Origin of the sequence: Sphingomonas sp. HMP9 (assembly GCF_013374115.1) — a bacterium.
Classification (GTDB): domain Bacteria; phylum Pseudomonadota; class Alphaproteobacteria; order Sphingomonadales; family Sphingomonadaceae; genus Sphingomonas.
Map to the genome: position 1 here is coordinate 2437345 of NZ_AP022673.1, position 55377 is coordinate 2492721.

The window sequence follows — 55377 nt, forward strand, 5'->3', positions numbered from 1 at the left end:
AGCTATCCATTCCAGTTCGGGTTCGTGAATTTCGCGCTCGGCATGGCGCTCGCGCTCAACCTGTTCGCATTGTGGCTGCGGATGGGGCGGCTCCAGCGACTGCGGCTGCGCACCGCGATCTTCATCCCCGTCTCATGCCTGTTGTGGCTGTGCCATACGTTCGGCTGGGGCGTGCTGGGGGTGCTCGCCTTCTCCGCCGAACTGATCCGCCAGCACGACATCCGCCGCGACAGCGATCCCAAGAGCTGGGCGCATGGCTGGTTCAGGGCCTGCATCCAGGCGGGGCTGAACTGCCTGCCGCTCGCGCTGCCGATGGTGATGATGGTGGTCTGGCGATCGGGCGATCATGTCGGCGGCAAGACGCAGGACTGGTTCAACTGGCGCTGGAAGATGAACTGGATCACGATGGTCCTGCGCGACCGCTGGATGGCGTTCGACATCGCGTCGGTCACCGTGTTGTTCGTGATCCTGTTCCGCGGCGTGCGCGACCAGACGATCGAATATTCACGCAATCTGAGCCTGTCGGCGCTGTTCCTCGCGATCGTGTACGTCCTGTTGCCGCGGATCGTGTTCGGTTCGGCCTATGCCGACATGCGGCTCGCGCCGTTCATGCTCGGGATCGCGGTGATCGCGTTGCGGCCGCGGCATGGCCTGTCGCTGCGTGGCGCAGCGGTGCTCGCGGTGCTGGGCTTTGCGTTCTTCGGCGTGCGGCTGGCGGGGACGACGATCAGCTACCTGATCTACGACCGGAGCTACGACCAGGCGATCGCGGCGATCGATACCGTCCCCGAGCGGTCGCGCGTCGTGTCGTTCGTCGGGCGGCGGTGTCGCGACGACTGGGCCTATTCGCGGCTCGAGCATGTCCCCGCGCTGCTGCTCGAACGACGCCTGGCGTTCACCAACGACCAATGGTCGATGGCCGGCGCGCAGTTGATGACGACGCAGTATCCGGCGGCAAAGGGCTTCGCGCATGACCCGTCCGAGATCGTCAGCGACATCAAGTGCCGTGGCCAGTTCTGGCGGCCGATCTCGATGGCGCTCGAGAAATTTCCGCGCGACGCGTTCGATTACGTGTGGCTGATCCACCCGCCGAAGTTCGATACCGCGCTGGTCCGCGACCTGACGCTGATCCGCCGCGACGGCACCAGCCTGTTGTACCGTGTCAACCGGACTGCTGCTGCTCGCCCCGCCGGAACGGAGTAAGCTCGCCGAGATAGTCCTGCTGCTCGGCGACTGCCTCGCGCTCGCGGACGAGATAGTCGGCGATCGCGCGGCGGAAGCTCGGGTCGGGGATGTAGTGCGCGGAATAGGTCGCGACCGGGGCATAGCCACGCGCGAGTTTGTGTTCGCCCTGCGCGCCCGCCTCGACGGTCTGCAGCCCCCGCGCGATCGCTGCATCGATCGCCTGGTAATAGCAGAGTTCGAAATGGAGGAAGGGCACCTCCTCGGTCGCGCCCCAATAGCGGCCGTAGAGCGTGTCCGCGCCGATCAGGTTGAGTGCGCCCGCGATGGGGACGCCGTCGCGCTCGGCGAGGATGAGCAGGACCTGGTCGCCCATCGTCTGGCCTATCCGGTCGAAAAAGCTGCGCGTGAGGTAGGGCTGGCCCCATTTGCGGCTGCCGGTGTCCTGATAGAACACCCAGAACGCGTCCCAATGCGCCTGACTGATCTCGGCGCCGACGAGATGGCGGATCGTCAGGCCTTCGACCGCGGCGGCGCGCTCCTTACGGATGGCCTTACGCTTGCGGCTGGCGAGGACGGCGAGGAAATCGTCGAAGCTGGCATAGCCGTCGTTCCGCCAGTGGAACTGCGTGCCCTGGCGGATCAACCAGCCTGCTGCCTCGAATAGCGCCACTTCGTCGGGGTCGATGAAGGTCGCATGCGCCGATGACAGCCCGCTCTGGTCGGTGACGGCTTCGAGTGCGGCGATCAGCGCGGGAGCTTGCTCGCGATCACGCAGGAGCAGGCGTGGCCCTGGCACCGGGCTGAACGGCGCCGCTATCTGGAGCTTCGGGTAATATTGCCCCCCCGCCCGCTCCCATGCGTCGGCCCAGCCCTGGTCGAAGACATATTCGCCCTGGCTGTGGCTCTTGGCGTAGGCGGGCGCGATCCCTGCGGGCTTGCCGTCGGGGCCATCGACCACCACCGGCAGCGCTTGCCAGCCCGAGCGGCCACCGACGCTTTTCGAGGCTTCGAGTGCGGACAGGAAAGCGTGGCCGATAAACGGGTTGGCGGTGCCGGAGCAGGCCTCCCAGTCCTCGGCGGCGATCGAGGTGACGCCTTGGGCGATACGGGCTGTGACGGCGTTCATGCGCGATATTTGGGGTGGCGGGGGGCCGATAGCAAAGGTCGCTTCATGCTATCTTCGGCAAAACAGCCGCCCGCCCCAAACATCGTTCTCCCGCGAAGGCGGGAGCCCAGGACCACAGGGGCTGCGCTTGGTAACCTGGACTCCCGCTTTCGCGGGAGAACAAGATTCAGGCCGAAACCTGGACGATCGCGTCGATCTCGACCGCCGCGCCGAGCGGGAGGACGGGAACGCCGACCGCCGAGCGCGCATGCTTACCGGCATCGCCGAACAGCGCGACCATCAGGTCCGAGGCGCCGTTGGCGACCTTGGGCTGGTCGGTAAAGTCGCCGGTCGAATTGACGAACACGCCGAGCTTCACGATCCGCTCGACGCGCGCGAGCGTGCCGAGCGCCGCCTTCATCTGCGCGACGAGCATCAGCGCGCAGAGCTTTGCCGCGTCCTGCGCGTCTTCGAGCGAGACGCCGTCTCCGACTCGGCCGGTGACAAGCTGGCCGTCCTTGAACGGCAACTGGCCCGAGATGTGGAGCATGCCGTTCGCCAGCACAGTCGGGACGTAGGACGCCACGGGTGCGGCAGCCTGCGGGAGGGTGAGGCCCAGCTCTTCGAGCTTGCGGTCGATACGATCGGTCATGGGGGCGGTATCACCACAGCGGCGGGGGACGGGTCAAGTGGGTGGCGCTCCCCGTACATCTACACGAGTCCCCCACCCTGCTTGCGTCATCCCCGCGCAGGCGGGGATCCAGACTGGCTGTCACGCATGATCGTGGGGGTTGCCCGTCTGGGTCCCCGCCTCCGCGGGGATGACGGGTGCACAGGTGCACTGGTGCACTGGTGCAGGCTTATGCCCCATCCTGTTCTCCCGCGAAGGCGGGAGCTCAGGGTTAAGGGCGATCGCGGTCTTGGCTCCTGGGCCCCCGCGTTCGCGGGGGAACAAGACAAGGCTCAGGCGTCTGCGGGCAATCCCGCTTCGAACCGGGTCGCGATCCAGTCCGCCGCATCGCGCCAGTCGTCGATCCGCGCGTGCGCCTCGGGCGCTTTCGGGACGTTCACCGCCAGCGTCGGCTCGGACACCATGTGCAGTCGGTGTACCCCCGGCGCGTGCTTAGCGACCGATTCGTGATGCACGGCCAGATCGTCGACGAACACCGTGACCGGGTTGCCGTATTCCGCGACCAGCCGCGAGACGGGCGTGCCCTTGCCGCCCTGGTTGCACTCGACCCGGTGCGCGATACCGAACTTGGCGAGCTGCTCGATCCGGGGCTGGCGGCATTCGTCCTGGAGGTTGGTGAGGATGACGATGTCCGCCACCTGCGCCAGCCGCTCGAGCGCCTCGACCGCATGCGGTACCAGCGTCTGGCGGTGCATCTCGCCGGGGAAGAACTCGCCGAGCATCGCCCACATATCATCGCGCGAGGGCGGCGGGCCACCGTCACGGCGGGTCATCGCGGTCGAGAAATCGCCGTGCTGGATCGCGAAATCGATATCGTGGCGCTCGTCGAGCCAGACGCCGAAATGCTTGACCATGTGCAGCAGCACTTCGTCGCAATCGCTGATGAGCAACGGCCTCATGCTTCCATCTCCATCCGGGCGCGGACCAGCGCTTCGGGCTTTACGCCGAGCGATTCGGCGCAGGCGATCAGGTCGGGCTCGTGATTCTCGAGGAAGCCGAGCGCGGCGGACAGCACGTTCGGGTCGCTGGCCCGCGCGCGCAGGTCGTGCGGCTCGAGGCCGGTGACCGACAACAGCCGCATCGCGCGGTCGGGCTCGACCAGTGTCCATACCAGAGCGCGCAGGGCGAGCGCCTCGGCGTCTTCGTTTGAATCGCGGTCGCGCATTGCCTATCGTGCCCTCTTTCCGGATAAGGTGCGGCGGTGACAAAGAAGGTGCTCGTTGTCGAGGACAACGAACTCAACCTCAAACTATTCTGCGATCTGCTGCGTGCGCACCAGTTCTCGGTCGAACCCGTGCGCGACGGCCGCGACGCGGTGGCGCGCGCGCGCGACTTCACGCCCGACCTGATCATCATGGACATCCAGATGCCGCACGTCACCGGCTATGAGATCATCCTCGAACTGAAGGCAGACGAGGCGTTGCGCGCGATCCCGGTGATGGCAGTGACGGCCTATGCCGGCCGCGACGACGAGGAGCGGATCCGCGCGGCGGGGGCAGATTCGTACGTGTCGAAGCCGATCAGCCTAGCGCGGTTCATGGATGCGGTCGGGGCGCTGGTCTGACGCGGCAGGGGCCGGTCCGTTCACTTCGACCCGGCATTCCGCGTCCACCCACATCCTGTGCCTTACCCCCACTCCCGTTCGTGCTGAGTAGAGACCGAGTAGCTCCGCAAGGAGCGTATCGAGGGCTCGTATCGAAGCATGGGCTCCGCGCGCCAACCTGTCCTTCGATACGCCGTCTCGATACGCCGCCTACGGCGACTACTCGACGGCTACTCAGGACGAACGGGAGAGGGGAAGAACGGGCATAGCGACCGCGTTTTCCGCAATGACGAACGGAAGGCATCACGAACGCCAAAAGCCGCGGGGGATGCCCGCGGCTTTTCGGATCTTCGCAATCAGTCGGCGGCTTTCACCGCCGGCCGGATTACTTGATCTTGGCTTCCTTGAACTCGACATGCTTGCGCACGACGGGATCGTACTTCGAGAAAGAGAGCTTCTCCGTCTTGGTACGGGGATTCTTCTTGGTGACGTAGAAGAAGCCGGTGTCAGCAGTGCTGAGCAGCTTGATCTTTACGGTGGTCGGCTTGGCCATGAGCCCAATTCCTATGGCTTGAAAATGCGAAAGCGGCGAACTGACGCCGCCGCTCCATCAGGGGCGGCGCATGGCGGACGGCTGCGGCGAAGTCAAGCTTTACCCCGTCATCGCAGGGGAATCACGCGCATTTAACCCGCTATTCACGACCCGGCGCGCAGAGTAGCGTCAGATAGAGACAGGAGCGGGATCGTGGGGCAGGCGCTGGTTCGAATCGACGACATGGTCGCGGTGAAGGCCGATCTGGCGGCACGGATCGCGGCGATCGACGTCCGCGCGCCCTATTCGCGCCCCTGCGACATCGCCACCGAGATCGACGCGATCCGCGTCATCGCGCACAGCAACGGCCTGAACCCGGCGGTCACCGTCGCGCATTTCGTCGATTCGGCGCTGTCGCGCGGCGAGCATGGCGCGCTGGTGCACGGCTGGCTGGCGATTCTGCGCGACGCGGTCGGCTGCGAGCGGCAGGACGTCCAGGCGTGCCACGCATTCGCCGCGGCCTGCTCGGTGCGACTCGCTGGATAATCCATGGACGCATTGATGGCGGCCTTCGTCGCGGCTGCGCTCGCGCAGGTCGGCGATCGCACCGCATGGCTCGCCGCGATCCTGGCAGACCGGTACGGCAGCCCCGCGCGGGTCATCGCGATGGCCGCGCTCGCCCTGCTCGCCGCCAGCGGGCTGGCCGCCACGCTGGGCACGGTGATCGGGCCGAAGCTCGCCCCCAATGCGCAACAGCTGATGCTGGCGCTGGCGCTGCTGCTGCAGGGTGGCAGCGCGTTTTTCCCGGCCAAGGCGCCCGACCGGCTCGATCGCTGGCGAATCGGCGCATTCGCGACCGCGGTGCTCGGCCTGTTCATCCTCGCGTTCGGCGACGGGGTGCAGTTCATCGTCCTGACGCTCGCCGCGCGCTCGCCTGTCCCCGCGCTGGCCGCGGTCGGCGCGACGATCGGATCGCTGGTCGTGATCGTCCCCGCCGCGCTGATGGGCGAGGCGGCGTGGCTGAAGCTGCCGCTCAAGCCGCTGCGCATCGCGATCGGCGTGGTGTTCGTGCTCTTCGGCCTTGTCCTTGCGCTTGGCGCCCTCCGGCTCGTCTGACCCACGCCGGCCTCTCAAAACCTCCACTATCCCGGTCCGATCGTTACGGATCAGGAACCAACCGGTTGCGACACCGGTTGAGTGACCCTTACCACATTGGAGGCCGTCATGCTGAAGCTCGCAATCACCTTTCTCGTCATTGGCGCCGTGCTCGCGCTGCTCGGCTTCGGCGGCATCGGCGGCGCGTTCATCGGTATCGCCAAGATCCTGTTCTTCATCGCAATCGCGCTGTTCGTGATCTTCCTCGTGCTCGGCCTGCTCGCGGGCAAGGGGATCAAGAACGCGATCGACTGACGCACCAGTCCGTATCGTATGACAACGACCGTCGTCGGACCCTCCGGCGGCGGTCGTTTCGTCTCTGCATCCCTTCGGGTGGCATGCGCGTTCAACGACGATGCATGCCTTTGCCGCCCTGCTCGACTCGCTCACCTACACCCGGTCGCGCAACGCGAAGCTGAAGCTGATCGCGGATTACCTGCGAGCGACGCCCGATCCAGACCGCGGCTGGGCGATGGCGGCGCTGACCGGCGATCTCGATCTCAAGGGCGTGAAGTCGGCGGTGATCCGCGGGCTGATAGAGGAACGCGTCGATCCGGTGCTGTTCCGGATGAGCCGCGATTATGTCGGCGATACTGCGGAGACGGTGGCGCTGCTCTGGCCCGAGCCGACGGTTCCGGTCGATCCCACTCCCTTATCGATCACCGACGTGGTCGAGCGACTGGCGGCGTTGTCGCGCGCGGATGCCCCCGCCGCGCTGGCCGACATGCTCGACCGGTCGGATGCCGGGGAGCGGTTCGCGCTGCTCAAGATGGCGACGGGCGCGCTGCGGATCGGTGTGTCGGCGCGGCTGGCGAAGACCGCGCTCGCCGATGCGTTCGGGCTCGATGTCGATGCGGTCGAGGAGGTGTGGCACGGGCTGGATGCGCCGTATCCGAGCCTGTTCGCCTGGGCCGAGGGGACGGGCGAACAACCGACCCCCGCCGATGTGCCCGTGTTCCGGCCGTTCATGCTCGCGCACGGGTTGGAGGATCTGCGCGTTGATCTGGCCGACTATGCCGCCGAGTGGAAATGGGACGGGATCCGCGTGCAGATCGTCCATGTCGCGGGTGAAACGCGACTCTACAGCCGCACCGGCGACGACGTGACCGCCAGCTTCCCCGAGATCGCGGCCGCGTTCCGGACGCCGGGGACGGTCGATGGCGAGCTGCTGGTGAAGGGTGAGCATCAGGGTGGGACGCTGGAGGATGGCGGCGGTGCAGCCAGCTTCAATGCGCTCCAGCAGCGGTTGGGGCGCAAGACGGTGTCGGCGAAGATGCTCGCGGAGTATCCCGCGTTCGTGCGGCTCTACGACCTGTTGATCGATGGCGAGGAGGATCTGCGCGCCCTGCCCTGGACCGACCGGCGCAAACGGCTGGAAGCGTTCATGCCGCAACTCGATCCCGAACGGTTCGACCTGAGCCTGGTGATCGAGGCGGACGACTTCACCGCGCTGGAGGCGATCCGCGCCACCGCGCGCGACGCGGCGATCGAGGGTGTGATGCTCAAGCGGCGCGACTCGCCCTATGTCGGCGGCCGGCGCGCGGGGCTCTGGTACAAATGGAAGCGCGATCCGCTGACCGCCGATTGCGTGATGATGTATGCGCAGCGTGGCTCCGGGCGGCGATCGTCCTATTATTCGGACTATACGTTTGGCTGCTGGACCGAGGAGGGCGAGTTGCTCCCCGTCGGGAAGGCCTATTCGGGGATCACCGACGAGGAACTGAAGATGCTCGACAGCTTCGTGCGCAACCATACGCAGAACCGGTTCGGCCCGGTGCGCGAGGTGGAGAAGACGCTGGTGCTCGAGATCGCATTCGATTCGCTGCATGATTCGAAGCGGCACAAATCGGGCGTGGCGATGCGCTTTCCACGGATCGCGCGGATCCGGACGGACAAGCCCGCGGTGGAAGCGGACCGGATCGAGACGCTCAAGCGGATGATTACGTAATCCACGCGCCATCGAACCAGGCGGCAGCGCGGGGTATCGCCGCCGATCTTGGTACGCGTAAGGACGGTCCGGTGAACACAACGAAACATCCCCGCACGGCGGCGGCACGACGGTGGCGGCGTGGCGCGTGGGTGAGCGGCATCCTATACGCGATCGTCGTGCTGTTCGTCTATCTCGCGGGGTATTTCGACCGCGATCCGGTGCATGTGTATCCCGCTATCGGGGTCCGCGCGTCGGGCGCCCCGCCGATCGCGGTGGTCAATTTCTCGGGCGACATGGGATTGCGGTTCCTGCTCGGTGCGTCGACCTCGCGCGGGCTGACAGAGCATGGAATCCCGGTCGTCGGGATCACCACCCCGGCGCTGTTCGCGCGACATCGGACGCGGGGTGAACTCGATGCGATCGTGGCGGACGGGGTTCGCGCCGCGCTGGCGCGGACGGGGGCGAAGCGGGTGGTGGTGATGGGCCAGTCCTACGGCGCGGACATCGTCCAGACCGGGCTGGCAGACCTGCCGGCGTCGCTGCGGCCGCGCGTTGCGGGAATCGTGTTGATCCTGCCGGGCGAGACGGTGTTCTATCGCGCGGATCCGTCGGGGCTTCTCTACGATCACGGGACGCCCGACAGCATGGGGGTGACGACGGGCAACCGGCTCGGCTGGGCGCCGCTTACGTGCATTTATGGGGTCGAGGAAACCGACAGCCTGTGCCCGTTGCTGACGGTGGCTGGCGTGCGGAAGGTTGGGATGCCTGGGGGGCATAACATCCGTCATGATGCGGATGGACTGCTGGGGCATGTGCTGGCGGCGATACGCGCGGTGGCGCCCGATGCCCGGCAGCCTGTCGCGCAAACCTAGGCTGGCCCGGGGCTGCGGCGACTCGTCTTTTCAGTCCTGTCGTCGTCCCGACCTTCGTTTCGACACTGTGCCGACAGTCGAGATGCAGAGTTATGTGGGCAGCACGGCGTGGCTCTGGATCCTGACTTTCGTCAGGATGACGGAAGAAGGGCGCGCACGGACTTAGCGCGGCGTGGCAATTTTTATCTCGAACAGCGTGGGCCAGTATTTGCCCGTCACGAACAGACGGTCGGCCTTAGCGTCCCAGGCGATACCGTTCAGAACCGCCTCGGGGTCGGTCGCGGCGATTTCGGCGACCAGTGGGCGGAGGTCGATGATCGCGGTCACCTTGCCCGTGGCGGGATCGATGCGGACCAGGAAGCCGGTGTGCCAGACGTTGGCGAGCACCGCGCCGTGAACATATTCGAGCTCGTTGATGTCGCGTAAGGGCCGGCCGTCGATCGTCACCGCGACCCGGCTGCGCTCCGCCAGCGTCAGCGGGTCGCGCATAATCAGGCTTTCGCTACCGTCGGACTGGATGAAGCCGCGTGCGTCGCTCGTCAGCCCCCAGCCCTCGCCGGTGTAGCGGTTCTGGCCCTTCGGCTTGAGCGTGCGGACGTCCCAGCGATGCGCGATGCCGTCATGCCAGGTGAGGCTGACGAGCTGGTCCTTCCACAGCGCAAGCCCCTCGCCGAACTGGGCAGGATCGATTCGCGCCCTGGCGAGGATCTTGCCATCGGCGAGCGAGATGCGGCGGACGTCGGATTGCCGCTCCTGCCCCGTGCTCTCGTACAGCGCGCCGTCGTGCCAGAGCAGGCCCTCGGTGAACGCGGTACGATCGTGCGGATAGCGGGCGACGATCGTCGCGGACAGCATCGGTAAGCGCGAGTCCGGCGCCGTGGCCGCCTGCACGCGGGCGGGCGCTGCCGACGGCAACGACGATGAAACGAGAACGGCCGGCCACGCAAAAGCGAGGCCGGCCGCGATCGTTATCCTACCAAACATGGTATGGATCAGCGTTCTGATTCAGTCAGCTGGATCAGCCGCCTGCGCTCAGGTTCACCGCTGCGTACTTGCCGCGACGATCGACCTCGAGCTCGAACTCGAGCTTGTCGCCCTCGTTCAGCGTCGCCATGCCGGCGCGCTCAACGGCCGAGATATGGACGAATGCGTCAGGCTGTCCGTCGTCGCGCTGGATGAAGCCAAAGCCCTTCATCGCGTTGAAGAACTTGACCGTACCGGTCGCCTTCTCACCAGTGAGCTGACGCTGTGCGCCACCTGCACCACCGTCACGGTCGCCACCACGGGGCGCGCCCGGGCCGGCATCACGGTCACGCGGCGGGCCGCGATCGGTGACGGCCATCGGCTCGCCGTCGATCTTGAGGTCGGTTGCCGAGATACGGCCACCGCGATCGACGAGCGTGAAGCCGAGCGGCTGACCCTCTGCGAGCGCGACCATGCCGGCCTGCTCGACTGCGCTGATGTGAACGAACACGTCCTCGCCGCCGTCATCGCGAACAACGAAGCCGAAGCCCTTCTGCGCGTTGAAGAACTTTACGACACCGGTGCCTTCGCCGACAACCTGGGGAGGCATGCCGCGACCACCGCCGCCGCCGCCGCCGCCCGAGAAGCCGCCGCCACCGCCGCCGCCGCCACCGCGGTAACCACCGCCGCCGCCGCCGCTGCCGCCACCGAAGCTGCTACCGCCGCCGCCGTAGCTGCTGCCACCGCCGCCACCGTAGCTCGAGCCACCGCCGCCGCCATAGCTGCTACCGCCGCCGAACCGGTCGCCGCCGCCACCAAAGCTGCTGCCGCCGCCGAACTCGTTGTCGCCGCCGCCGAAGCTGTCGCGCTTGTCGCGGCCACGCCCGCCACGGTTCCCGCGGCCACCTTTATCGAAACCCATAAGCTCTGTTCGTCTTCCCGGTTCGCCCGCAAATTTCTCAAAACCCTTGTGCCGGACGACGAACGCAGGTTTTCCAGCGCGAAACCTTTTGCGCCTTGAGGGGACCCTTAGCGCAAAATACAAGCCGTCGCGAATAGATTCTGATCAGAGGCCGTTCGATTTGGATCGATACTGACGCAAGTGTCGCTTGCAAGCCACGGCTCGTCGCATCGGTGATCGCAAAGCCTTCTTGTCGCCTGATTCGGATCTTTGACGCAGAGAGAGCCATTGAGCGTTCAGCCTCGGGCCGCTACGGCCGGCGCATGACAGTTCATCTCCACGAAGGCGACATCCCCGCCGACCTGTTCGCGGCCGGCGCCGCGATCGCCGTCGATACCGAAACGATGGGGCTGATCACGCCTCGTGACCGGTTGTGCCTCGTCCAGCTTTCCGATGGCGGCCCCGACGAGCACCTCGTCCGATTCGCCGCGGGTGCCGGCTATGACGCACCGAATCTGAAGGCATTGCTGGCCGATCCCGCGCGCGTGAAGCTCTATCATTTCGGCCGATTCGATATCGCCGCGGTCCAGCATTATCTCGGCGTCGTCGCGGCACCGGTCTATTGCATCAAGATCGCGTCACGGCTGGTGCGGACCTACACCGATCGCCACGGCCTGAAGGAACTGGTCCGCGAACTGCTTGGCCAGGACATCTCGAAGCAGCAACAGTCGTCGGACTGGGGCAGCCCGGAACTGTCGGACGCGCAGAAGGATTATGCCGCGTCCGACGTCCGCTTCCTCCACCGGCTGCGCACCGAACTCGACAAGCGCCTGATTCGCGAAGGCCGAATGGACCTCGCGCAGGCCTGTTTCGACTTCTTGCCAACTCGCGCCGCACTCGATCTCGCGGGCTGGCCCGAGATCGATATCTTCGCGCACGCATGATAGAGGTTCCGCCGCCCTCGCCCGTCGCCCGTCGCGTACGCACCGCGCGGCAGGATTGGGCCGCGCCTGGTGGCAGCCACGATCGCTTCGTGGCGATCGCCCGCGTCGGGTTGCCGACCGCGATCGGCGTGCTGGCGGCGTTCCTGGTGATGGCGCCGCTGACCGCGGGCGGCGACGTCTCGTTCCTGCTCGACAAGAACAAGGTCGACGTCGCGCAGGAGCGGATGAAGACGCAGGTGGCGCGCTATCGTGGCGAGGATACAAAGGGGCAGGCCTTCACGCTCGATGCCGCGTCGGCGATCCAGAAAAGCTCGGCGGAACCGATCGTCCAGCTCAACCAACTCGCGGCGCAAATCCAGCTCACCGACGGCCCCGCCAACATCAAGGCGAACACCGGTCGTTACGACATGGATACCGAGAAGGTGCAATTGTTCGGCCCGCTGAACGCGACCGCGGCGGGCGGCTACGATCTGAAGACCACCAACGCGACCATCGACATGAAGGCACGCACGCTCGAAAGCGGCGGCGCGGCGACGGGTACTGTCCAGCAGGGAACGTTCAGGGCCAACAAGCTGCACGCGAACCTCGAGAAGCGGACCGTGACGCTCGATGGCAATGCGCGCTTGCGGATCATCCCCAGAGGGCCGAAATAGCCGCCATGCGCGCCACTCACATTCTTGCCACCCAGATTCTTCTGGGGATATCCGCCCTTTCGTTGTCGACGACCGCGGTCGCGCAGCAGGCGCACAATTCCAACGCCCCGATAGATTTCGGCGCGGATCATATCGAGCTTCAGGACAAGGCGAATCGCGCCATCCTGTCGGGTAACGTCGCGGTCAAGCAGGCCGAAATGACGCTGAATTCGGCACGGATGACCGTCGCCTATACCGGCCAGGTGATCGGCGGGAACCCGCAGGTCTCGCGGCTCGATGCGTCGGGCGGCGTGATCGTCAAGCGCCCCGACCAGACCGCGCGAAGCCAATACGCGATCTACGACCTCAATCGCCGCGTCATCACCATGCTGGGGGCGGTGACCCTGACCCAGGCGGGTAACACCGTGAACGGCGGGCGCCTGACGATGAACCTCGACACGGGGCGCTCGGTGATCGACGGCTCCTCGGTCGCGGGGGGCAGCAGCGGCGGTTCGGCCGCGAGCGGTGGCACCGTGACGCAGACGGGCGATCGCGTGACCGGCACCTTCTCGGTTCCCAAGCGCAACTGAGGCTGCAGGAGCTTCGTAGGGGCTTCCCTCCGGCGACGCGCTCCTGCATGTTTCCTGTCAAACCCCCGGCCGAGTGTTCGGCGACACCATCAATGCCGGATGTTCGGCACCTGACTTTTGCGAGGGCCTGATCCCATGGACGCCACCACGCTGCCCCCGATCGAGGACGTAGAGCCGATTTCCGAGCCGCCGGTGAGCAACGGGTTGCAGGTCGTCTCGATCGCGAAGTCCTACGACAAGCGCGTCGTGCTGACCGACGTGTCGGTGTCGGTCGGGCGCGGCGAGGTCGTCGGACTGCTGGGGCCCAATGGCGCGGGCAAGACGACGTGCTTCTATTCGGTGATGGGACTGGTGAAGCCGGACTCGGGGCGGATCATGCTCGATGGCGAGGATATCACGAAGCTGCCGATGTACCGGCGTGCGATCCTTGGCCTCGGCTATCTGCCGCAGGAGACATCGATCTTCCGCGGGCTCACGATCGAGAAGAACATTCTCACCGTGCTCGAACTGTCCGAGCCGGACAAGGCGGCGCGCCAGCGCAAACTCGACACGCTGCTCGAGGAATTCGGGCTGACCCGGTTGCGCGCTTCACCGGCGATGGCGTTGTCGGGCGGCGAGCGGCGGCGCGCGGAGATCGCGCGGGCGCTTGCGGCGGATCCGTCGATCATGCTCCTCGACGAGCCGTTCGCGGGGATCGATCCGATCTCGATCGCCGACATCCGCGACCTTGTGAAGGACCTGAAGCGCCGCGACATCGGCGTCTTGATCACCGACCACAACGTCCGCGAGACGCTGGAAATCGTCGATCGCGCGTACATCATCTATGACGGGCGCGTGCTGTTCTCCGGTTCGCCTGCCGAACTGGTCGCCGATGCGAACGTCCGCCGCCTGTATCTGGGCGAAGGCTTCTCGCTTTAAGTAAATTTCCATTCTCTCCCGCAAGGGGGAGGTAGCGCCACAGGCGACGGAGGGGGAGGACATGACACAGCGGTTGGCTCTTACCTCCCTCTCCGTCAGGCTATGTCTGCCACCTCCCCCTGGCGGGGGAGGATCGGTCAGCATCGACGACAACGACCCCGCTTTGGTATCATGAGCCTCGCCCCTCGCCTGGACATTCGCCAGTCGCAGTCGCTGGTGATGACCCCGCAGCTCCAGCAGGCGATCAAGCTGTTGGCGCTGTCGAACCTGGAGATCGAGGGGTTCATCGCCGAAGAGGTCGAGCGCAATCCGCTGCTCGAAGCCAGCGCGGCCGAGGATGGCGACGCCCCCGACCGCGAACCGGTCGCCCAAGTGCGCGACGAGCGCGCGGCCGCCGACGAGCTGGTGGCAGGCACCGGCGATGGGGCCAGCGGGGGCGGCGAACCCGCACTCGACGTCGACTACGCCACCGAAAGCCACCAGCAGGACAGCGTCGCCGACGGCGGCAGCGGGATGGACGGCGCGCTCTCGATGACGGGCTCTAGCGCAGGCGGCGCAGGCGGCGCAGGCGGCGAGGACGCGCCCGATCTGGACGCGTTCGCCGATACCAGCCTCAGCCTCGCGGATCACCTGCTCGCACAGGCCGGTCCCGCGGTCCGCCACGAGGACGCATTCATCGCGGCGCACTTGATCGACCAGATCGACGAGGCGGGCTATCTCACTGGTTCGCTGCTCGACATCGCCAACCGGCTCGGCGTGCCGCTGGTCCGAGTCGAGGCGGTGCTCGCGACGATCCAGACGTTCGACCCGACTGGCGTCGGCGCACGCGATCTTTCGGAATGCCTCGCATTGCAGGCGAAGGAGGCGGATCGCTACGACCCCTGCATGGCGCGGTTGATCGACAATCTCGACCTGCTCGCGCGCGGCGAACTGACGCGACTGAAGCGGATGTGCGACGTCGACGATGAGGACATGGCCGACATGATCCGCGAATTGCGCAGCTACGATCCGAAACCTGGCTGTCGCTACGGCGGCGAGCCTGCGCAGTCGGTGACGCCGGACCTGTTCGTCGCCCGAATCAACAATGGGACCAAGGCGGGCTGGGCGATCGAGATCAACGCCTCCACTTTGCCCCGCGTGCTGGTCAACCGCAGCTATTATACCGAGCTGTCGGGCGGGCAGCAGGACAAGGCGTCGAAGGCGTGGCTGAGCGATTGCCTCGCCAGCGCGAACTGGCTGGTGAAAGCGCTCGACCAGCGCCAGCGGACCATCATCAAGGTCGCGACCGAGATCGTGAAGCAGCAGGAGGCGTTCTTCCTGAAGGGCGTCGCGCATCTCCGCCCGCTGACATTGCGCCAGGTGGCGGACGCGATCGAGATGCACGAATCGACCGTCAGCCGGGTCACGAGCAACAAATACGTCTCGTGCGCGCGCGGACTGTACGAGCTGAAATACTTCTTCACGAGCGCGATCCAGTCGGCGGACGGTGGCGAGGCGGTGTCGGCGCAGGCGGTGAAGTCGGCGATCCGGGCGCTGATCGACACCGAAGGCGCCAAGATCCTATCCGATGACACCTTAGTCGAGTTGCTTAACGCGAAAGGCTTCGACATCGCGCGAAGGACCGTGGCGAAATACCGCGAAGCATTGGGGATCGGAAGCTCCGTACAACGCCGTCGGGCCCGTACACTAGAGGGTGCCGGCTAAGCTTGCGTTTCGTCACGATAGGCTTAGCATCGGCCTCGTCATCTCGGGGGGGCCCAGAACGATGTACGACCAAGCCGCACGCGACTTAGGCAGCACGGAAGCTGAAGCGACAATCTTGCGGGCGACGGAGCCGGACGGCGCACCCCGTATCGCGGTTCTCGACATCCTTCGCGGGATCGCCATCCTCGGTATCTTGTTCATGAACATCAACGACATGGGCGGTTCGCTCTGGGCGTCGTTCGGCAATGTCCGGCATCTCGGCTGGAGCCAGGCCGACCAGATCGCCTGGTGGTTGCGCGAGGTGATCGCGAACGGCACTGCGCGCTGCATGCTCGAACTGCTGTTCGGTGCGGGGATGGTGATCCTCACCGACCGCGCCGCGCTCAGCGTCGGCCAGCGAGTCGTGATGAAGCGCTATTATCTGCGCGACGTGCTGCTGCTCGGGTTCGGAATAGTCCACCTCTTCATCCTGTTGTGGCCCGGCGACATTCTCCACAGCTATGCGATCGCCGCATTGGCCGCGTTCCTGTTCCGGCGGCTGCGGCCGCGCTGGCTGATCACGATCGGACTGGTCGCTGCCGTCGCACAGCTCGGCGGTGCAGGATATTTCGCCTATTACCAGCCGCTGCAGGCGCGCGCGCAGGTCAGCGCGATCAACGCCGCGCGCGCCGCGGGTCGACCGGTCACAGCGGACGATCGGAAGCTGCTCGCCAAGGTCGCGACTGCCGACGCCAAGCGCGCGAAAAGCAAGGCCGACCGGCAAGCGAGGGTCGTCGCCGAGGACAAGGCGCGTACCGGTAGCTTTGCGACATGGGCGGCGATGCAGTGGAGCGTCACGGTCTATCTCCAGTCGCAAGGGTTCGAGCTGGTGGTGTTCTGGGAAGCCGTCAGCGTCATGCTGATCGGTGCCGCTCTCTACAAGCTTGGCATCCTGCAAGGCGCTCGATCGCGCGGCTTTTACCTGCGCATGATGCTGGTCGCCTATGCCATCGCCATTCCGCTGCGGATCGTCGGCGCGATCGAACAGACACGGTTCGACGATGCACCGCAAACGATATGGGCCACCGTCGAAGTCGCGCGCGAGGCGATGACGCTCGGTCATGTCGGCGCAGTCTGCCTGCTGGTCGGCACGGGGTTCGGCGCCACGCTGTTGCGGCCGTTCATCGCGGCCGGCCGGACCGCGCTGTCGATCTACATCCTCCAGACGATCGTCTGCCTGTGGATCCTGTTCCCGCCGTTCGGCCTCGCGCTATACGGCATGCTCGGCTGGGCCGGACTGATGGCGACCGCGCTGGCCATCAATATCGGGCTGTTGCTGCTCGCCAACGCCTATGTCCGTAGGTTCGACATCGCCCCGGTGGAATGGGCATGGCGATCGTTGGCGGAGGGACGCGCGCTGCCGTGGCGTAAGGTGTCATCGCCGCCGCTCTCCGGAGCTTTGCACCGCCTCAAAGGGGGCGGGACTTAGTCGTCCTCGTCTTCGAACCCGACCAGTGCGAGCGCGCGCGCTTTGATCTGGCGGGTCATGCACCAATGGACCAGCGCGTCCTCGCGGCCGTGCGTCACCCACACTTCCTTGGGCGCGATCTCGGTCAGCGTGGTGATGAGTTCGTCCCAGTCGGCATGATCACTGAGGATCAGCGGGAGCTCGACGTTCTTCTGGCGGGCACGGCCCCGGACCCGCATCCAGCCGCTTGCCATCGCGGTGATCGGATCGGGCAGCCGCCGCGACCAGCGATCGTTGAGCGCACCCGGCGGACACATCACGACGTGGCCCGCCATGTCCGCTTTCTTGGCATCGGCGACGGGGAGGAGTTCGCCGAGCCGCACGCCGTGATCGGCATACAGGTCGCATAGCCGTTGGAGCGCGCCGTGAATGTAGATCGGCGCGTCATGGCCGCGCTCGCGCAGTTCGGCGATCACGCGCTGCGCCTTGCCGAGCGCATAGGCACCGACGACGACGCAGCGATCCGGATTGGCGTGGAGCGCAGCAATCAGCTTGTCGATCTCGTCGCCGGTGTTGGGGTGGCGGAAGACCGGCAGGCCGAACGTCGCCTCCGTGATGAACACGTCGCATTTGATGGGTTCGAACGGCGTGCAGGTCGGGTCCGCGCGCCGTTTGTAATCGCCCGAGACGACGATCCGCTCGCCGCGGTAGTCGAGCACGATCTGTGCGGAGCCGAGCACGTGGCCGGCGGGCACGAAGCCGATATCGACCTCGCCCATCCGGATCGTCTCGCCGTACGCGACCGGGTTGCCGGCTTGCGGACCGTAGCGCGCATCCATGATCGCAAGCGTTTCGGGCGTCGCCCACACCGCCTCGTGACCGCCGCGCGCGTGATCGGCATGGCCGTGCGTAACGAGCGCTTTCGCGGTCGGGATCGAGGGGTCGATCCATGCGTCGATCGGCTTGACGAGAATGCCGTGCGGATGCGGTTCGAGCCAGTCGCCGAGTTTTGCCATGCGGGGGTAACGCGTGGACCGGGGGTGCGGTGCCGTAATCGCGTCGCCGCGCCGCGCCGATCGGCATGAGCGGTCTGCGTGCGCGCACGGGAGGAAAGGATGATGGCGGCGGTTAGAAGGCTGCGCGTTGCTCAAGTCCCGTTATCCTGACGCACGTCAGGACCCAGCCGCAAGGAGCCGCGCTCGTGACCCTGGATCCTGACTTTCGTCAGGATGACGAAGAGGCGGCGGCGCGTACGGTCTCGTGACCGTACCAAAGGGCGGCGAGACGGTGAGACGGCGCGACGCCGACGGCGCGACCGCAGGACGGCGGGACGGCAGGACGGCGCGACGGCGCGATGCGGCGGGGTTCCAAGATGCCGTCCCATCCAAGCCCCGTCATCCTGACGAAAGTCAGGATCCAGAGCCCTATACGCCCGCGCTTGTGACCTTGGGTCCTGGCTTTCGTCAGGATGACGCACGAGGGGCGGCCGGCGGCGCACGCCAGGCCGGGTGGTGCCCCGGGCCTATCGCCGCGCTCACGTTACCGGCGCGTGCCGACCTTGATCGTCGCCAGGATCGCGTCCATTCGCGCCGCCGCGACGGCCTGGGTCGGCGCATTGCGGCTAGCCGGCGCTGCCGCCTTCACCGCGTAGGTGACGCGGTCGATCGCGTAGCAGGCGCCGTTGATGACGCTGCGCAGGTTGGTTGCGCTGACCTGCTGGCTCATGCCCGCGTCGCCATTGGTGTAGACGGTCCAGCGGTGGCCGCCGAGCATCCGGTTGGGGAGCCGCCTTGCACTGCCCGACACCATTCCCGCAGTGCCGCAGGTGGCGACCACCGCAGCGCTGCGACTGAAGCCGACCTGGAGCAGCTCGGTCACCTGGCCCTTGCCGTCGGTCGGCTTGGCGACCTGCCAGAAGCGGACGATGCCGACGCCGCGCCCGACCGGGGCGCCGTCCCACATCTGTCGCCAGCCGCGGTTCATAAGCGGGCGGCCGGCGAAATTGCGCGTCGGCGTCAGGTTGGAGGCGTAGGACAGGCGGACGTTGCCGCCTGCGCCGACGAACGACTTGTCGGCGGCGGTGGCATTGGCGAAGGGCAGGAGTGCAAGCAACGGTAGCGGCAGAAGATAGCGAAAAAGCGACACCGATTGTCTTTCACAACAGAGCTCTAACCGAAATGCCGGTCGTTACGCGTGCGGTCCATAGCGGTGCGGCGCGATGCCCCCATATGACGACGATGCGTGAACAGGCCGTGAGCGACCTTCCCCTCCCCTTGGAAAACTGGTTCGCGACGCGGGGATGGCGTCCGCGGCGGCATCAGCGCGAGATGCTGGCGGAAGGCCGTGCGGGGCATCACGCGCTGCTGGTGGCGGCGACGGGCGCGGGCAAGACGCTCGCGGGGTTCCTGCCGACGCTCGCCGAGCTGATCGAGGCGCCCACCGCGGGGCTGCACACGCTCTACGTCTCGCCGTTGAAGGCGCTGGCGGTCGACGTGCAGCGCAACCTGCTGACACCGATCGACGAGATGGGGCTCGACATCCGCGTCGAGACTCGCACCGGCGACACCCCCTCGGACCGCAAGGCGCGGCAACGGATCAAGCCGCCGCAGATCCTGCTCACGACCCCTGAGTCGTTGTCGCTGCTGCTGAGCTATCCAGACAGCATCACGATGTTCGACACGCTCCGCACGATCGTCGTCGACGAGGTCCATGCGTTCGCGACCGGCAAGCGCGGCGATCTGCTGTCGCTGTGCATGGCCAGGTTGCAGAAAATCTCGCCGGGGATGCGCCGCGTCGCGCTGTCGGCGACGGTCGCGGATGCCGACGGCTATCGCGCTTGGCTCGCCCCCGACGGCGATATCGACCAGGTCGCGATGGTGCGCGGCGAGCCCGGCGCGGATCCGAACATAGCGATCCTGCTGCCCGAGGGGCGCGTGCCGTGGTCGGGGCATTCGGGCCGCTATGCCGCCGCGCAGGTGATGGCGGAGATCGAGGCGCACGAGACCTCGATCGTGTTCTGCAACACGCGGAGTCTTGCCGAGCTGATCTTTCAGGATCTGTGGAAGGTGAATGCCGGCAATCTGCCGATCGGCGTGCATCACGGGAGTCTTGCCAAGGAGGCACGGCGCAAGGTCGAGAACGCGATGGCCGAGGGCAAGCTGCGCGCGCTGGTCGCGACGTCGAGCCTCGACCTCGGCGTCGACTGGGGCAATGTCGATTGCGTGATCCAGATGGGCGCGCCGAAGGGATCGTCGCGGCTGTTGCAGCGGATCGGACGCGCCAATCACCGGCTCGACGAATCGTCCGAGGCGATCGTCGTGCCGGGCAACCGCTTCGAATATCTCGAGGCACGCGCGGCGCTCGACGCGGTCGAGGCGGGCGAACTCGATTCGGATATCTTCCGGGTGGGCGCGCTCGACGTGCTGGCGCAGCATGTGATGGCGTGCGCCTGCGCGGCGCCGTTCCGCGAGGCCGACCTGCTCGACGAGATCCGCTCCGCGCTCCCCTATTCCGCGCTGCCGACCGAGACGTTCGAGCGCGTGCTGCACTTCATCAGCGACGGCGGCTATTCGCTGAAGGCCTATGACCGGTTCAAGCGGCTGACCAAGGACGCGGATGGCACGTGGCGGGTCAGCCACCCCAAATTCATCGGCCAGCACCGGCTGAACGCGGGGATCATCGTCGAGGCGACGATGCTGAACGTGCGGTTCGGCAATGGCCGCGTGCTGGGTCGTGTCGAGGAGGCGTTCGCAGCCCAGCTGAGCCACGGCGACACGTTCTTCTTCGCGGGGCTCAGCCTCGAGGTGATGAAGATTGACCTCGAGGATCTGGTGGTGCGCGCGACGTCGAAGCCGGCGCGGATCCCGACTTATGGCGGCAGCCGGATGCCGCTGTCGACCAACCTGGCCGACCGGGTCCGCGGGTTCCTCGCGCATCCCGGCGACTGGGCGCGGTTTCCCGACGACGTGCGCGAATGGCTGGAGATGCAGGCGTATCGATCGGTGATGCCCGAGCCCGGTCAGTTGCTGGTCGAAACGTTCCCGCGCGAGGGGCGGCATTACATGGTCGCGTATAGCTTCGAGGGGTGGAACGCGCATCAGTCGCTCGGCATGCTGATCACGCGGCGGATGGAGACGCAGGGGCTCAAACCACTCGGCTTCGTCGCCAATGATTACGCGCTGGCGGTGTTTGGGCTGGAGAAGATCACGGATCCGGCGGCTTTGTTCTCGGCGGATATTCTCGAGCATGAATTCGTCGAATGGGTGCAGCAATCGCACCTGCTCAAGCGCGCGTTCCGCGAGGTGGCGGTGATCGGCGGGCTGGTAGAGCGGCAACATCCGGGCAAGCGCAAGACCGGCAAGCAGGTGACGTTCTCGACCGACCTGATCTACGATGTGCTGCGCAAATATGAGCCGACGCATCTGTTGCTGGAGGCGGCGTGGGCGGATGCGCGCGCGCGGATGACCGATGTCGGGCGGCTGGCGTCGCTGCTCGACCGCGCGGCGGCGACGATGGTGCATGTCGATCTCGAGCGCGTGACGCCGTTGGCAGTGCCGGTGCTGACGCTGATCGGGCGCGAGAAGGTGGCGACGAGCAGTTCGGACGACGCGCTGCTGATCGAGGCGGAGGCGATGATCGCGGATGCTATGCGGCGGGATTGAGGGGGGCGACATTCCCTCACAACCACCCCGCCGGCCTCATAACCCACTATCCCGGCCTCATAATCCCCCACCCCGGCGAAGGCCGGGGCCCAGTGAGAAAGGTGGTCGTAACAGAGGTCCGCGCTCCATGAGCAACGTCCCCCAACTGGGCCCCGGCCTTCGCCGGGGTGGTGATATTTACAGGTTCGTTCTCCCCGAATAACCACAGTTGCGCGCGCATGAAATGGGGCGCAGCATTTGCAGCATGCGCAGGTGGCTGGGCCCATTGTTGTTCGTGATCACCGGCCAGGCGAGCGCCCAGGACGCCGTACTCACGCGCCAAAATGCTGCACTAGCACCGGCTGCAGCATCTGCAGCAGACCCCGATGCGACGTTGCTGTTCGGCGACGACCAGACGCGGATGACGGTGCCGGTGACGATCGCCGGCGCGGGGCCCTTTCCGTTCGTCGTCGACACGGGGGCGCAGCGGACCGTCATCGCGCGCGAGCTGGCCGCGACGCTCGGTCTGGCCCCAGGCCGTACGGTGCGCGTGACGGGGATGACAGGATCGGAGCAAGTCCCCACCGTCGTCATTCCCTCGCTCAAGGTCGGCGTGATCGGCAGTGCTCCGATCGAGGCGCCGGCAATCAGCGCAATCTATCTCGGTGCGCGCGGACTGCTCGGGATCGATACGTTGCAGGCACACGCGGTAGGGATCGATTTTGACACCAACACGATGACCGTCACGCCCTCTCGCAAACGCCGGACCAGCGATCGTCCGGCGGCCGACGAGATCGTCATCCGCGCGCGAAGCCTGTTCGGGCAGTTGGTCGTCACCGATGCCTATTGCAACGGTGTCCGCATTCGCGTGATCCTCGATACGGGAACGTCGGTCAGCATGGGCAACGCAGCGCTTCGCCGAAAGGTGATGCGCAAGATGGTCCGCTCGCAACCGGTGTCGCTGACCGGCGTCACCGGGGAGACCGTGGTGGCGGACTATACGACGATCGACCGTGTCACGATCGGAAGCCTGACGATAAGTGACCTGCCGATCGCTTTCACGGCGGTCGACGCGCCGCCGTTCCGCCTGTTCGGCCTCGCCGACCGACCGGCGGTGCTGCTCGGGATGGACGTGCTGCAGCTGTTCCGCCGCGTCGACATCGACTTTGCCAACCGCGAGGTACGGCTGGCGTTGCCACGCGGCACGCGCGCGCGCCGTTGAGGTTGCGTCGGCACCTGTTCGCTGCAACTCTCCGGCATGACACGATAAAGGGGACGATAATGCGCGTGACGGGCTGGCTACTTACGGCGGCGATACTGGCCATGCCGATCTCCGCACAGGCGCAATCGCGGCCCGACCAGAAGGCGTTTCTTGGTCTCTACAAGGAACTGGTCGAGACCAACACGACGCTGTCGACGGGCAGCTGCACGCAGGCCGCGGCGCAGATCGGCGCGCGGTTGAAGAGCGCGGGCTATGCCGATGCCGACATCACCTATTTCTCGGTGCCCGAGCATCCCAAGGACGGCGGGCTGGTCGCGGTGCTCAAAGGATCGGACGCGAGCGTCAAGCCGATGCTGCTGCTTGCGCATCTCGACGTGGTCGAGGCCAAGCGCGAGGACTGGGTCCGCGATCCGTTCAAGCTGATCGAGGAACGCGGCTATTATTACGCGCGCGGCACCGTCGACGACAAGGCGCAGGCGGCGATCTGGTCCGACGCGATGATCCGCTTCAAGACGTCCGGGTACAAGCCCAAGCGCACGATCAAGCTGGCGCTGACGTGCGGCGAGGAAACGACCTTCGCATGGAACGGCGCGCAGTATCTGGCGAAATCGAAGCCCGACCTGATCGCGGCAGAGTTCGCGCTGAACGAAGGCGGCGGCGGCCGGCTCGACGATAGCGGCAAGCGCCAGTTGCTCGCGATCCAGGTGGGCGAGAAGGCCGCGCAGAACTACACGTTCCTTGCCACCAACACCGGCGGGCACAGCTCGCAACCGACGCCGGAGAACGCGATCTACGAACTCGCCGATGCGGTGAAGGCGGTGCAGGGCTATGAATTCCCGGTAAAGTTCACCGACACGACCAGGGCGTTCTTCGCGGCCAGCGCGAAGGCGATGCCGGGCGAAATGGGGACCGCGATCACGCAGCTGCTCGCCAATCCGGAGGACAAGACCGCGGACGCGATCGTCAGCCGTGACAAGGCGATGCATTCGACGCTGCGCACGACCTGCGTGGCGACGCTGCTGAACGCTGGGCACGCCGAGAATGCGCTGCCGCAGCGTGCGACCGCGAACATCAACTGCCGGATCTTTCCAGGCGAGACGGTCGACGGCACGCTCGCCAAGCTGAAGGCACTGGCCGGGGCGAAGGTGACGGTGACCGCGAACCAGCCAGTGCGCCCGACCGCGATCCCGCCGACGCTCGACCCGAAGATCATGGGGCCGGTGACGACGGTCGCGGCCAAGCACTTCCCCGGGCTGCCGATCCTGCCGATGATGTCGACCGGCGCGACCGACGGCATCTTCTTCGAAGCGATCAACATCCCCGTCTACGGCGTGCCGGGCATGTTCATCGACAAGGACATGGGCGGCATCCACGGACTCAACGAGCGGATCCGCGTCGCATCGCTCTATGACGGCCGCGATTACCTGTTCGATCTGGTGAAGGCGTTCGCGGGGTGATCCATCTTTCCCTCGCCCCTTCGGGGAGAGGGAGGGAGGAGCCTTGGGCGACGGAGGGGAGGGGGGCTTGGGGCTGGCGACAGTTCTTCCCAACGCCCCTCTCCCTTCCCACGGCAAGCGCCGCGGGCCCCTTCCCTCTCCCCGGAGGGGCGAGGGAGCCTTTGTTTACACCGTTACCTGTTCGCCTAGCTCGAGCACCTTGCCGGGGGGGATCTTCAGGAAGTCGGTCGGGTCGCTGGCATTGCGCTGCAGGAACAGGAAGATCCGGTCCTGCCAGGGCGGCATGCCCTTCTCCGCATCGGGCTTGAGCGTATTGCGGCCGATGAAGAACGAGGTGCGCATCGGATCGAGCCCGAGCTGTTCGGTCTTGTTGCCGACGCCGAGATCGCGCGGCACGTCGGGAGATTCCATAAAGCCATAGGTCAGCACGACGATCGAGAAATTGTCGTCGACTCGCTCGACCTTGGCGCGGCTCGCCTCGTCGACGAACGGGCGGTCGGCGGTGCGGATGCTGACGATCAGGTTGCGCTCGTGCAGCACCTTGTTGTGCTTGAGGTTGTGCAGCAGCGCGCCCGGCGTCGCATGCGGGTTCGCGGTCAGGAACACCGCGGTCCCCGATACGCGCTCGGGCGGGCGCTTCTCCAGCGCGGCGGCGAGGTCGCTGAGCGGGATGCTCTGGCGCTTCTCGAACGCGCTGACGATCTTCTTGCCGCGGACCCAGGTGTAGATGATGAGGCCGATCGACGCGGCGATCACGAGCGGCACCCAGCCGCCCTCGATCACGCGGAGAATGTTCGCGCCGAAGAAGATCAGGTCGAGCGTCAGGAACGGCAGGATCGCCACGAGCGCGAGCGGGCGCGACCAGTTCCAGCGCTGCCGCACGACGATGTAGGCGAGCAGCGTGGTGACGACCATCGTGCCAGTCACCGCGATGCCGTACGCCGCGGCCATTGCCGACGACGTCTTGAACTGGACCACCAGCACCAGCACGCCGATCAGCAACAGCCAGTTGATCGCTGGGAGGTAGATCTGGCCGGCGAACACCGCCGACGTCTGGCGGATGCGCAGGCGGGGCAACAGGCCGAGTTGGATCGCCTGCTGCGTCAGGCTGAACGCGCCGGTGATGACCGCCTGGCTGGCGATCACGGTCGCGAACCCGGCGAGGATGATCAGCGCGGGGCGCAGCGGTTCGGGCGCCATCAGGAAGAACCAGTCCTGATTGACGAAGGGGATGCCGCGCGCCGCTGCGTCTTCGAGCCGCGACAGCGCGAAGGCCCCCTGCCCGAGATAGTTGAGCGCTAGCGCGGGGAAGACGAGGAAGAACCAGCCGATGCGGATCGGCAGCTTGCCGAAATGGCCCATGTCCGCGGTCAGCGCTTCCGCACCGGTGACGGTCAGGAACACCGCGCCGAGCACGAACAGCCCGGTGATCCCGTGCGTGGCAAGGAACGAAACGCCGTAGGTCGGCAGGAACACCCGGACGATCGAAGGTTCGTCGGCGATGTGCCAGACGCCGAGCGCACCGATCGCGATGAACCACACGATGCAGACCGGGCCGAACAGCTTCGACACCTGCGCGGTGCCGCGCGCCTGGATCATGAACAGCGCGATCAGGATGCCGATCGTCAAAGCGCGCACCACGCCTTCATTGAAGATGTGTGCTGCGCTGGGGATCGTCCGCAGGCCCTCCATCGCCGACAGCACCGACAGCGCCGGGGTGATGATCGCATCGCCGTAAAACAGCGACGCCCCCGCCGCGCCGAGCACGATCGCGATCCGCGACCGCATGCCGAGCGCGCGGCGGGCCAGCGCGGCGAGGGCCAGCACGCCGCCCTCGCCCTGATTGTCCGCGCGCATCAGGAAGATGACGTATTTGACAGTGACGACGAGGAACAGCGACCAGAGCGCGAGGCTCAGCACGCCGAGGATCTCGCTCGGGTCGATGCCGCCCGCCGACGTCTGGCCCAGCGCCTCGCGGAACGCATAGAGCGGGCTGGTGCCGATATCGCCGAACACGACGCCGATCGCGCCGACGGTCAGCGCGGCCAGCGCCGGATGAGGATGCAGATGCGCCGCGGACAGATCGGCCGGCGCCGATTGCTCGGCGGTCGGATCGGTCACAACTGCGGTCTGGGGTGTTCCGGCTACGGACGTCATGGCGCGAAGAGCGCTCCTCCTGATGGGACGGCGCGCTTTACGCCGATTGGGGGCATGCGCAAGTCCTGCCGACCTCTGGTGACTTTGCGGCGAAGGCGGGTTGATTCACTGCGCGCGCAGCGGCATGGCAGGCAAATGGTTCCCTTTTCGTTCGGCGGACATGCGCTTCTGGCGTTGGCGCAAGGCGCGCTGTTCTGGCCGGAGCGTCACGCGCTGCTGGTCGCCGACCTGCATTTCGAGAAGGCGAGCTGGTTCGCGCGGTCGGGCCAGATGCTGCCCCCCTATGATTCGATCGCGACGCTGGCCGATCTGACCGCGCTGGTCGCGGCGACCGGCGCGCGCGAAGTCTGGTGCCTGGGCGACAGCTTCCACGACAGCGACGGGTGCGAGCGCCTGCCGCCGCGCGCGCAGGCGATGCTGCAGGCGATGACGCAGGCCACGCGCTGGACTTGGATCACGGGCAATCACGATCCGGCGATCCTGGACCGGTGCGGCGGGACCGTGGTGGACGAGGTCGTCGTCGACGGGCTGGTGCTGCGCCACGAAGCGGACCGCGCGGAGACCCGGCCCGAATTGTCGGGGCATTTCCACCCGAAGCTGCGGTTGCGCGTGCGCGGCAAATCGGTGGCGCGGCGGTGTTTCGTAGCGACCGCGACGAAGCTGATCCTGCCGGCGTTTGGATCGCTGACCGGGGGGCTGGATGTTGACCATCCCGAGATCGTCCGTGCTGTCGGGGCGGGTGCGGAGGCGATGGTGCCGGTGGCGGACCGGATGCTGCGCTTTCCAGTCGCGGCCTGATCACCTCCGTCCTCCTGACGCCCCATCACCCAAAAGCCCCGTCATCCATCATTCCGTCATCCTGACGAAAGTCAGGATCCAGGGTCACGAACGCTGTCCCGCTTGGCTCTGGATCCTGACTTTCGTCAGGATGACCGAGGGCGGCGAACGCCCTCAGTTCGAAATCGTCGGAAACGCCACGCGGAATGCGCCGACCTTCGGCTTGTCCCACGTCACGACATACGGATGCGTCGGGTTCCGGTCGTAGAAATTCTGGTGATACGCCTCGGCCGGATAGAAGGCGCCGGTCTCAAGCTTCGTCACGATCGGGCCCGAGAAAGCGCGCGTCGCCCCCAGCTGTGCGATGTACGCGCGCGCGACCTTGGCCTGCGCGGGCGACTGCGGGAAGATCGCCGAGCGATAGCTGGTGCCGCTGTCGGGGCCCTGACGGTTCAGCGTCGTCGGGTCATGCGCGATCGAGAAATAGACGCGGAGCAGCGTGCCATAACTCACCACGCGGGGATCATAGGCGATCCGGATCGCTTCGGCATGACGAGTCGTCTCGGCAGAGACCTGATCATAGGTCGCGGTGGCCTTGGTGCCGCCCGCATAGCCGGTCGTGACGGCCTTCACGCCCTTCACATGCTCGAACACCGCCTCCATCGTCCAGAAACAGCCGCCGGCGAGCACCAGGGTCTGGATACCGGGCGCGGGCGGCAGGTCTGTCTTGACGGCGGGGATGACGACGGCGCGGGCGCCCTGCGCGGCACCAGTAGACAGGATCGCACCGGCGATACCGACGGCGACGAGCGTGGCGATGAGCGGCTTTTTCATGTTTAGATACATGGTGTTGCCCCTCCGCTTCGCCAAGCCGTGCGCGTGTTTATCGCGTGGTGGACGCGCCGTGTTCGAAATGGCTTGCAAAGGTCTGGCGGGCTTCGGCGGGCTGCAGTGCGAGCAAGCCGATGGCGCCGAGGACGAAACCGCCGCTGAACTGCCAGAAAAAACTCGACTTTACGATGCTGCGCATGATGCGATCCCAATGAAACCAAGTGATGACGCCAACCGGATAGGTCAGCATCAGCTACGGACCGGCATGTCGTAGAGATGCCGGCCAACCACAATGTCGTTTTTAGAAACTCTCGATTAACGCGGCGTGGCCAATGCATTCATCTCCCGGCAGGGTTGCCGGGAGATGTCGCCGCGTTTCCGAAATGTTGCTCGGCGGTGCTTTATCGCAGCGCGGCGCACGCCGTCTGGATGCGCGTGCACGCCTCGCGCAGCAGCGCGTCCGAGGTCGCGTAGCTGATCCGGAACGCCGGGCTGAGGCCGAACGCCGCGCCCTGCACCACCGCGACCTTGGCGTCGTCGAGCAGATAGCCGACCATCGCCTCGTCGGTGTCGATCAGGCGACCGTTCGGGGTCGTCTTGCCGATCAGCTCGGCGAACGACGGGTAGACGTAGAACGCCCCCTCCGGCGTCGGGCAGTGCATGCCGGGGATGTCGTTGAGCATCGATACGACCAGATCGCGACGGCCCTGGAACGCGGTGTTGCGCTCGGCGAGGAAGGACTGGTCGCCGTTCAATGCGGCGACGGCGGCGGCCTGCGCGATCGAGCACGGGTTCGAGGTCGACTGCGACTGGAGCTTGGCCATCGCCTTGATCAGCCACGTCGCGCCGCCCGCGTAACCGATCCGCCAGCCGGTCATCGCATAGGCCTTCGAACAGCCGTTGACGGTCAGCGTACGCTCGAACAGCTCGGGGCAGGCCTCGGCAATCGTCGCGAACTTGAAGCCGTCATAGACGATATGCTCGTACATATCGTCGGCGAAGATCCAGACGTGCGGATGCTTCGCCAGCACCGCGCCGAGCGCCTTCAGTTCGTCGATCGTATAGCCGGCGCCGGTCGGGTTCGACGGCGAGTTGAGGATCACCCACTTGGTCTTGGGCGTGATCGCTGCGTCGAGCGCTGCGGGATCGAGCTTGTAGCCGACCTCGGGGCCCGCCTTGACGATCACCGGCACGCCGCCGGCGAACTGCACGACGTCGGGATAGCTGACCCAATAGGGCGCGGGGATGACGACCTCGTCGCCCGGGTCGATCGTCGCGACCATCGCGTTGAACAAGGTGTGCTTGCCGCCGACGTTCACGCTGATCTGATCGGTGGTATAGGTCAGGCCATTGTCGCGCGCGAACTTGGCGACAATCGCCTGCTTCAGCTCGATCGTGCCGTCGACATTGGTATATTTGGTCTTGCCGTCGCGGATCGCCTGGATAGCGGCTTCCTTGACGAAATCAGGCGTGTCAAAATCGGGTTCGCCGGCACCAAGGCCGATCACGTCGACGCCTGCGCGCTTCAGTTCGAGAACGCGCGACGTGATCGCGAGCGTTGGCGAGGGGCTGATGCGGCCGAGCGCGGCGGATGCGTGCATGGTGTAACCTTTGCGGTTGTCCGCGAGCGTCGCCGCGGAAATCGCGCGGGCTATACGCCGGGGGTGGCCGATTTCGCAACCGCAACGATCGCCGGCATCAGGCCCCGGACTGCGTTTCCGATAAAGAAGCCGGCGGCAAGGTCGGCGCGGGTGAGCGGGGCTTCGGTCGCACGACCCGATTCGAGCAGTTCTGCGCGCAGGATGCCAGGGAGCAGGCCCGAACACTGGCTGGGCCGTAGCGGCGGCGTCACCAGGCACGGTCCACGCGGCACGAACAGCGACGTGAAGCTGCCTTCGGTCAGGAAGCCGTCGGCATCCTCGAACACGACCTCGAACGTCCCCGCATCGATGCGGGCGCGATCGTAGAAGCCGCGTGCGCTCGTCTTGTGGCGGAGGCGGAAGTCGGCGGGGGCGACCGGCAGCGGCACGATCGCGACGCTTGCCTGGGCGGGGGATTGCGGGAGCGGGCCGGACTCGATCGCGATCGCCCCCGACGGGCTGAGCAACAGGCGGACGCGGCGGTGCCCGCGCAACCGGAAGGTCGCGGCCTGGAGCTCGTTGCGCGCGGTGTGGCGGTCGAAGGTGAAGCCGAGCGCCCCCGCACTGGCCTTCATCCGCGCAAGATGCGCTTCGAGGCGAACCAGCCCGTCGTCGGGATCGAACGCCATCGTCTCGATCAGGTCGAAGGGGCGTTGGCCGGCGGTGACGAACGCGCCCTTGGCGTGGCATTCCGCCCACTCGGCATCGGCCACACTGTCGGCAACGATGCCCGAGCCCAGACTCATCGTCGCCGCACCGTGCTCGATCGCGATCGTCCGGATCGCGACGTTGAAGATCGCGTTGCCATTCGGATCGAAGCGGCCGATCGCGCCGGTGTAGATGCCGCGGGTGCGGGCGTGTTCGACCTCGGCGATGACCTCCATCGCGCGTTGCTTGGGGGCGCCGGTGATCGAGCCGCACGGGAACAGCGCGGCGAGCACGTCGACCGAGTCGCAATCGGGCTTGAGCGTGGCGGTGACGGTCGAGGTCATCTGGTGGACGGTCGGATAGGTCTCGACGGTGAACAGATCGGGGACTGCGACGTGGCCGGCGACTCGCGACAGATCGTTGCGCATCAGATCGACGATCATCAGGTTTTCGGCACGCTGCTTCGGGTCGGCAGCGAGCGCCTCGGCCAGCGCGCGGTCGATCTCGGGCGTATCGCCTCGCGATGCCGTTCCCTTCATCGGGCGGCAGGTGAGCGTGTCGCCGTCGAGCGCGAAGAACAGTTCGGGGGAGAGCGACAGGAAGCGTGTCTCGCCGGTGTCGATCAGCGCGCCATAGCCCGCGCCGGCCTGGCGGCGGAGCCGGGCGTAGAGCGCGAGCGGGTCGCCGACGAACGGCACGGTCGCGGCGAAGGTCAGGTTCGCTTGATAGATGTCGCCCGCCGCGATCAGGTCGAGCACGCGCGCCAGGCTGGCGTCGTAGGTCTCGCGATCGATCAGCGGCTGCGGCGCGCCGGTCCACGCGCCGGCGGGGTCCGGGAGCAAAGCGGCGACGCCCTGCGCAGCGCTCGTCTCGTATCCGGCGAACAGGCCGAACCAGAGCAACGGCGCCGCTCCGCGCACCTCCATCGGTTTGGACGCGAGCGCGGCGCCAGCTTCGTAGGAGAGATAGCCGGCGGCATGGAGCCCCTCCGCCCGGGCTGCGCGGAGAGCGTCGAGCGCGGGGCGGACCTCGGCGAGCGTGTCGGCGCGGACGATCCGGACGGGATCGCGGTACAGCCGCGCCGGAGCCCCGCCCTCGCGGGCGTCGTCGAGCAAAACGAAGGGCGCAGTCCACATCGTTGCGACTGTTGCACGGGGCGCGGGGCAAATCGCAAGCGGCGATTGCTCCAACCGATGCGCTATCCTATTTCGAGGCCATGACAAATCCTCCCCTCCGCGCCGCGATCGTCCCCGTCACGCCGATCCAGCAGAACTGCACGATTCTCTGGTGTACCGCGACGATGAAGGCGGCGGTGATCGATCCGGGCGGCGACCTGCCGCGGATCATGGCGGCGGTCGAACAGGCGGGCCTGACGGTCGAGAAGATCCTGCTGACGCATGGCCATATCGACCATGCCGGCGGCGCCAAGCGGCTGTCGAACGATTTGGGCGTGCCGATCGAAGGCCCGCACGAGGCGGATCGCTTCTGGTTGCAGCGGCTCGATCAGGATGGGCCGAAATACGGGATTTCCGGCGTGAATTTCGAGCCGGACCGGTGGCTGGTCGAAGGTGATACGGTGTCGGTCGGGGATCTGGTGCTCGATGTGTACGAGACGCCAGGGCATACCGAAGGGCATGTGATCTTCCACCACGCCCCGTCGAAGTTCGCGCAGGTCGGCGACGTGCTGTTCCAGGGATCGGTCGGGCGGTCGGACATGCCCGGCGGGAATCACCAAGTGCTGGTAAAGTCGATCGTCGAGAAATTGTGGCCATTGGGGAGCGATACGAGCTTCATTCCGGGGCACGGGCCGGCGAGCACGTTTGCGCATGAGCGGGCAACGAACATGTTCGTGAGCGATCGGGCTTTGGCGGCGTAGCTCCACCTGTTCCCCCGCGGAGGCGGGGTCCAGGGTATCAGGCGGTAGCGTTCGTGACCCTAGGCTCCCGCCTTCGCGGGAGAACAGGAAGGGGTAGGGACTCTCCCCTACCGCCCCACCCCGGCGAAGGCAGGGTTCAGGCGGGGAACGAAGATCGGCGGAGGTAGCGCTCCGTTACTGCAACCTCCCCAACTGGGCCCCGGCCTTCGCCGGGGTGATAGTGCGCGTGGGCTAGATCCTATTTCCGCTCGCCCGCCGTCTCGAGGCGTACCGACTTGAACTCGGACCCATCGCGCCATTCCGGCCACAACCGGCTGTTCGCGAGCTTCGTCCCGATCGTCTGGAACAGGCCCACATCCTGCGCGGCGCCGCGCAGATCCCAGTCCGGCCCCCACGCGTCGCACGTCTGGTGGTAGCATTTCATATAGCCGTCGAGCCACGCCTGCCCCGCAGTCCGCCCGCCGGTCACGAGATCGGGCGCACCGCTGATCGCCATCAGCAGCAGCGTTGGCACGCCGCGGCGCGCGACCGAGAAATGATCGGCGCGGTAGAACAGCCCGCGTTCGGGGAGCGCTTCGGGCGTTACCGCGCGACCCTGTGCCTTGGCGGCATCGCCGAGCATGTCCTCGAGGCTGTTCTGGCCTGCGCCGACGAGCATGACGTCCTTTGCCGGGCCCGCGGTCTGCAGGATGTCGAGCGTCAGGTTGGCGACCGTCTTGGCGGCGGGATAGACCGGGTTCACCGCATAGGTTTCCGAGCCGAGCAACCCGCGCTCCTCGCCACTCCACAGCGCGAAGACGAGGCTGCGGTCGGTCCGCGGTGCCTTGGCGAAGGTGCGCGCGAGTTCGAGCACGCCCGCTACGCCCAGCCCATCATCGTTGGCGCCGGGGCGGATCGTGCGGCCCTGCGCATCCGGCGCGCCGATCCCGTAGGCATCCCAGTGCGCGCCAAACATCACGACCTCGTCCGGGTGCCTGGTCCCCGGCAGCTTCGCCAGCACGTTGCGGCTCTCTGCAGTGTCGTGCCTGACCGGCAGGTCGGTGGTAAACGCCTGCTTGAGCGGCACCGGGCGGAAATCGCTGCGGCGTGCGGCCTTGCGCAAGTCTGCGAGGTCGAGGCCGGAGGCGGCGAACAGCCGAGTCGCGGCCCCTCCTTCGAGCCAGCCCTGGAGCATCACCCGTGTTTCGGGATCCTTCCGCACGATATCGTAATTCTCGCCGGCGGGCGCGGTCACTGTGTTCCAGCCATAGCCGGCCCCCGGCGTGTCGTGGACGATCAGCGCCGCGACGGCACCCCGCCTCGCCGCTTCCTCATATTTGTACGTCCAGCGGCCGTAATAGGTCATCCGGCGATCACCGAACTTGCCCTTCGAATCGTCGCCGGCAATCGCCTCGAAATCGGGATCGTTGACGAGGAAGACCGCGACCTTACCCTTGAGGTCGAGCCCCTTGAAGTCGTCCCAGCCGCGTTCGGGCGCGCTGACGCCGTAGCCGACGAACACCATCGGTGCGTTGGCGATGGCGACCCGGTCGACCCCGCGGACGGTGCTGAGATAGACGTCGCGGCCCTGCACCAGCGGCGTGGTGCCGACGCGCACGGTGCCGGTGCCCATGCGCGTGTGGACGAGCGGTACGGGCTGCGTCCAGCTGCCGTTCGGGCCGCCGGGCTGTGCCTTCATCGCCTTGAACTGCGCGATCAGCCAATCGATCGTCCTGGTCTCGCCCGGCGTGCCGGGGGCGCGGCCCTCGAACGAGTCGGACGCGAGCGTCTTCACGTCGGCGGACAGGCTCGCGGGCGCAATCTGCGCCGCGGCGGGTGCCGCGGCGAGCAGAGCCGCCGCCCCGAACAGACGACGCGCGCTCACGCCCGGTCACCCGATGGCACGACTTGGAACGTCTTGGCGGTCGGCACGGCGTTCGCCTGATACGCGATCGCCAGCGCCCAGCCGGCGAGCAGCGCCATCAGCGCCCAGGTCGCCAGTGCCCCGCCTGCACGCGGTACGCTGGATGTCGGCTGGTCCATCCCGAACGCGTGCGCGACGCGGGCGATCACGAACACCGCACCGGCGATCCACAACCATAGCGTCGACCCGCCCGCGAGTTCGATCAGGCCGAGCAGGATCAGGATGAACGGCGCATATTCGGTGAAGTTGGCATGCGCGCGCATCCGCCCCTGCAACAGCGCATCGCCGTTATCGCCCAGCAGCACCTTGTCCTTCACGCGGATCGGCACGATTCGGAAGGCGAGCCACAGATTGACGACGGCAGCAGCCGCTGCGATCGTCAGTGTCACGGGTAATATCACGGCGTTGCCCCTCGTTGGATGTCGACGGCGGTCCTGCCACCCGCGACCAATGGTTGCAACGCGAGGGCGAAAGCTTGCAACGCGGGACGAATTCGCTATAGCGCCACGCTTCGCGAGCGTCAGGCCGCATGGGTTGCTTCAGGCGGCCGGCATTCATGTCGGTCGCCGAGTTCCGTGTCCAGGCGTACTCGGAGCCCCGACCTTTAGATTGAACAAGGTGCCGAAATGGCCGTCCCCAAAAGAAAAACCTCGCCCTCCAAGCGCGGCATGCGCCGTGGCCACGACTCGCTCACGATCGCGTCGTTCCAGGAATGCCCCAACTGTGGCGAACTGAAGCGTCCGCACAACCTCTGCGGGTCGTGCGGTCACTATAACGGTCGTGAAATCCTCTCGATCGAGGGCTGAGGCTTCCGTCCGGAACCTCTAACTTGAACGAAGGATTGACGATGCCCGACAGCGGCTGGATCGCGGTCGATGCGATGGGTGGCGACGACGGGCTGGCAGTGATGCTCGCCGGCGTTGCGCGCGCGCGCCATCGATTCGAGGGCATGCGCTTCTTATTGGTCGGCGACGAAACTGCGATTCGTGAAGAGCTCAAGGCTCATCCGAACCTGTCGCAGAATTCCGAGATCGTCCACGCCCCCGAGGTCGTCGGCTCGAGCGAAAAGCCGAGCCAGGCGATCCGGCGGGCGAAGAAGACGTCGATGGGCATCGCGATCGACCTGGTGAAACAGGGTCGCGCCGCCGCCGCGGTGTCTTCGGGTAACACCGGCGCGCTGATGGCGATGGCGAAGCTGTCGCTGCGGATGCTGCCGGGTATCGACCGGCCGGCACTCGCGGCGCGTCTGCCGACCCTGGGCGATACCGACATGGTGATGCTCGACCTTGGTGCGAACACCGAGTGCGATGCGCGCAACCTCGTCCAGTTCGCGATCATGGGCGCCGCCTATGCGCGGACTGCTCTCGACATCCCGCACCCCCGCGTCGCACTGCTGAATATCGGCAGCGAGGACATGAAGGGTACCGACGAGATCCGCGACGCCGCCGCGCAGCTGCGCGCGACGCCGTCCGTCGACATGCAGTTCGAAGGCTTCATCGAGGGTGACCGGCTGTCGCGCGGTGAGGTCGACGTCGTGGTATGTGACGGCTTTTCGGGCAACATCGCGCTGAAGACCGCCGAGGGCACCGCGCGATTCGTCGCCGACCTGCTCAAGCGCGCGTTCCGCAGCTCGGTGCGCTCGAAGCTCGGCTTCCTGATCTCGAAGCCGGCGACCGAATTGCTGCGCGATCACCTCGATCCCAACAATCACAACGGCGCGGTCTTTCTCGGGCTCAACGGCATCGTCGTGAAGAGCCATGGCGGCGCCAACGAGCGCGGCGTCGCGACCGCTATCGGCAATGCCGCCAAGATGGTCCGCAACGACCTGGTACGGCGGATCGCCGACGATCTCGGCAATGTGGAGAAGGCGGCATGATCCGTTCGGTCGTCATCGGCACGGGCTCCGCCCTGCCCGTCCGTCGTGTCTCGAACGCCGAACTCACGGAGACCGTTGATACCAGCGACGAGTGGATCGTCGAGCGCACCGGCATCCGCTTCCGCCACATCGCCGGCGAAGGCGAGACGACCGCGACGCTGGCGGCCGATGCGTGCAAGGCCGCGCTGGTCGCAGCGGGGATCGACTCGCAGAGCATCGACCTGATCGTGCTCGCCACCGCGACTCCGGACCAGACGTTTCCGTCGAGCGCCACCAAGGTGCAGGCGATGCTCGGGATCGACGACTGCGTCGCGTTCGACGTCGCCGCGGTCTGCTCGGGCTTCCTCTACGCGGTCCAGGTCGTCGACAGCATGATCCGCAGCGGTGTCGCCAAGCGTGCGCTGGTGATCGGCGCGGAGACGTTCAGCCGCATCCTCGACTGGGAAGACCGGACGACCTGCGTGTTGTTCGGCGATGGCGCTGGCGCGATCGTGCTCGAGGCGCAGGATACCGCCGACGCGGACGGGCGCGGGATCCTGACGACCAAGCTGCACGCCGATGGCCGGCACAACGAGCTTCTCTACGTCGACGGCGGCGTCTCGACGACCGGCACTGTCGGCAAGCTGCGCATGAAGGGCCGCGAGGTCTTCCGTCATGCGGTGACTAACCTGGCATCCGTCATGACCGAGTCGCTGGCGATGGCCGGGCTCGACGCGAACCAGGTCGACTGGGTCGTGCCGCATCAGGCGAACGCCCGGATCCTGGACGCGACCGCGCGGAAACTCGGCCTTGCCCCCGCCAAGGTTGTCGTCACCGTCGACCAGCATGCCAACACGTCGGCTGCCTCCGTACCGCTCGCTCTGGACGTCGCGGTGCGCGACGGTCGCATTCGGGAAGGCCAGATCGTCGTGCTGGAGGCGATGGGCGGCGGTTTTACCTGGGGTGCTGCGGTTATCCGCTTCTAATCCTGCCACAAACCAATCGATTCGCTTGTAGAACAAAAGTTCTTCCGGTCGCGTTCCAGCTTGTGTAGGAGGGGCGCCGAGACTGGGAGCTTGTGAATGACGATGACCGGTACTTTGACGCGGGCCGATTTGGCCGAGTCCCTCCACCGCGAGGTTGGATTGTCGCGTTCGGACTCATCGAAGATCGTCGAACAGATCCTCGCCGAGATGTGCGGCGCGCTGTCCGAAGGCGAGAACGTCAAGATCTCCGGGTTCGGGACGTTCGTGCTGCGCGACAAGGGCGAGCGCGTGGGCCGCAATCCGAAGACCGGCATCGAAGTGCCGATCGCGCCCCGCCGTGTCCTGACGTTCCGCGCAAGCCAGATGATGCGTGAGCGCATCGTCGGTGCCGACTAATCCAGCAATGCCCGACGGTGACGATGATTCCCCTGCCGACCCTACAGGCGACAGCGGTCAAAATACCAATCTTGTCTTAGCCAGCGACGGGGACGCTCCGTCGGCATCCGTTCCTGGCAAAACTCCCGTTTCAGGCAAGACTGGCGCGGCGTTTCGAACGATCGGCGAGCTGTCACGCGAGACCGGCCTGCCACAGCATATCCTGCGATATTGGGAGACCCGGTTTCCGCAGCTGCGCCCCCTGCAACGCGCGGGCAATCGACGCTATTACCGTGCCGAGGATGCGGTACTGGTCCGGCGGATCGATACGCTGCTCAATCGCGAAGGCTATACCGTCCGCGGCGTGCAGCAATTGCTTGCCGCTGAAAAGACACCGGTCGCCACGACCGAGGCGATCGAGCCCATGATCCCTGCCCTCCGTGCGATCCGCGCGCTTCTGGCAGACGCATTGGTCGAGGACGGCCGGCGCGCCTGACGCGCTGTCGGTAAAAGGGAAAGGGGAAGAACGATGCCCTCCCCTCGCCGATCTTAACCCTCGCTGCCGAGCGTCTTCTTGGCCGCGTCGAGTGCTGCCTTGCCGCCCTTGCGGACGGTCTTCACCGCGTCTTCCGATGCCTTCTCGATCGTCGTGCCGGCCTTACGACCGAGCCCGATCGACTTCGCCATCGCACGACGCGCTTCCGAATAGGTCGCGGCGACCATCGGATAGTCGGCCTTCAGGTTGAAGCGCTCGCGATACTGTTCCGGCGTCATGCCGTTGGTCGACAGGTGGCGACGCAGCGTCTTGTACTTCTTGCCGTCGAGCATCGAGATGATGTGATCCGGCGACGCGAGCGACTTGCGGACCGAAACGGCCGGCTCCGACGCAGGCATCGCAGCAGTCTCGGGTTCGGCATCGCCATTACCGACAAGCTTCTCGACCGCAGCGTGCATCGCGACGAGGAACGTGGGTACGTCGTCTGCGGCGGTGCGCGTATTGGGGTTCGCAAGCCATGCTGCCGTCAGTTCGGCGGCAAGCTCGACCGTATTGATTGTATCAGTCACACTAGGTCCTTGAATTCGTAATGCACCCCTGCGAGCAGGCGCCTACAGCTTTTGGCTGCAAATGAACACCAGGTGTTTACCATACGCCTATTATTACGTTTTGTTCATTCACGCCGCAAATGTCAGTGAGCGGCCCGATGTGCTTTGATGTCACGCCGCAGATAGCCAGACTTTGGCTAACAGGATGTCCGCATCGAAGAACGCAAAGTCCCAATGCAGACGTCCATGACAAACATTATGGATCCTTGGCTTTCCGATCGGTACGCCATCGAACGATCGCCAATCCGGTGACTGATACTCAAGCCGGAAACGGCTTATCGTCGCCGCTACTTTGTTACTCCGACATTCATGTCGCGATGCCCCGAACATGCGTTGCACAACCGCCTTGCCGGCGAGATCAGCGACCTTTGATGCGCATGTCGCACGCGGCAGAAACTTGTTCCGTCTGCCGCACGCGTCATCATGCGTCGACCCGCGGTATGAGACGGGGCGACCCGCACCAGAAGTCGCCGCGGCGCAATTCGCCATCGTTAGTCGCTACGGTGGCAAGCACTTGCCTAGGAACGGTCCCTGGCTCAGCATCTTGCATGAACGGCTGCACACCCTGCCGAAGCGCCTTCACCCGGCCGCCTACGAAAGGGCCAAAGCAGCATGTGGCGCAGCGGGCACCCATATCCTAGAATCGAACATCGGAGCGATTGGATTTCGAAGCCACCTCCGTCGCACGCCGAACAAGCAAAGCGCCTTATGAAGTGCAAGAAAGGGACGGATGCGAAGATGATCGGGGGCAGCCTATCAGAGAGCGTTAGAAGCCTAGCAGCCGGCGGAGGGCTGATCGTGCTGGTGGCAATCGCTGGCTGCGGCTCGCCCGAAGACGCCCGTGCAAACAGAAGAATGCCTGGTTCCGCACCGGCTGGAACGGCAACGGTCGCGTCAGTCCCGGTTACCGCGAACGCAGCCGGCGCAGACGCCCCCGTTCGCTCGACCACGGCCGTTGTCGTCGTCGGCGATACGCTGTGCCAAGTCGGTGAGATGCGCCTCTTCTCCTGCGAGATCGGTGCCAAGCGCGTGTCGGTGTGCGGCGGTGGCTCGGGTGCGGTCTATCGCTACGGAACGCCCAGCAAGGTGGAGCTTAGCTCGCATAACCTGACCTTCGCCAAGCGGAGCTATTCGGGTGGCGGAGAATCGCAGATCACTGCTAAAAACGATGATTACACCTACACCGTGTTCGATAGCACAGTGAGAACCTCCTTCGGTGAGGGCGCTAACAACCCGGCATTTTCGAGCGGACTGATCATGGCGCGCGGGGAACGCGTCATTGCATCGAAAATGTGCAACCGCGAATCCTCGGTGGAAGCGCCCGCGGAAAGGGCGCTGCCGACTGGCAACTTCATCAGACGGATCGCGAAGATCGTGCCGACCAGGATCGCGAGATAGCCGATCTGTCGTACGACGCTTCCGTCGCCGCCCTCGACGTTGGTCATGATCGGGCCGAGCATCACCAGGGAAATCAGCGCGATGATCGCGATCCGCAGCGGCATCAGTCGGTCACCGACGCTTCTGAGCACCGGCGCGTCGTCGTCCGCAGCGCCCTCGCCGAGTTTGGCCAGCCAGTCGCTGCCCGAGTAGGATCCCGGTTTGGCCCCTGGTTTGGATAGGGCGTGCGCGGTCCTCCCAATGCCACTGGAGCGGTTCGCGCGGTCGGATCGGTTCACGCCGTTGGGTCCTGAAAGCATGCGGAAACTCAATCGATAGGATGCATCGCAGGTACGACGCGTGCCGGACAGGTTGCGCGATAGCGATCGACGCGGCCGACGATATGCACGCGACCGTTCCTCCAATTCTATCCGCCGCGACGACAGGCGTCGACCATCCGAGACCGGCGATATCTGCCTCATGCCTGTTGTTTGCAGGATCGAGAACTTTGATCTGGAGCAGTCGAAATGATCGGATCATCAGGCACAAACGCTGCCAAGGTCGATTTTTACAATTTAATGGGCTGAAACCGTCTTTGGATGGTTGAACCCGCTGTGACACGCCGTTACGGGGTCCGCAGACAATGGAGTATACTATGGCCGAAGATACCACTGACCTGAATGCCGTCGAGCTGGCAACAGAACCTACGATCGCCTGGCTCGGCAACCCGAATACGCGGAGTTCGGCTGATGACGTTCCCGCGTTTCTCGGCAAAATGCATGAGACCGTCGCGACGTTGCTCGGCACCACGACCGAGGCTGCTCCGGTCGAAGCTGCGACCGAATACACGCCTGCCGTAACGGCACGCAAATCGCTCGCGTCGAAGGATCACATCATATCGATGATCGACGGCAAGTCGTACAAGACTTTGCGCCGTCACCTCGCGACGCACGGCATGACTCCTGCCGAATACCGCGAACGTTATGGCCTGAAGCCCGATTACCCGATGGTCGCCGAAAACTACTCGGAAAGCCGTCGCGCGATGGCGAAGAAGATCGGCCTCGTTCGCAAGCCTGGTCCGCGCAAGACCGACTCGGCGCCTGCCCAGGCGACGACGCGCAAGCGCAAGACGGACATCGCCGCCGCCGCTGAATAAGCGACGCCGCGAGGACCGACAAAAGGACCGGCGTCTCGCGACGCCGGTCCTTTTGTCGGTGCCGCCGAGCGCTGAGTCGTTACGTTGCGACCGTCACTTGGCGACCATCACTTCGCGAAGAGCCCGCGGCGGTAGAGCAATGTGATCGCGACGCGGCGGTTGCGCGGGTCCGCGGGATCCTTGACGATCAGTGGCTCCCGATCGGCGACGCCTTCGATCCGCTCGAACCGTTCCTCCGGCGTGCCACCCGACAACAACCGTCGCCGCGTCGCCTCGGCGCGGCCTGAGGACAGCATCCAGTTGTTCATCGCGCGCGGATCGCCGTACGGTACGCTGTCGGTATGCCCGCGGATCATGATCGGGTTCCGCATGCCCTGCACCGAGCCGGCGATCATGCCGATCAGTGCCGACGCCTCGGGATCGAGCGCGGTCGTACCCAGCGCGAACATCGAATAGTTGGCGTCGTCGACCAGGTCGATCCGCATCCCGTCCTGCGTCGGCAAGAACCGGACATGGTTCTGCAATCGTGACAATCTGGCGTTCCCCGCGATCTGGCCAAGCACGCGCCGACGCAGCGCCGCGAAGTTCTTGCGGTCTTCCTTGGTCAGCGCGTCGCGGCTTTTCAACGACCCCTTGGGCCCCGTCCCTGCCGACGGACCGCCGAGCCCGGCATCGGGGATCGCCAGTTGCGCCATGCTGGTCTGGCCGGGCTTGGGACCGATGCGGTTCTTGTCGAGGATCGATTCACCGCCGAACAGCCCGCCGCCGCCGATCCCGAGCGAGCGCGTGTTGAGGATGGTCGGAGCGAAGTAATCCGCAATGCCCTTGCGCTGTTTCTCGGTGGTCGCGCCGACGATCCACAGCAGCAGGAAGAACGCCATCATTGCCGTGACGAAATCGGCATAGGCGACTTTCCACGCGCCACCGTGATGGCCGCCATGCGCCTCGATATAGATCTTCTTGACGATGACCTTGGGCGGCTGGTTCGTACCGTGAGGCGCGCGGGCGGCCACCGGGTTACTTCCCGCGAAGCCCGTCGAAGACTTCGGCGAAGCCCGGCTGGTTCTTGTGCGCGATGCCCGAGCGCGCGGCCTCGATCACCAGCGGCTGCGGATGGCCGTGCAGCGAGGCAATGATGATCTGCTTCACCACGTCGTAGATCGACGCATCGGCATCGAGCACCTGCTTCAACCGGTTCGCGAGCGGCGCGACGATTCCGTACGCCAGCAGCACGCCCATGAACGTGCCGACCAGCGCCGAGCCGATCATCGCGCCCAAAATCGACGGTGGCTTGTCGATCGAGCCCATCGTCTTCACCACGCCGAGCACCGCCGCGACGATACCCAGCGCGGGCAACGCGTCGGCGAGGCTCGCGAGCGTGCCGTGCGCGGCCTCCTCCTCGTGGTGATGCGTCTTGATCGAGTGGTCCATCACCTCCTCGACCGCGTGCACGTCGAGCGTGCCCGACGACACCACGACCAGGCGCAGCGTGTCGGCGATCAGGTTGACGAGCGCCTTGTCCTTCAGGAGCTTGGGATATTCGGCGAACACCGCGGACGACTGCGGATCCTCGACATGCGGCTCGAGCGCGATCGGGCCGTCCATCCGCAGCATCTTCATCAGCTTGCTGACGAGGAAGATGACGTCGAGATAGTCCTGTTTCTTGTATTTCGGGCCCTTGAAGACCTTGCCGAGGCCAGCGCCGAGACCTTTCAGCTCCTTGCCCGAATTGCCGATGATCAGCGCGCCGGCGGCGGCCCCGCCGATGATCAGCATCTCGTGCGGAATGGCCTCCATGACGGGGCCGAGCGCGCCGCCGGTGAAGGCGAATCCGCCGAACACCATGACGAGCAGGACGACGATGCCGATAACCGGAAACATGGTGTTCGAAATTCCCCCTGGACCGATTACGGCGGTAGCGTAGCGCGAGCGTTAACCGGATTTGGTAGCCAAGCCGTTACCAGCCGGCCCGCTCAGCGCAGATAATCGAACAGCGACAGCGCCGAGAGCTTGGAAAAGCTCGCCTGCGTGGCCGACAGGATCGTCATCGTCTTCTGCAGCTCGACCACGGTGGTGGTGAGGTCGGTATCCTCGAGCCCGGACCGGGTCGCCTCGCGGTCTGCTGCGACATCGGTCAGCCGGGTCGTCTCCAGATCGACCCGGACGGCGCGCGCGCCGAGCGACGCCTGGACGGTCGACACCTGGTCCGCCGCGGCGCCGAGATCGGCGAGCGACGTACCGAGCGAACCCGCGGTGAAATCGTCCGATTGCAGCACGGCGGCGATCGCGGACAGCATCGCGAGCGTGTTGGTGCCGCCCTCGATGCTGCCATCAGCCTTGGTCGTGCCGCCGACGGTGAAGATGCGCGCGGCGGTCTCGTTCGCCTGGACGCTCTGGCCGTCGCCGATCGGAATCGCCGACACCGGCTTGGCGGCGAGCGCGTAGGTGCCGTCAACCGCGACCGCGGGCGCGCCGTCACCGCCTCCGAACAGCGCCTGCCCGCGCGCGTCCTTGGCGTTGGCGAGATTGGTCAGCGTCGCGACGATCCCGGCGATCTGCTCGCCGATCGCCTTGCGGTTTGCCGCGTTCAGCGTGCCGGTCTTTGCCTGCGTCACCAGCTCGGTCGCGCTCTGCAGCTGGTCGGTAATCGCGGAAAGGCTGGTGTCGCCCTGCTTCAGAATGGATTCGGCGGTGCCTAGATTGGCGACATAGGCCTTGTCGTTGACGGTATCGCGCTTCAGCCCAGCGAGGCGCTGGTAGGCGGCACTGTCGGAGGACGGTGCCGATAATCTGGTGCCGGTCGAGATCTGCGTCTGCAACTGGTCCGTCTTCGCCCCAAGCGACGACATCGACGCTGCTGCGCGGTCGTAGAATAGGCTGGTCGCGATCTGCATGGGCGTTACCGTAGATCGAGGATGGTCTGGAGCGTGTCGCGCGCGGTCTGGATCACGCGGCTCGACGCTTGATAGGCCTGCTGGAAGCGCAGCAGGTCGACCGCTTCGCTATCGAGATCGACACCCGAGGCGGACGCGAGCGCACTGACCGCGCCGTCGCGGATCGCGCCCTGGGCATCGGCGACGACCTTGCGCTGTTCGAGCGCGGCGGCGTTGCCGGCGATCAACGTCGTGGTGCGCCTCTCGAACGCGCCGCTAGTGCGGACCGCCTGCAACGCGGCAAGGTTGGACGCATCGCGCGGGCCGCCAGTGGAGCCCGCCGCGGCGATTTCGCGCGGGTCGGTCAGCGAGACCGCAATGTCGGTCGGCGTGGCGCCGGTCGCGAACAGCGGCGCGCCGGCGGTGCCGTTCAGGTCGCGGCCCTGCGCCTGGACCGCATTGACCTTCGCGGTGAAGTCGCTGGCGATGGCGTTGAGCGATCCGCGCGCGGCGGCGAGACGCTGTGCCCCTTCCGCGAAGCCGGCCAGGGCGCCGCCGGTCGGCGACACGGCCGATGCACCGCCCACGCCGGTCACTGCGAACTGCACCGCGCCTTCGCCGTTCCGAGCGTAGGAGATCTGCTCGCTCGAGCCGCCTGCGACGAACACCGCGCCGGTCGCGCCGCCGAGCCGGACGGTGGTCCGCCCGAGCGTATCGAACGACGTGGTGATGTCGGCGATCGTGCTCATCTGTTCGAGCATCTGGTCGCGCTGGTCGGCGAGCTGCGCGGCGATCGACGATCCCGGCTGGGTCCGCGCGATGCCGTCGTTGATCCTGGCGAGCGCGGTGCCGAGTGCGTTGAACGACTGCACCGCCTGCGACGCGGTCGAATCGAGATCGGCGGTCGCGGTGTCGAGCGCGCGCCCGGTTGCGGTGAACGCGGCGGCAGCCGTCCCGGCCGCTTCGAGCATGACGGCGCGCGCCGGCTCCGACGAGGGATCGGCGGCAAGTTTCTGTGCGGCCGTGAAGAAGCCGGTGATGCGGTCGCCAAGCTGGTTGTCGCCGAGCGCCGTCTCGATCCGGTTCATCCAGGTGATGCCGGCTTCGGTCTTGGCGAGATCGGTGCCGGCCGTGCGGACCGCTTGCGACCGGTAGGCGTCGGCGCTGCGGCCGATGCCGGTCACGGTGACGCCGCTGCTGCTGAGCGCGTTGCGCGCGTTCAGCCCGCCACCGACCGATGAGACTTCGGCGAGCGTCGTCGTCCGCCGGGTATAGCCCGCGGTGCCCGTGTTCGCGATGTTCTCCGACACCGTCGACAGCGCGGTCTGGTACGCGCGCACGCCCGAGGCGCCGATCGAGAGGAGATCGCTCATGGTGGCGAGCCTGCCGCGGCCTGGTTAAGATCGGATTGAGACTTGGCGAGAAAATCGGTCATCGCCTTGCCGATGCCGAGCGGCGTGTGCTCGGCCATCGACTTCGCGATCAGCCCGTCCTGCATGTCGGTGAAGGTGTCGATCGCCTTCGAACCGAACAATGGATCGCTGAGCTTCGCCTGCCGCATGCTTTTCAGCATCATGCCGGTGAAGACCGCCTCGAACTTCTCGCCCGCCTTGTCGAGATTGTCCTTCGACTTGAGCCGGCTCGTATCGGTCGAGATTCCCGTCGTGGCTGCGGGTGCCGAGATCGGGCTCACAGGACGATCAACTCGGCCTTGAGCGCGCCGGCTTCCTTCAGCGCCTCGAGGATCGCGACAAGGTCAGCCGGAGAGGCGCCGATCGCGTTGACCGCCTTGACGATGTCGGCGAGCTTGGGGCCGGGCGCGAGCAGGAACATCGGGCGACGCTCCTCCTCGACCGCAACCGCGCTGTTCGGCGTGACGACGGTCTGGCCACCGCTGAACGGGGCTGGCTGGCTGACCTGCGGCTTCTCGTCGATCCGCACCGTCATCTTGCCGTGGGTGATCGCCGCCGGCCCGACGCGGACCGCCGAGTTGATGACGACCGTCCCGGTGCGCGCGTTGACGATCACCTTGGCGGACGGCTCGGCGGAAACGACGTCGAGATTCTCGATCGTCGACATGAGGGTCGCACGGATGTCGGCGCCGATCGGCGCACGCACCGCGACCGACACTGCGTCGATCGCCTGCGCGCTGCCGAAGCCCAATTTCGAGTTTATCGCGCCGGCGACGTTCTGCGCGGTGGTGAAGTCGGCGCGCACGAGATTGAAGGTCAGCGTCGGCGCGCTGTCGAACCCGGTCGCGACCGCGCGCTCGACGGTGGCGCCTTCGGGAATGCGGCCGGTCGAGGGAACGTTGACGACGATCTTCGACCCGTCCGCGCCTTCTGCCCCCAGCCCGCCGACCGCGAGGTTGCCCTGCGCCATCGCGTAGATCTGGTTATCCGCGCCGAGCAACGGGGTCATGATCAGGCTGCCGCCACGAAGCGATTTGGCCTTGCCCATCGACGCGACCGTGATGTCCAGCCGCTGGCCGGGCTTGGCGAACGGCGGCAGTTCGGCAGTGATCATCACGACCGCGGCGTTCTTCATGCCGGGGTTCGCGTTCGGCGGCAGCTGCAGGCCGAAGCGCGAGACGACCGCCTTCAACGACTGCACGGTGTATTCGAGATTGTCGTCGCCGGTGCCGGGCAGGCCGACGACGATGCCGTAGCCGGTGAGCTGGTTCGACCGGATCCCCTGGAACCCGCCCAGGTCCTTGATCCGGTCGGCGGAGGCCGGCGCGGCGATGAGGAGCGATACCAGCGCGAGCACCACCCATCCTGCCGTTCGTATCGAGTAGAGACCGAGCGTGTCGAGGGCTCGTATCAAGATACAGGTCCCTCGATACGCCATCTCGACAAGCTCGGCGGCTACTCGGGACGAACGGAATTTCGGGCGGAATGTGCGCGCGCGCATGAGCATTACCATCAAAACGGGCTGACGACGGAGAAGAAGCGGCCGAGCCACCCCTGGCGGCCGGCGCGGGCGACGTCGCCCTTGCCGGTGTACGAGATCTGCGCATCGGCCACGCGCGTCGACAGCACGCGGTTGTCGCGGTCGACGTCGGCGGTGCGGACCAGGCCCTTGATCTTCAGGAACTCGTCGCCGCGGTTGAGCGTCACGCGCTTCTGGCCCTGCACGAGCATCGTACCGTTGGGATAAACCGCCGCCACCGTCACGCTGACCTCGCCCGACAGCGAGTTCGCCTGGTCGGCGGCGCCGGTGCCGTTGAAGGTCCGCCCGCCGCTGATCGTCGCGTCGGTCCTGCCGAACAGGTTGAGCGCGCCGGTGGTCGGCGGCGTGATGCTGCCCGAACCGTTGCTGTCCAGTTTCGAGCCCGACGATTTCGAGGCCGCCGTGCGCTCGACCAGCACGATCGTCAGCGGATCGCCGACCTTCCGCGCGCGCCAGCCTTCATAGAGCGCGGCGTAGCCGTCCTGCGCCTGGAAGATCGAGCCGGTCGCGACGACGGGTACCGGCTGAACCGGCAAGGGACGCGCGACCGAAAAATCCTCGGGCGGCGCCTTCTTGCCGAAGAGGCTCGCCTCCGCGGACGACGCGCCAAGCCCTGCGATGACGAGCGTGCCGGCGATTGCGGCGATCTGGGCGGTGCGCATCACAGGTTCTGGTTGACGTATTTGAGCATGTCGTCGGTCGCCGAGATCATCTTCGAATTGACCTCGTACGCGCGCTGCGTCTCGATCATGTCGACCAGTTCCTCGACGACGTTGACGTTCGACGCCTCGAGCATGCCCTGCTTGATGCCGCCACGACCGTCCTGCCCCGCGATGCCGACATTCGCCGCGCCGCTCGCCGCGGTCTCGACCAGGTAATTGTCGCCCGTCGCCTGGAGGCCTGCGCCGTTCGGGAAGCTGGCGACCTGGATCTGGCCGATCTGCGATGCTTCGGTCTGGCCGGGCACGGTCGCCGAGACCGTGCCGTCGCGGCCGATCGTGATCCCGGTCGTCCCCTCGGGGACGGTGATGCCGGGCTGCACCTGATAGCCTTCGCTGGTGACCAGCAGGCCCTCGGCCGAGCGCGAGAAATTGCCGGCGCGGGTGTAGCCGAGCGTACCGCCGGGCATCTGCACCTGGAAATAGCCGTCGCCGTCGAGCGCGAGGTCGAGGCTGTTGCCGGTCGTCTGCATCGCGCCCTGCGTATCCATCCGCGCGGTGCCCTGGATACGGACGCCGGTGCCGAGGTTCAGCCCGGTCGCGTATTTCGTCTCGGCAGTGCTCTGCGTGCCGGGCGTCGTGACGGTCTGGTAGGCGAGCGTCTCGAACGCGGCGCGATCCTTCTTGAACCCCGTCGTGTTCACGTTGGCGAGATTGTTCGAGATGACGCGCATGCGCATGTCCTGGGCGTCGAGCCCGGTGCGCGCGATATGCATGGCTGCGGATGACATCGGTCTGTTTCCTCTAGCTCGGCAGGCGCATCAGCGATGCACCGCTTTCGTCGATTTCCTTGGCGGATTTCATCATGTTGGCCTGGACTTCGTAGCTGCGCTGGTTCTCGATCATGTCGACCAGCGCCTGAGTCATGTTGACGTTGGATCCCTCGACCGCGCCGCCCTGGACCCTGGCATCCAGGTCCTCGGGCAGCGCCCCCCCGCCGCGGACGCGCAGCAAATTGTCGAGGCCCTTGACCGTGTCCGAGCCCTTGGTGTCGGCGAGCTTGAGCTTGTCGATCACCTGCGGCGCGTTGGCGTCGCCACCCTGCGGCACGATCGAGATGGTCCCATCGGCGGCGATCGTCAGCGACTGGTAGGGCGGCAAGGTGATCGGCCCCCCCGAGCCGATCACCGGATGCCCGTCGCCAGTCTGCAACACGCCCGATGGCGCCACTTCCAGATCACCGCGGCGGGTATAGGCCTCGGAGCCATCCGACGCCTGCACCGCCAGCCAGGCCGTGGTGCCGGTAATCGCGACGTCGAGCGGACGCCCGGTCAGCTGGATCGCGCCGGGCGACCGATCGGCATCGGTCACCTCCTCCGAGGTCGGCGCGCGCGCCTCGATCGTGGTGCCATCACCCTTCAGGTTCAGCCGGTCGAACACCACGCGATCGGCGCGGAATCCGGTGGTCGACGCGTTCGCCATGTTGTTGGCGATCGCCGCCTGCGCCGCCATGTGCGCGCGCAGGCCCGTCGCCGCGGTGTAGACCAGCTTGTCCATTCAGGGTCCCCTGCTCGCCTGCGCTTAGCTGCGGATGTTGAAGATGGTTTCGGAGATCTGGTTGGCGGTATCGAGCGCCTTCGAGTTCGCCTGGAAATTGCGCTGTGCCGCGATCAGGTTGACCAGCTCCTCGGTGATATCGACGTTCGATCCCTCGATCGTTCCGGACATCAGCTTGCCGAAGCCGTTGGTGTCCGCCGAACCGAGCTTGGCCTCGCCCGAGATGCCGGTCGACGACCAATAGCTGCTGCCCAGCTGGCGCAGACCCTCGGGATTGGAGAAGTTGGCGAGCATCACCTGCCCCAGCACCTGCGTGTCGCCGTTCGAGAAGCTGGCGTTGACCATGCCCTTCTCGTCGACGGCGACGCCCTGGATCTGGCCGACCGCCTTGCCGTCCTGCGACCGCGAGGCGACGTTGAACGCGCTCGACACTTGCGTCGTACCGGCACCCAGGGTGAAGTCGATCTGCTGCGGATCGGTCGAGTTCGCAGTGGTGAACTCGTCATATTTGATGGTCGCAGCGGGCGCGGTCATCTTGCCCGTCGCGTCGAACGTCATCGCCGTGCCCTTGGCACCCGCGGTCGTCAGTTCCTTGTCGCCGACGAAGCTGTGGACTTCCCAGCCGCTGGTCGCGTTGGCGTCGGTCGGGGCTGAGATGCGCTTGAAATAATTGGTCAGCGTCATCGCGTTGCCCGACACATCATAGACGGTGGTCTGCGCGGACTGGTTGTAGCTCGACGGATCGAACCGGTCGAACGTCGCCGTCGGCGGGACCGCCGAGTTCGCGTTGAGGTTCAGCGTCATCGTGACCGCCCTGGTCGGCACCGGCGTACCGCTCGTCTCGGGCAGGCGCAGGCTCAGCGCGGAATCGACGCCGGTCGCCACGACCGTGCCCGAGCCGTCGACCGGGAACACCTGCAGGTGCGACCCCTGCGAATCGACCACGTAGCGGTTCGAATCGACCAGGAAGCCGCCGTTGCGCGTGTAGTTCACGGTCGCCGATTCCGCGTTCGGCTTGACCGCGAAGAAGCCGTCGCCCGACACCGCGAGATCGAGGCTGTTCGACGACTGGATCAAATTCCCTTGCGAGAATTGCTGGCGGTTGGCCTTCACGACCGTACCCGAGCCGATCTGCTGCGACGGCGCCTGCGACACGCTCGACGCGATCACGTCGGCGAATTCGGTGCGGCTCTTCTTGAAGCCGTTGGTCGCAACGTTCGCGAGGTTGTGCGAGATCGTCGACATCTCGGTCTGAGACGCCTGCAGCCCGGAGAGCGAAGTGTAGAAGGACATGGCGGTTTAGCTCCTGGAAACTCTGGGTTCAGCCGATCTGGCGGACGGCGGTGGCGGGGATTTCGCCGAGGCCGGGAAGCGTGAGGATGGCGGCGCCGGTGGTGGTCGACACCGACTGGACCGGCGCCCAGACCAGGCCCGTCGCGGCGACCGTGGTGCCGGTGTTCTGCGCGGCGACCGCGACGGTGAACGGGCCGCTGCCGGCGTCCGCACCCGCGCTGTCCTTGCCGTCCCAGTCGTAGCCGATCGTGCCCTTGGCCTGCTTGCCGAGCGACATGGTCTTCAGGACCGCGCCGTTCGCATCGCTGATCGTGACGTTGACGTCGGTCGCGGCGCCGGCCAGCTCGACCGACCCGGCGATGCCACCGGCCGCGCGACCATAGGCAACGCTGCCCGCGGTCAGGACGGTCTTGCCGACATAGCCCATCGCTTCGCTGGTGCTGGTGACGCCGAGCTTGTCGGCGATCGCCTTCATCGTCGTGTTCATCTCGGAGATGCCCGAGGTGGTCGAGATCTGCGCCATCTGCGCGACCATCTGGGTGTTATCGACCGGGTTGAACGGGTCCTGGTTCTGCATCTGCGCGGTCATCAGCTTCAGGAAGTCGGACTGGCCGAGCGCGCTGGACGACTTGGTCGTGGTTGCCGCGGCGGCCGACGAGGAGCGCGTGATGCCGAGGTTGGACAGCGTGGTATCGAAGGAGGTTGCCATGATCAGCGGCCTAGCTTGAGGGTATCGATGATGAGCGACTTGGCCGTGTTCATCACTTCGATGTTGTTCTGGTAGCTGCGCGCGGTCTCCATCATGTCGACCAACTCGCGGGTTTCATCGACCGCCGCCTCGAAGATGTTGCCATCCTTGTCGGCCATCGGATTGTCGGGATCGTAGCGCTTGGTCGGCGCATCGCCTGCAGTGACGACGCGCTCGACATCGACCGTCGACATGCCGCTCAGCCTGTCGAAGCTGGTGCGGAACACCGGCTTCATCGTCTTGTACGCGGTCTCCGCGGACCCGGTCGTGCCGCCGGCATTGGCGAGGTTCGACGCGGTCGTATTCATCCGGACGAGCTGCGCGGACATCGCGCGCCCTGCCACCTGGAAGATCGTCATGGGCTGATTGGACATCTTATTCCCCCTTCAGCGCGCGCGTGATCTGGCCGATCCGCCCGTTCAGGAACGACAGCGTCGTCTGATACTGGACGGCGTTTTCGGCGAAGGCGGTCTGCTCCTGGCTCAGCTCGACGGTGTTGCCGTCCATCGAGGTCTGCGTCGGGATACGGTATTTGGTTGCAGCGCTGGTGCTGCCATCATTCTCGACCGACGCGAGCGCGGCCTGGAAATCGATGTCGCGCGCCTTGAAGCCGGGCGTCGAGGCGTTGGCGATGTTCGACGCCAGCACACCCATGCGCTGCGAGCGCACCTCGAGTGCTGCCCCATGAACCCCGAAAAGCGTGTCGCCTGACACAAGCCCGTCTCCTGGCGCACCCATTGCGCAACCGGACATAAGCAATGGCCGTGCCAGTTTGCGCGGCAAGGGCGGGGGATGGTGGTTTGCCGGGCGGCGGCAGGTGGGCGGCAAGGCGAACGGCAAGCGATTGCCGGTGCGGCAGGGGTGAGCGGCAATCGGGCTGCCGGTTGGCTGGGTCAGGGTGGCAAACCGGATTGGGGGCCCTCACTGCCACGATGTGTCCTCGCGAAGGCGAGGACCCAGACTGGGCTCCCGCCTTCGCGGGAGAACATGGAGGCGAGGGTATCGCTCACTCACCGCCACCACCCCGGCGGAGGCCGGGGTCCAGTTGGAGAGGTTACAGTGACGACGCGCACCCTCGGTAAGCAACGTTTCCCAACTGGGGCCCGGCCCCCGCCGGGGAGGTGCGTTTGTAGAGGGATTGAGAGCTCCCACCACTCCGTCACCCCGGATCTGTTCCGGGGTCCACCGTTCCGCAACCTCGACACCGTTGAGTACGTGGCACGGTGGATACCGGAACAGGTTGGGCATGACGGGGCGCCCAACAAACCAATATGGCCCGTCCCTTGCATCACCCCACGCACATGATAACGCTCGCCCAATTCCTCGACCCCGCAGCGCTCGCCATCGTCGGTGGGGGTACGGCGCTCGCTGTCGTCCTCCGTACCCCGTTCCGCGATCTCGGCCGTGCGCTCGCGGCCGTCACCACGCTCGGCCGCGGCCGGTTCGACGCCGACCCGCTGCTCCTCCAGATCACCGCCCTCGCCCGCATCGCCAAGCGCCACGGCGTGATGGCGCTCGACCGCTCGGTCATCACCGATGCGGACGTCGCCGCCGGGATCGCCGCGATCGTCGACGGGGCCTCGGCAACGGACGTCGCCACGCTCGTCCAGCACCGCCGTCGCGCTCGCATAGAGCGTCACGTCGCCGCCGCCGACGTCTGGGCGAGTGCCGCCGAGATCGCACCGGCGATGGGCATGGTCGGCACGCTGATCGGCCTCGCGCAGATGTTCGCGACGATGAGCGATCCCGGCGCGATCGGCGGTGCGATGGCGGTGGCGTTGCTCGCAACGCTCTATAGTGCGCTGCTCGCGAACCTGCTTTTCATGCCGATCGCCAACCGCCTGCGCACGCAAGGGCGCAACGAAGCCTTCGAGCGCGCGCGGATCGAAGCCCCGATCGTGGCGCTCGCAGAACGCGAGACGCCGCGCGGTTATGTCGCGCCGGTTTCGCCACCGACGCTGGCAACCGTCGCGTGAACGCCAGCGAATATCCCGACGCGCCGACCGGCAAGCCACTTTGGCTCATCACGCTCGCCGACCTCGCCTTACTGCTGGTCGGCTTCCTCGTGCTCCTCCAGGCGACCCAGCACATCGGCAGCGCCGGTATGTCGAAACGGGATCTCGCCAAGGGCATCCGCCAAGGCTTCGGCGCCACCGATGCCGAACCTGCACCGATGCCCGTCGCCGCCGCCGGCATCCTCGATTTCGCAGCCGGCTCGGCGATCCTGCCGACCACGCCGGGCGCGCTCGTCGCCTGGGCACGGGAAGCCGCGCGCGATCCCCGCGTGATGCTCACCGTCACCGGCTCTACCGACGGCACGCCCGCCGATATCGACCGGGTCACCGGCAGCGCCGCGATCCTCGCCGCCGACCGCGCGCGGACGGTCGCCGCCGCACTCGCCGCGGTGGCGCCTTCAAGGGTCGCGATCGTCACCGCCACCAAACCCGGCCGCCGTGCCGCGATCGTCTCCGTCGCCTTTGTCGGCGAACCCCCGAGGGGCCAAATCCAGAGGACTGCCCAATGATCATTCCGTTCCTGCTCATGGCCGCCAGCTTCCAGGATACCGCCGCGCTCGACGCCTCGGTCGCTGCGTTCACCGGCCGCCCGACCGGCGCCGAGGGCGGCGCGCGCACGCCCGTCGATGCGCGACTGCGGCTCGCGACGTGCCCGACCGTGTCGCTGTCGTGGCGCTCCGAACAGCATGACGCGGTCGTCGTGTCGTGCGCTGGCCCCGCGTGGCGAATCTTCGTGCCGGTCATTCGTCCGGCCAATGCCCCGGCCGCGATCGCCGCGTCGTTCGCCCCCGCCGTGAAGACCGCCCCGGTCATCAAGCGCGGCGATCCGATCGTGATCGAGGCGGGCACCGGGGGCTTTTCGATCAGCCGCGAAGGCGTCGCGATGGGCGACGCCGCACCGGGTGGACGCTTCATGGTCAAGGTCGACGACACGCGTACGCCGGTCCAGGCGATCGCGGTGGAGGCGGGGCGCGCGACGCTGCCCGGTTGGTCGAACTGAGCCTAGTCGAACGGGGGTCGAAAGCGGGTCGAACTAAATTCAGCCCAACAGATTAATTTCGCTAAAGGTTTTGCCGGTGCAGCCGTTTCTCCTGATGTCAGCGCAGATTAGAGGATGCGGACATGGTGGACTCGATCGGCGCGAAGCCGTCAGTAGCAGGAGATCGCTCCGTCGCGCGCATCGCCGCCGCGACGCCGGCGACGGGCGTTCAGACGTCGTCATCCCAGGCGTCCGGCCAGAAACCGACCTCGGTATTGCCCGAGTCGATCGCGCTGGCCAAGTCGATGGCGTCGTCGCCGCCGATCAACGCCTCGCGCGTCGCCGAGATCAAGAAGGCGATCGCCAGCGGCACCTTTCCCATCCTTCCCGCCACCATCGCCGATCGTCTGATGGCGCTCCGCTTGGACTGGACTTCCCATGAAAAGGCGTGATGCCCTGATCCGCGTGATCGACGCGCTCCATGCCGAGATCGCTGCGCTGAAATCGAACGACGTCGCCAGCCTCGAGCGTGCGACCGCCGACAAGCTGGACGGGATCGAACAGGTCGCGCTGCTCGGCACCGGCCCCGCAGGCGCGGAAATCCGCGAGCTCGCGGACGAGGCGAACCGGCTCAACGAGACGTGCCGGATCTATACCAACCTGATGGCGGCAAATGTCCGCCGCCGCCTGCAAACGCTGACCGGCGACGGTGCCGTTGCCGGCTATCGCCCAGGGCTCAGGGCGGCGTACGCCTGATCACCACGCTTGCCCCTCAACCTCCGTCATCCTGACGAAAGTCAGGATCCAGAGTAACTGAGGGCAGCACTACGTGGCTCTGGATCCTGACTTTCGTCAGGATGACGGCGCCACGCGAACCAAACGACCGAAACTGGCACGGCCCTTGCTGAGAAACCCCTGAACCAGGGGCACCGCACACGGGCATGACTGTCAATTCCATCACTACCGGCCGGATCCAGTCCGCGATCGCGCTTGCGAGCAGCAAGACCGGCGTGGATTTCGACTATCTGCTGGGCCAGGCAAAGCTCGAAAGCGGGCTCAACGCCAATGCCAAGGCCGGCACGTCGAGCGCCTCGGGCCTCTATCAGTTCATCGAGCAAAGCTGGCTCTCGGTCGTCAAGAAGCACGGCGCAGAGCACGGCATGGCCTGGGCCGCCAACAGCATCG

General features: G+C 66.2%; 61 protein-coding genes (2 of these 61 cut by a window edge). 30 read left to right on the top strand and 31 right to left on the bottom strand.

Annotated features, from left to right (window positions below; genetic code table 11):
- On the top strand, positions 1–1203 hold the 3' portion of the coding sequence (locus HMP09_RS10790; RefSeq protein ID WP_176500367.1) for a hypothetical protein. The gene continues 387 nt to the left of window position 1, outside the view; only the last 1203 of its 1590 coding nucleotides appear in the window; its start codon lies beyond the left edge, outside the window; its stop codon occupies positions 1201–1203.
- Here HMP09_RS10790 and HMP09_RS10795 read toward each other — a convergent pair.
- The 4 genes from HMP09_RS10795 to HMP09_RS10810 form a co-directional block, all read right to left on the bottom strand.
- The gene (locus HMP09_RS10795) at positions 1163–2311 is read right to left on the bottom strand and encodes a GNAT family N-acetyltransferase (RefSeq protein WP_176500368.1); all 1149 of its coding nucleotides are present in this window, start codon (positions 2309–2311) and stop codon (positions 1163–1165) included. The genes HMP09_RS10790 and HMP09_RS10795 overlap by 41 nt on opposite strands.
- A 166-nt stretch (positions 2312–2477) precedes the next feature.
- Positions 2478–2942, bottom strand: a complete 465-nt coding sequence (locus tag HMP09_RS10800) for a RidA family protein (RefSeq protein ID WP_056474360.1) — start codon at positions 2940–2942, stop codon at positions 2478–2480.
- 311 nt (positions 2943–3253) lie between these two features.
- The gene (locus tag HMP09_RS10805; protein ID WP_176500369.1) at positions 3254–3880 is read right to left on the bottom strand and encodes an HAD family hydrolase; all 627 of its coding nucleotides are present in this window, start codon (positions 3878–3880) and stop codon (positions 3254–3256) included.
- A complete protein-coding gene (locus HMP09_RS10810) occupies positions 3877–4146 on the bottom strand; it encodes a DUF3572 domain-containing protein (RefSeq protein ID WP_176500370.1) in 270 nt (89 codons plus the stop codon). Before HMP09_RS10810 ends, HMP09_RS10805 begins: the two co-directional genes overlap by 4 nt.
- A 36-nt stretch (positions 4147–4182) precedes the next feature.
- Here HMP09_RS10810 and HMP09_RS10815 point away from each other — a divergent pair, with 36 nt between their 5' ends.
- Positions 4183–4545, top strand: a complete 363-nt coding sequence (locus HMP09_RS10815; protein WP_055881859.1) for a response regulator — start codon at positions 4183–4185, stop codon at positions 4543–4545.
- Positions 4546–4909: 364 nt separating this feature from the next.
- Here HMP09_RS10815 and rpmG read toward each other — a convergent pair whose 3' ends face one another.
- On the bottom strand, positions 4910–5077 hold the full coding sequence (rpmG, locus tag HMP09_RS10820) for a 50S ribosomal protein L33 (RefSeq protein WP_055881863.1): 168 nt from the start codon (positions 5075–5077) through the stop codon (positions 4910–4912).
- Between the two features lie 192 nt (positions 5078–5269).
- Here rpmG and HMP09_RS10825 point away from each other — a divergent pair, with 192 nt between their 5' ends.
- The 5 genes from HMP09_RS10825 (at position 5270) to HMP09_RS10845 (ending at position 9013) form a co-directional block, all read left to right on the top strand.
- Positions 5270–5602, top strand: coding sequence for a hypothetical protein (locus HMP09_RS10825; protein ID WP_232090185.1), 333 nt, complete (start codon positions 5270–5272; stop codon positions 5600–5602).
- A gap of 3 nt (positions 5603–5605) precedes the next feature.
- The gene (locus HMP09_RS10830; protein ID WP_176500371.1) at positions 5606–6172 is read left to right on the top strand and encodes a TMEM165/GDT1 family protein; all 567 of its coding nucleotides are present in this window, start codon (positions 5606–5608) and stop codon (positions 6170–6172) included.
- Between the two features lie 108 nt (positions 6173–6280).
- The gene (locus HMP09_RS10835; RefSeq protein WP_055881870.1) at positions 6281–6466 is read left to right on the top strand and encodes a DUF1328 family protein; all 186 of its coding nucleotides are present in this window, start codon (positions 6281–6283) and stop codon (positions 6464–6466) included.
- 100 nt (positions 6467–6566) lie between these two features.
- Entirely contained in the window at positions 6567–8159 is a 1593-nt protein-coding gene (locus HMP09_RS10840) for a cisplatin damage response ATP-dependent DNA ligase (protein WP_176500372.1), read from the top strand.
- Positions 8160–8230: 71 nt separating this feature from the next.
- Positions 8231–9013 carry an AcvB/VirJ family lysyl-phosphatidylglycerol hydrolase gene (locus HMP09_RS10845; protein WP_176500373.1) on the top strand — a complete coding sequence of 261 codons (783 nt, stop codon included), beginning with the start codon at positions 8231–8233 and terminating at the stop codon, positions 9011–9013.
- Between the two features lie 162 nt (positions 9014–9175).
- Here the strand turns inward: HMP09_RS10845 and HMP09_RS10850 are convergent, their stop codons facing one another.
- On the bottom strand, positions 9176–9997 hold the full coding sequence (locus HMP09_RS10850) for a glutaminyl-peptide cyclotransferase (RefSeq protein ID WP_176500374.1): 822 nt from the start codon (positions 9995–9997) through the stop codon (positions 9176–9178).
- 34 nt (positions 9998–10031) lie between these two features.
- Complete coding sequence (locus HMP09_RS18545) at positions 10032–10898, bottom strand: cold-shock protein (protein ID WP_176500375.1); 867 nt, start codon at positions 10896–10898, stop codon at positions 10032–10034.
- 302 nt (positions 10899–11200) lie between these two features.
- Here HMP09_RS18545 and HMP09_RS10860 point away from each other — a divergent pair, with 302 nt between their 5' ends.
- The 6 genes from HMP09_RS10860 to HMP09_RS10885 all read left to right on the top strand — a co-directional run bounded on the left by HMP09_RS10860 (position 11201) and on the right by HMP09_RS10885 (position 17133).
- Positions 11201–11821 carry a ribonuclease D gene (locus HMP09_RS10860; protein WP_176500376.1) on the top strand — a complete coding sequence of 207 codons (621 nt, stop codon included), beginning with the start codon at positions 11201–11203 and terminating at the stop codon, positions 11819–11821.
- Positions 11818–12474, top strand: coding sequence for an LPS export ABC transporter periplasmic protein LptC (lptC, locus tag HMP09_RS10865; protein ID WP_176500377.1), 657 nt, complete (start codon positions 11818–11820; stop codon positions 12472–12474). The genes HMP09_RS10860 and lptC overlap by 4 nt, the downstream gene beginning before the upstream one ends.
- 5 nt (positions 12475–12479) lie before the next feature.
- Complete coding sequence (locus HMP09_RS10870) at positions 12480–13043, top strand: LptA/OstA family protein (protein WP_176500378.1); 564 nt, start codon at positions 12480–12482, stop codon at positions 13041–13043.
- Between the two features lie 135 nt (positions 13044–13178).
- Positions 13179–13961, top strand: coding sequence for an LPS export ABC transporter ATP-binding protein (lptB, locus tag HMP09_RS10875; RefSeq protein ID WP_176500379.1), 783 nt, complete (start codon positions 13179–13181; stop codon positions 13959–13961).
- A 171-nt stretch (positions 13962–14132) separates the two neighbouring features.
- The gene (gene rpoN, locus HMP09_RS10880; protein ID WP_176500380.1) at positions 14133–15665 is read left to right on the top strand and encodes an RNA polymerase factor sigma-54; all 1533 of its coding nucleotides are present in this window, start codon (positions 14133–14135) and stop codon (positions 15663–15665) included.
- Positions 15666–15780: 115 nt separating this feature from the next.
- On the top strand, positions 15781–17133 hold the full coding sequence (locus tag HMP09_RS10885; RefSeq protein WP_232090186.1) for a DUF418 domain-containing protein: 1353 nt from the start codon (positions 15781–15783) through the stop codon (positions 17131–17133).
- Here the strand turns inward: HMP09_RS10885 and HMP09_RS10890 are convergent.
- Both HMP09_RS10890 and HMP09_RS10895 read right to left on the bottom strand, forming a co-directional pair.
- Positions 17130–18128, bottom strand: a complete 999-nt coding sequence (locus tag HMP09_RS10890) for a ligase-associated DNA damage response exonuclease (RefSeq protein WP_176500382.1) — start codon at positions 18126–18128, stop codon at positions 17130–17132. The two genes, HMP09_RS10885 and HMP09_RS10890, sit on opposite strands and share 4 nt — an antisense overlap.
- A gap of 523 nt (positions 18129–18651) precedes the next feature.
- On the bottom strand, positions 18652–19257 hold the full coding sequence (locus HMP09_RS10895; protein WP_176500383.1) for a hypothetical protein: 606 nt from the start codon (positions 19255–19257) through the stop codon (positions 18652–18654).
- A 92-nt stretch (positions 19258–19349) separates the two neighbouring features.
- Between HMP09_RS10895 and HMP09_RS10900 the strand changes: the two genes are divergently transcribed.
- The 3 genes from HMP09_RS10900 to HMP09_RS10910 all read left to right on the top strand — a co-directional run bounded on the left by HMP09_RS10900 (position 19350) and on the right by HMP09_RS10910 (position 24431).
- The gene (locus HMP09_RS10900; RefSeq protein WP_176500384.1) at positions 19350–21773 is read left to right on the top strand and encodes a ligase-associated DNA damage response DEXH box helicase; all 2424 of its coding nucleotides are present in this window, start codon (positions 19350–19352) and stop codon (positions 21771–21773) included.
- Between the two features lie 244 nt (positions 21774–22017).
- Complete coding sequence (locus HMP09_RS10905; RefSeq protein ID WP_176500385.1) at positions 22018–22974, top strand: aspartyl protease family protein; 957 nt, start codon at positions 22018–22020, stop codon at positions 22972–22974.
- A gap of 59 nt (positions 22975–23033) precedes the next feature.
- Entirely contained in the window at positions 23034–24431 is a 1398-nt protein-coding gene (locus HMP09_RS10910; protein WP_176500386.1) for a M20/M25/M40 family metallo-hydrolase, read from the top strand.
- 165 nt (positions 24432–24596) lie between these two features.
- Here the strand turns inward: HMP09_RS10910 and HMP09_RS10915 are convergent, their stop codons facing one another.
- The gene (locus HMP09_RS10915; protein WP_176500387.1) at positions 24597–26588 is read right to left on the bottom strand and encodes a potassium transporter Kup; all 1992 of its coding nucleotides are present in this window, start codon (positions 26586–26588) and stop codon (positions 24597–24599) included.
- Between the two features lie 135 nt (positions 26589–26723).
- Here HMP09_RS10915 and pdeM point away from each other — a divergent pair, with 135 nt between their 5' ends.
- The gene (gene pdeM, locus HMP09_RS10920; protein ID WP_176500388.1) at positions 26724–27386 is read left to right on the top strand and encodes a ligase-associated DNA damage response endonuclease PdeM; all 663 of its coding nucleotides are present in this window, start codon (positions 26724–26726) and stop codon (positions 27384–27386) included.
- A 153-nt stretch (positions 27387–27539) separates the two neighbouring features.
- Here pdeM and msrA read toward each other — a convergent pair whose 3' ends face one another.
- From msrA to pabB, 4 genes are all read right to left on the bottom strand, one after another.
- Positions 27540–28199, bottom strand: coding sequence for a peptide-methionine (S)-S-oxide reductase MsrA (gene msrA, locus HMP09_RS10925; RefSeq protein WP_176500389.1), 660 nt, complete (start codon positions 28197–28199; stop codon positions 27540–27542).
- Positions 28200–28248: 49 nt separating this feature from the next.
- Positions 28249–28446, bottom strand: a complete 198-nt coding sequence (locus tag HMP09_RS10930; protein ID WP_176498638.1) for a hypothetical protein — start codon at positions 28444–28446, stop codon at positions 28249–28251.
- Positions 28447–28597: 151 nt separating this feature from the next.
- Entirely contained in the window at positions 28598–29797 is a 1200-nt protein-coding gene (locus HMP09_RS10935; protein ID WP_176500390.1) for a pyridoxal phosphate-dependent aminotransferase, read from the bottom strand.
- A 50-nt stretch (positions 29798–29847) separates the two neighbouring features.
- Complete coding sequence (pabB, locus tag HMP09_RS10940) at positions 29848–31620, bottom strand: aminodeoxychorismate synthase component I (RefSeq protein ID WP_176500391.1); 1773 nt, start codon at positions 31618–31620, stop codon at positions 29848–29850.
- Positions 31621–31700: 80 nt separating this feature from the next.
- Between pabB and HMP09_RS10945 the strand changes: the two genes are divergently transcribed.
- Entirely contained in the window at positions 31701–32360 is a 660-nt protein-coding gene (locus HMP09_RS10945) for an MBL fold metallo-hydrolase (RefSeq protein WP_176500392.1), read from the top strand.
- 238 nt (positions 32361–32598) lie between these two features.
- Here HMP09_RS10945 and HMP09_RS10950 read toward each other — a convergent pair whose 3' ends face one another.
- Together HMP09_RS10950 and HMP09_RS10955 are read right to left on the bottom strand one after the other, a co-directional pair.
- Positions 32599–34224 carry a M28 family metallopeptidase gene (locus HMP09_RS10950; protein WP_443026416.1) on the bottom strand — a complete coding sequence of 542 codons (1626 nt, stop codon included), beginning with the start codon at positions 34222–34224 and terminating at the stop codon, positions 32599–32601.
- The gene (locus HMP09_RS10955) at positions 34221–34664 is read right to left on the bottom strand and encodes an MAPEG family protein (RefSeq protein WP_176500393.1); all 444 of its coding nucleotides are present in this window, start codon (positions 34662–34664) and stop codon (positions 34221–34223) included. Before HMP09_RS10955 ends, HMP09_RS10950 begins: the two co-directional genes overlap by 4 nt.
- Before the next feature lie 225 nt (positions 34665–34889).
- On the opposite strand from HMP09_RS10955, the gene rpmF reads away from it, so the two are divergent.
- The 5 genes from rpmF to HMP09_RS10980 all read left to right on the top strand — a co-directional run bounded on the left by rpmF (position 34890) and on the right by HMP09_RS10980 (position 37975).
- On the top strand, positions 34890–35069 hold the full coding sequence (gene rpmF, locus HMP09_RS10960; RefSeq protein ID WP_056054400.1) for a 50S ribosomal protein L32: 180 nt from the start codon (positions 34890–34892) through the stop codon (positions 35067–35069).
- A gap of 41 nt (positions 35070–35110) precedes the next feature.
- Positions 35111–36139: a phosphate acyltransferase PlsX gene (plsX, locus tag HMP09_RS10965; protein WP_176500394.1), complete on the top strand. Its 1029-nt coding sequence runs from the start codon at positions 35111–35113 to the stop codon at positions 36137–36139.
- Entirely contained in the window at positions 36136–37104 is a 969-nt protein-coding gene (locus HMP09_RS10970; RefSeq protein ID WP_269473561.1) for a beta-ketoacyl-ACP synthase III, read from the top strand. The genes plsX and HMP09_RS10970 overlap by 4 nt, the downstream gene beginning before the upstream one ends.
- A gap of 96 nt (positions 37105–37200) precedes the next feature.
- The gene (locus HMP09_RS10975; protein ID WP_176500395.1) at positions 37201–37500 is read left to right on the top strand and encodes an integration host factor subunit alpha; all 300 of its coding nucleotides are present in this window, start codon (positions 37201–37203) and stop codon (positions 37498–37500) included.
- Between the two features lie 7 nt (positions 37501–37507).
- A complete protein-coding gene (locus HMP09_RS10980) occupies positions 37508–37975 on the top strand; it encodes a MerR family transcriptional regulator (RefSeq protein WP_176500396.1) in 468 nt (155 codons plus the stop codon).
- A 53-nt stretch (positions 37976–38028) separates the two neighbouring features.
- On the opposite strand, the gene HMP09_RS10985 is transcribed toward HMP09_RS10980, so the two are convergent.
- On the bottom strand, positions 38029–38544 hold the full coding sequence (locus tag HMP09_RS10985) for a MucR family transcriptional regulator (protein WP_176500397.1): 516 nt from the start codon (positions 38542–38544) through the stop codon (positions 38029–38031).
- Between the two features lie 1217 nt (positions 38545–39761).
- Positions 39762–40259, bottom strand: a complete 498-nt coding sequence (locus HMP09_RS10990) for a hypothetical protein (protein ID WP_176500398.1) — start codon at positions 40257–40259, stop codon at positions 39762–39764.
- Between the two features lie 356 nt (positions 40260–40615).
- Here HMP09_RS10990 and HMP09_RS10995 point away from each other — a divergent pair, with 356 nt between their 5' ends.
- Entirely contained in the window at positions 40616–41116 is a 501-nt protein-coding gene (locus tag HMP09_RS10995) for a MucR family transcriptional regulator (protein ID WP_176500399.1), read from the top strand.
- A 107-nt stretch (positions 41117–41223) separates the two neighbouring features.
- Here HMP09_RS10995 and HMP09_RS11000 read toward each other — a convergent pair whose 3' ends face one another.
- The 13 genes from HMP09_RS11000 to HMP09_RS11060 form a co-directional block, all read right to left on the bottom strand.
- The gene (locus HMP09_RS11000) at positions 41224–42129 is read right to left on the bottom strand and encodes a flagellar motor protein MotB (RefSeq protein ID WP_176500400.1); all 906 of its coding nucleotides are present in this window, start codon (positions 42127–42129) and stop codon (positions 41224–41226) included.
- Positions 42130–42133: 4 nt separating this feature from the next.
- Positions 42134–42997, bottom strand: coding sequence for a flagellar motor stator protein MotA (gene motA / locus HMP09_RS11005; RefSeq protein ID WP_056061555.1), 864 nt, complete (start codon positions 42995–42997; stop codon positions 42134–42136).
- A gap of 92 nt (positions 42998–43089) precedes the next feature.
- Entirely contained in the window at positions 43090–44010 is a 921-nt protein-coding gene (locus HMP09_RS11010; protein ID WP_176500401.1) for a flagellin N-terminal helical domain-containing protein, read from the bottom strand.
- A 5-nt stretch (positions 44011–44015) separates the two neighbouring features.
- Positions 44016–45362 carry a flagellar hook-associated protein FlgK gene (gene flgK, locus HMP09_RS11015; RefSeq protein WP_176500402.1) on the bottom strand — a complete coding sequence of 449 codons (1347 nt, stop codon included), beginning with the start codon at positions 45360–45362 and terminating at the stop codon, positions 44016–44018.
- Positions 45359–45682, bottom strand: a complete 324-nt coding sequence (locus HMP09_RS18425) for a rod-binding protein (protein WP_232090187.1) — start codon at positions 45680–45682, stop codon at positions 45359–45361. Before HMP09_RS18425 ends, flgK begins: the two co-directional genes overlap by 4 nt.
- Positions 45679–46779, bottom strand: coding sequence for a flagellar basal body P-ring protein FlgI (locus HMP09_RS11025; RefSeq protein ID WP_176501719.1), 1101 nt, complete (start codon positions 46777–46779; stop codon positions 45679–45681). The genes HMP09_RS18425 and HMP09_RS11025 overlap by 4 nt, the downstream gene beginning before the upstream one ends.
- Positions 46780–46913: 134 nt before the next feature.
- On the bottom strand, positions 46914–47603 hold the full coding sequence (locus HMP09_RS11030; protein ID WP_176501721.1) for a flagellar basal body L-ring protein FlgH: 690 nt from the start codon (positions 47601–47603) through the stop codon (positions 46914–46916).
- Complete coding sequence (gene flgG, locus HMP09_RS11035) at positions 47603–48391, bottom strand: flagellar basal-body rod protein FlgG (protein WP_056480241.1); 789 nt, start codon at positions 48389–48391, stop codon at positions 47603–47605. The genes HMP09_RS11030 and flgG overlap by 1 nt, the downstream gene beginning before the upstream one ends.
- A gap of 13 nt (positions 48392–48404) precedes the next feature.
- Positions 48405–49157, bottom strand: coding sequence for a flagellar basal-body rod protein FlgF (gene flgF / locus HMP09_RS11040; RefSeq protein ID WP_176500403.1), 753 nt, complete (start codon positions 49155–49157; stop codon positions 48405–48407).
- Positions 49158–49181: 24 nt separating this feature from the next.
- Positions 49182–50450: a flagellar hook protein FlgE gene (locus HMP09_RS11045; RefSeq protein WP_176500404.1), complete on the bottom strand. Its 1269-nt coding sequence runs from the start codon at positions 50448–50450 to the stop codon at positions 49182–49184.
- 28 nt (positions 50451–50478) lie between these two features.
- Positions 50479–51159 carry a flagellar hook assembly protein FlgD gene (locus HMP09_RS11050; protein ID WP_176500405.1) on the bottom strand — a complete coding sequence of 227 codons (681 nt, stop codon included), beginning with the start codon at positions 51157–51159 and terminating at the stop codon, positions 50479–50481.
- A 2-nt stretch (positions 51160–51161) separates the two neighbouring features.
- Positions 51162–51572, bottom strand: a complete 411-nt coding sequence (gene flgC, locus HMP09_RS11055) for a flagellar basal body rod protein FlgC (protein WP_176500406.1) — start codon at positions 51570–51572, stop codon at positions 51162–51164.
- Between the two features lies 1 nt (position 51573).
- Positions 51574–51852: a flagellar basal body rod protein FlgB gene (locus HMP09_RS11060; RefSeq protein ID WP_443026467.1), complete on the bottom strand. Its 279-nt coding sequence runs from the start codon at positions 51850–51852 to the stop codon at positions 51574–51576.
- 647 nt (positions 51853–52499) lie between these two features.
- On the opposite strand from HMP09_RS11060, the gene HMP09_RS11065 reads away from it, so the two are divergent.
- The 6 genes from HMP09_RS11065 to HMP09_RS11090 all read left to right on the top strand — a co-directional run.
- Positions 52500–53174 (top strand): motility protein A, encoded by a 675-nt coding sequence (locus HMP09_RS11065; protein WP_176500408.1) that lies wholly within the window; start codon positions 52500–52502, stop codon positions 53172–53174.
- Positions 53171–53722: a hypothetical protein gene (locus HMP09_RS11070; protein ID WP_176500409.1), complete on the top strand. Its 552-nt coding sequence runs from the start codon at positions 53171–53173 to the stop codon at positions 53720–53722. The genes HMP09_RS11065 and HMP09_RS11070 overlap by 4 nt, the downstream gene beginning before the upstream one ends.
- On the top strand, positions 53719–54213 hold the full coding sequence (locus tag HMP09_RS11075; RefSeq protein ID WP_176500410.1) for a flagella basal body P-ring formation protein FlgA: 495 nt from the start codon (positions 53719–53721) through the stop codon (positions 54211–54213). Before HMP09_RS11070 ends, HMP09_RS11075 begins: the two co-directional genes overlap by 4 nt.
- A gap of 125 nt (positions 54214–54338) precedes the next feature.
- Complete coding sequence (gene flgM / locus HMP09_RS11080; protein ID WP_443026417.1) at positions 54339–54644, top strand: flagellar biosynthesis anti-sigma factor FlgM; 306 nt, start codon at positions 54339–54341, stop codon at positions 54642–54644.
- Entirely contained in the window at positions 54631–54948 is a 318-nt protein-coding gene (locus tag HMP09_RS11085) for a flagellar protein FlgN (protein WP_176500412.1), read from the top strand. Before flgM ends, HMP09_RS11085 begins: the two co-directional genes overlap by 14 nt.
- Positions 54949–55133: 185 nt before the next feature.
- Positions 55134–55377, top strand: the 5' end (the start) of a protein-coding gene (locus HMP09_RS11090) for a lytic transglycosylase domain-containing protein (protein WP_176500413.1). The gene runs 602 nt beyond the window's last position; only the first 244 of its 846 coding nucleotides appear in the window; the start codon lies at positions 55134–55136; its stop codon lies off the right edge, out of view.

Bases quoted from the DNA above. Each gene is read 5' to 3' on its own strand.
- HMP09_RS10795 (WP_176500368.1), bottom strand. From the start codon at position 2,311: ATGAACGCCGTCACAGCCCGTATCGCCCAAGGCGTCACCTCGATCGCC.
- HMP09_RS10800 (WP_056474360.1), bottom strand. From the start codon at position 2,942: ATGACCGATCGTATCGACCGCAAGCTCGAAGAGCTGGGCCTCACCCTC.
- HMP09_RS10805 (WP_176500369.1), bottom strand. From the start codon at position 3,880: ATGAGGCCGTTGCTCATCAGCGATTGCGACGAAGTGCTGCTGCACATG.
- HMP09_RS10810 (WP_176500370.1), bottom strand. From the start codon at position 4,146: ATGCGCGACCGCGATTCAAACGAAGACGCCGAGGCGCTCGCCCTGCGC.
- rpmG (WP_055881863.1), bottom strand. From the start codon at position 5,077: ATGGCCAAGCCGACCACCGTAAAGATCAAGCTGCTCAGCACTGCTGAC.
- HMP09_RS10830 (WP_176500371.1), top strand. From the start codon at position 5,606: ATGGACGCATTGATGGCGGCCTTCGTCGCGGCTGCGCTCGCGCAGGTC.
- HMP09_RS10835 (WP_055881870.1), top strand. From the start codon at position 6,281: ATGCTGAAGCTCGCAATCACCTTTCTCGTCATTGGCGCCGTGCTCGCG.
- HMP09_RS10840 (WP_176500372.1), top strand. From the start codon at position 6,567: ATGCATGCCTTTGCCGCCCTGCTCGACTCGCTCACCTACACCCGGTCG.
- HMP09_RS10850 (WP_176500374.1), bottom strand. From the start codon at position 9,997: ATGTTTGGTAGGATAACGATCGCGGCCGGCCTCGCTTTTGCGTGGCCG.
- HMP09_RS18545 (WP_176500375.1), bottom strand. From the start codon at position 10,898: ATGGGTTTCGATAAAGGTGGCCGCGGGAACCGTGGCGGGCGTGGCCGC.
- HMP09_RS10860 (WP_176500376.1), top strand. From the start codon at position 11,201: ATGACAGTTCATCTCCACGAAGGCGACATCCCCGCCGACCTGTTCGCG.
- lptC (WP_176500377.1), top strand. From the start codon at position 11,818: ATGATAGAGGTTCCGCCGCCCTCGCCCGTCGCCCGTCGCGTACGCACC.
- HMP09_RS10870 (WP_176500378.1), top strand. From the start codon at position 12,480: ATGCGCGCCACTCACATTCTTGCCACCCAGATTCTTCTGGGGATATCC.
- lptB (WP_176500379.1), top strand. From the start codon at position 13,179: ATGGACGCCACCACGCTGCCCCCGATCGAGGACGTAGAGCCGATTTCC.
- rpoN (WP_176500380.1), top strand. From the start codon at position 14,133: ATGAGCCTCGCCCCTCGCCTGGACATTCGCCAGTCGCAGTCGCTGGTG.
- HMP09_RS10890 (WP_176500382.1), bottom strand. From the start codon at position 18,128: ATGGCAAAACTCGGCGACTGGCTCGAACCGCATCCGCACGGCATTCTC.
- HMP09_RS10900 (WP_176500384.1), top strand. From the start codon at position 19,350: ATGCGTGAACAGGCCGTGAGCGACCTTCCCCTCCCCTTGGAAAACTGG.
- HMP09_RS10905 (WP_176500385.1), top strand. From the start codon at position 22,018: ATGCGCAGGTGGCTGGGCCCATTGTTGTTCGTGATCACCGGCCAGGCG.
- HMP09_RS10910 (WP_176500386.1), top strand. From the start codon at position 23,034: ATGCGCGTGACGGGCTGGCTACTTACGGCGGCGATACTGGCCATGCCG.
- HMP09_RS10915 (WP_176500387.1), bottom strand. From the start codon at position 26,588: ATGACGTCCGTAGCCGGAACACCCCAGACCGCAGTTGTGACCGATCCG.
- pdeM (WP_176500388.1), top strand. From the start codon at position 26,724: ATGGTTCCCTTTTCGTTCGGCGGACATGCGCTTCTGGCGTTGGCGCAA.
- msrA (WP_176500389.1), bottom strand. From the start codon at position 28,199: ATGAAAAAGCCGCTCATCGCCACGCTCGTCGCCGTCGGTATCGCCGGT.
- HMP09_RS10930 (WP_176498638.1), bottom strand. From the start codon at position 28,446: ATGCTGACCTATCCGGTTGGCGTCATCACTTGGTTTCATTGGGATCGC.
- HMP09_RS10935 (WP_176500390.1), bottom strand. From the start codon at position 29,797: ATGCACGCATCCGCCGCGCTCGGCCGCATCAGCCCCTCGCCAACGCTC.
- pabB (WP_176500391.1), bottom strand. From the start codon at position 31,620: ATGTGGACTGCGCCCTTCGTTTTGCTCGACGACGCCCGCGAGGGCGGG.
- HMP09_RS10945 (WP_176500392.1), top strand. From the start codon at position 31,701: ATGACAAATCCTCCCCTCCGCGCCGCGATCGTCCCCGTCACGCCGATC.
- rpmF (WP_056054400.1), top strand. From the start codon at position 34,890: ATGGCCGTCCCCAAAAGAAAAACCTCGCCCTCCAAGCGCGGCATGCGC.
- plsX (WP_176500394.1), top strand. From the start codon at position 35,111: ATGCCCGACAGCGGCTGGATCGCGGTCGATGCGATGGGTGGCGACGAC.
- HMP09_RS10970 (WP_269473561.1), top strand. From the start codon at position 36,136: ATGATCCGTTCGGTCGTCATCGGCACGGGCTCCGCCCTGCCCGTCCGT.
- HMP09_RS10975 (WP_176500395.1), top strand. From the start codon at position 37,201: ATGACGATGACCGGTACTTTGACGCGGGCCGATTTGGCCGAGTCCCTC.
- HMP09_RS10980 (WP_176500396.1), top strand. From the start codon at position 37,508: ATGCCCGACGGTGACGATGATTCCCCTGCCGACCCTACAGGCGACAGC.
- HMP09_RS10995 (WP_176500399.1), top strand. From the start codon at position 40,616: ATGGCCGAAGATACCACTGACCTGAATGCCGTCGAGCTGGCAACAGAA.
- motA (WP_056061555.1), bottom strand. From the start codon at position 42,997: ATGTTTCCGGTTATCGGCATCGTCGTCCTGCTCGTCATGGTGTTCGGC.
- HMP09_RS11010 (WP_176500401.1), bottom strand. From the start codon at position 44,010: ATGCAGATCGCGACCAGCCTATTCTACGACCGCGCAGCAGCGTCGATG.
- flgK (WP_176500402.1), bottom strand. From the start codon at position 45,362: ATGAGCGATCTCCTCTCGATCGGCGCCTCGGGCGTGCGCGCGTACCAG.
- HMP09_RS11030 (WP_176501721.1), bottom strand. From the start codon at position 47,603: ATGCGCACCGCCCAGATCGCCGCAATCGCCGGCACGCTCGTCATCGCA.
- flgG (WP_056480241.1), bottom strand. From the start codon at position 48,391: ATGTCATCCGCAGCCATGCATATCGCGCGCACCGGGCTCGACGCCCAG.
- flgF (WP_176500403.1), bottom strand. From the start codon at position 49,157: ATGGACAAGCTGGTCTACACCGCGGCGACGGGCCTGCGCGCGCACATG.
- HMP09_RS11045 (WP_176500404.1), bottom strand. From the start codon at position 50,450: ATGTCCTTCTACACTTCGCTCTCCGGGCTGCAGGCGTCTCAGACCGAG.
- HMP09_RS11050 (WP_176500405.1), bottom strand. From the start codon at position 51,159: ATGGCAACCTCCTTCGATACCACGCTGTCCAACCTCGGCATCACGCGC.
- flgC (WP_176500406.1), bottom strand. From the start codon at position 51,572: ATGTCCAATCAGCCCATGACGATCTTCCAGGTGGCAGGGCGCGCGATG.
- HMP09_RS11060 (WP_443026467.1), bottom strand. From the start codon at position 51,852: ATGGGTGTGCTGGCGTCGAACATCGCCAACGCCTCGACGCCCGGCTTC.
- HMP09_RS11065 (WP_176500408.1), top strand. From the start codon at position 52,500: ATGATAACGCTCGCCCAATTCCTCGACCCCGCAGCGCTCGCCATCGTC.
- HMP09_RS11075 (WP_176500410.1), top strand. From the start codon at position 53,719: ATGATCATTCCGTTCCTGCTCATGGCCGCCAGCTTCCAGGATACCGCC.
- HMP09_RS11085 (WP_176500412.1), top strand. From the start codon at position 54,631: ATGAAAAGGCGTGATGCCCTGATCCGCGTGATCGACGCGCTCCATGCC.